The organism is Microbispora sp. NPDC004025 (assembly GCF_053604425.1).
In genome coordinates, this window is record NZ_JBSGHN010000010.1 from 187,875 (window position 1) to 238,745 (window position 50,871).

Genomic DNA, 50,871 nt, shown 5'->3' on the forward strand with positions numbered 1-50,871 from the left:
ACAGAAGCAGGGCCGTCAGGAGCAGCCCGAGCACCGGTTGGCCGGACACGAAGGCCGCCGCCGCGAGGATCGCGGCGGACCCCACGGCGACGGCGCCGAGAGCGCCGTCCATGTTGTCGAGCAGGTTGAAGGAGTTGGTGACCACGGCGATCCACACCAGGGTGACCAGGAGGTCCAGCCAGGTGCCGGTGAGCGGCGCCACGACCCCGCTCACCACGACGACGCCGGCCGCCAGTGCCTGTACGGCCAGCCGGGTGAGCGGGGGGAGCGGGATGAGATCGTCGATCAGGCCGAGCAGGGCCATGGCCAGGGCGCCGACGAGGATGCCGGCGACCGGCCTGACGGCCGGCCCGGCGAGTGCGATCGGCGGGAGGAGGGTGCCCAGCGCGATGGCGACCCCGCCCAGGTAGGGAGTGGGCCGCCGATGCGACTTGTGCCCCCCGGGCCGGTCGACGATTCCCCAGCGCAGCGCTACCCGTCGCAGCACGAGCGTGGCCGCCGCGGTCAGCAGAAAGCCGCAGACCGCGGCGGCCAGGACAGTGGAGCCGTTCACCGCAGGGGAGCCGCCGGCTCCGCGCGGGCCTCGGCGATGGTCTCCGTCAGGATGTCGTCGAGCGTCCGGCTGGGTGACCAACCGGTCAGCCCGCGCAGCTTGGTGGTGTCGGGAACACGGCGCGCCATGTCCTCGAAGCCCTCCCCGTACGCCTCGGCGTACGGGACCAGCTCGACGCCCGACGTGCTCTTCGTCATCTCGACGATGAGCTTGGCGAGCTCCAGGATGCTCACCTCGTGACTCGCTCCGATGTTGAACGTCTGGCCCACCGCGCCCTCGTGGTCCAGCAGGCGCACCAGCGCGTCGACCACGTCCTTGACGTGGGCGAAGCAGCGGGTCTGGGTGCCGTCGCCGTACACGGTGAGGGGCTGCCCGGTGACCGCCTGCCGGACGAGAGCGGGGATGACCATGCCGTACGCGGGGCTCTGCCGGGGGCCGACGGTGTTGAACAGCCGCACGACGATCGTCGGCAGGCCGCGCTCCTTGTGGTAGGTGTTGGCCAGGATCTCGTCGACGGCCTTCGCCGTGCTGTAGGACCACTTGGCCAGCGCCGGGCTGCCGAGGATGCGGTCGGCGGACTCCGTGAGGGCGTCGCCGGTGTTCTTGCCGTAGATCTCGCTCGTGCTCGTCACGAGGATCTTGCGCCGGTAACGGTGGGCCGCCTCGATGACGGTCTCCGTGCCGCGGATGTTGGTGACGAAGGAGCGCAGCGGCTCCTTGAGAATCAGCTTGACCCCGACGGCCGCCGCGAGGTGGACGACCACGTCGCACTGGCGCACGAGTTCGTCGACCATGAGGGTGTCCAGCACCGATCCCTGAACGAAACGCAGGTTCGGGTGCGGGGTGAGGTTGTCGAGCCGGCCTGTCGACAGGTCGTCGAGCACGACGACCGAGTCGCCGCGGGCGAGCAACGCGTCGGTCAGATGGGAGCCGACGAAACCGCTTCCACCCGTGATGAGGTAGGTCCGCCTTGGTGCGTTAGTCACCGAATCCTCCTGGGACGTGTGCTTGAGATGTGAAAGACGGCGTGCGGAACGCGTGTCAGAAGGGACGAGGTCAGCGGTGCGGCCCGAAGGTCTTCTCGAACCACTCCACGGTCTGGCGCAGCCCCTCGTCCATCGGCACCGGCCGCACACCCGGGAACAGGTCGAGAAGCCGCCGGGAAGACGCCTGCGACACACGGATGTCACCCGCGCGCGCGGGGAGGAACGTGGCCTCCACAGGGCGGCCGAGCACCGCGCCGAGGGCGTCCTTCAGGGACAGCAGCGAGGTCCGCGACCCGAACGCGAGGTTCACCGGGGCGCCGCTCGCCACCCCGCGGACCGCCGCCTCGGTGAGCACCGCCGTGACCGTCCCGACGTAGGTGAAGTCCCGTGCCTGGGTGCCGTCCCCGTGGATCGGCACCGGTTCGCCGGCGAGCGCGGCGGTCACGAACGCCGGGATGACCGCCGCGTACGCGTGGCCTGACGACTGCATGGGCCCGTACACGTTGAAGAAACGGAAGGGCAGCACCCGCAGGCCGAAGCTCGCCGCGTAGGCCACGGCGTACGCCTCGGTGGCGAGCTTGCTCGCGGCGTACGGGCTGAGCGGGCGCGTGGGCAGGTCCTCGTGCTTGTACGGTTCCGTGCAGTCGCCGTAGACGGAGGACGAGGACGCCAGGATCAGGTGCGGCCGGGACGCCCGGCACGCCTCCAGGACGTGGAGCGTGCCCGTCGCGTTGGCCGTGTGCGACGCCATCGGGTCCGCCAGGGACCTGGGCACGGAGGGCCGCGCGGCGAGGTGCACGACGGTGGTCGCCCGGGAGACGAGGTCGCCGAGCAGTTCCCGGTCCAGGATGCTCCCGGTCACCAGTTCCACGCCCACGTCCTCGATATTGCGCCGGTCGCCGGTGCTCAGGTCGTCGAGCACGGTGACGCTCTCGATCTCGGGCCGGGTGGTGAGCACGCGGCAGAGATTCGCGCCGATGAAACCGGCGCCGCCCGTCACAAGAATCCTCATATGTTGCTCTTTTCAGACAAGGCGGTGCCGCTAGGCGCCGCGAAGTGATCGGTAAAGGGCTTCGGTGTTCGAGACGAGGCGTTCGACGCCGAACGCGCCGGTCGTCCACTCGCGGGCCGCCTCGCCCATCCGGCGGGACAGGGCGGTGTCCGAGAGCAGCCGCACGACGTGCTCGGCGAGTTCGGCCGCGTCGGTGGCGGCGAGCAGTCCTGTGTGGCCGTCGCGCACGATCTCGGCGATGCTGCCGACGCGGGTGGAGACCGCGGGTGTTCCGGCCATGCCCGCTTCCACGAGCGTCAGCGGGGTGCCCTCGTTGTCGGCGGTCATCAGCACCACGTCGGCGGCGGAGTAGACCGTCTCGACGTCCTTGCGCCATCCGAGCAGGTGGAAGGAGTCCGGGGCGAAGCCGATCCCCTGCTCCAGCTCCTGCCTCAGCTCGCCGTCGCCGCAGACGACGAACCGGCAGCCGGGTATGCGGCGAAGGACCGCGTCCGCCACCTGGAGGAAGCGGTCGGGCCGTTTGATTCGGGTGAGCCGCCCGACGTAGGCGACCACCGGCGCGTCCTGCGGGAGCCCGAGCTCGGCCCGGGCCGCCTCCCTGCCGGGCACCGGGCCCAGCCGCACGCCGGGCGGGATGACGACGTACTGCTCTCGCCGCCCGATGCCGGCGGCCAGCAACTCGTCACGGACCTGGGCTCCGACGGTCACCAGCCGGTCCGACATCGACGCGAGCGCCTGCTCCGTCCGTATGTAGAGGCGCAGCTTGGCGGGGGAGAAGTAGCCGTGCAGCAGATGCCCGTGGAACACGTGGATCCGCGCCGCCCCCACCCCCGACAGGAGGGCCGCCGTCCGGCCGAGCGCGCCCGCCTTGGCCGTACGCGTGTGCACGATGTGCGGCCGGAATTCGCGCATCGCACGGACCAGCCGGAAAAAGGCGCGCACGTCGTTCGCCGGGCTGATCGAGCGGCCGAGGCCGTGCACCCGGTGCACCGGCACGGCCGCGTCACGCAGGCGCAGATGGTCGCCCTCGGCGTCCCCGACGTGGCCGACGTAGAGCCGGTGGTCGAACTCCTCGGAGTTCAGCCCCTTGGACAGTCCCAGAACCTGCGTGGCCGGGCCGCCCACATTCATGCGGGCGATGATTTCCATGACGCGAATCCGGCGGTCCGGCTTCATAGGGTCCCTCGCTGATAAGCCTGCCTCACGCCCGAGAAACTAACCGGCACGCGGATCTTCGCATCGGTGCGCTCACCGTGTCGGCGAAGAGTTTCCGATTTCGGTACCCGAACATGATCGAGGGCCCACTGCCCCGTGAGAGCCGGACGTCCTTGCAGGTAACGGCGCTGTCGCCCACTGTCGGACCACGTTCAGGCGGGCAGTGCGACTCCGATGGAAAGGACCGGCCAAGAGCGCCGTGTTTCGCTTGCCTGCGCATATCGCGGTGATTTCCTTTTACGTATCTTCCGGCGCGCTCGCCGAGTCGGCGAAGCGCGGTCCCCGGGCATTTCAAACCCGCGATCCCGGATGGCGCGGATAAAAAATCGGTAGGCGGAGCACATGGACTGTCATTCCAATTCCGGCCCCGGCCACGCTGACGTGGCGGCGCCGGTCGGCCCGGGCACGACCCGTCTCCGGGTGTGCGAGGTCGTGAAGACCCTCGATCCCGGAGGCGCCGAAGTGTTGCTCGTCGAGCGGTTGGTGACGGCCCGGAGGCGAATCGTGGACAGCGCTGTGGACTACACGGTGATCTGCCTGCGGGCGTCGACCGGTGAGCTCATCGAGCGCCTGCGCTCGGCCGGAGTGACGGTCGTCGATCTCACTTCGTGCCCACGGGCGCTGGTCTACGCCAGGCTTGCCGCGACGGTCCGGCGGATCGCGCCGGATGTGCTGAACGTGCACTCTCCGGCGCCCGGCATCGTGCTGCGCCCGTTCGTGCGGCTCACCAGGCGCAGCTCCGTCCTCGTGTCGACGGTTCACGGCGTGCGATGGCGCAAGACGATGTTCCTCGACCGGCTCACCCGCAGTCTGCTGGACGACCGTACCGTCGCCGTGTCGCCGGCGGTGGCGCGCTCTCGCGCCGTCGCGGGTTGCCGTCGTCTGCTGACCCGGATTCACGGGGTCGACGTGGGGGACCAGCGGGAGTGGGCCGCACGGGCGGCCGGCGTGCGGCGCGAGTTCGACGTGCCCGAAAGCGCCTTCCTGTGCGTCACCATCGCCAACTTCCGCCCCGAGAAGAACCACCGCATGCTCGTCCAGGCGGCCTCCGAGGTGGTGCGGGCCCGCCCGGACGCCGTCTTCCTGCTGGCGGGGGAAGGGCCGCTGCGGGACGCGGTCGTCCGCGACGTGCGGGAGCGGCGTCTCGCCGGGCAGGTGCGCGTCCTCGGGCGGGTGTCCGGAGCCAGGAGGCTGATCGCGGCAGCCGACCTTCTCGTCCTCAGCTCCCACCACGAGGGGTTGCCCGTCGTGGTGATGGAGGCGCTCGCGGCGGGGGTGCCGGTGGTCTCCACCCGGGTCGGCGGACTGCCCGACCTGGTCACTTCGGGGCGGAACGGCATCCTCACCGAGCCGGGATCGCCCGGCGCCCTCGCCGGTGCCGTGATCCAGGCGATGGAGCCGCGGACCCATCGTGAACTGCGGGCCGGAGCCCTGGCCGATGGGGACGGCTTGGACATGGTCACGACGTCGGAATGGTTCGAGGAGCTCTACGAGGAGCTGGCCGGGCGCGTGGGGGTCTGACGGGCAGGTGGCGTCGCCGCGCAGGGCGGTGTTCTCACGCCTGCCCGGCGCGCCGGCCCCGCCATCACGCCGCCGTGGTGGGCACCCGGCGGGAGATGACCGCGTCGTACCAGCGCTCGACGCGCGCGGCCACCAGCGGCCAATCCAGCGCCTCCGCGGCGCGGACGCCTCGTTCGATCATCCGCTGCCGTGCTTCGTCGTCTTCGAGGAGAGTGTGGAGCTGGGCGACCAGATCGTCCACCGACCCCGTACGGAACATCCGGTATGCGTCCGGAGGGGCCGCGGGGTCGAGCGAGGCGTCCGAGGAGACGAGAAGGGCGGTGCCCAGCGCCAGTGCTTCCAGCGCCGCGTTGGGTATCCCCTCACCCATGCCCAGCAGCCTCCGGGACGAGTGCACGAGGATCTGGGCCCGGCTCACCAGCGAGTAGACGCGGTCGGGGGAGATGTGCCCGGTGAACTCGATCCCCGGACCGGCCGCCGCGAGCCGCCGCAACCGGTCGCGTTCCGGCCCGTCCCCGGCGATGACGAGGCGCGCGTCCGGCCGGGCCTTCCGGACGCGGTGGAACGCCTCGATGGTCAGGGCATGGTTCTTCGCCTTGATCAGGGAACCGACGCTGACGATCAATCCCCGCTCGACGTGGGCATCCGTACGAAACCCGGTCAGACGCCGCAGGTCCAGACCGGCCGACGTCATTCGGATTAGCGGATCGGGCACGCCGATGGCCAGCAGGTCCCCCCTGGGACGGGTCCCCGCCACCAGGAATCCGCCGACATGGCGGAACGCCCAGGGCATGATCCAGCGGTGGTGCGTCGCGAGGGCGCCGTGGATCTGGAGCCCGAGCGGAATGCCGAGGCGCCGCGCGGCGGGGCCGAGCGCGAGCGCCTCCCGATGATCGCCGTGCAGGTGGATGACCTCTGGCCGGCCCATGCGATGGAGCGCGGCGGCGCACTCCATCGCGAAGGCGACCTGGTCGGACTTACGGGAGACCACCCAGCTGGCCGCGGTGCGCGTCAGGGGCAGCGACTCGGTGTCCCGCAGGGGCGCACCGCGACGATGCGCGACGACCACCTCGTGGCCGCCAAGCACCTGGGCGCGGATCTGCCGTTCGATATGGAGTTCCATACCTCCGGGCTCGGGCGGCAGCCGATAGGCGATATGAAGAATTCTCATGTCAGGATCCTGGCTGTGCTGACGGGTGGGTGAGGTGAGTCGCCGGACGGGACCTGGCCGCGGCGCTGCGCCGCCCGGGCCCAGGCGAACGCGGACAGCAGGCTTACGGCGATCACGATCGGCATCCGTTGCCGGAAGATGAGGCCGATGTTCGACATGCTCGTCGCATACGCGATCGTGCAGGGCACGACGAAGAGCAGGATGACCATGAACACTCGGCGGTCCTGGCGCCACAGGTCGCGTACTCCTCGCGCCGCCCAGAACAGGAGGAAGTACCAGACCAGCGTTTCGATCTTCCCGAGCTGCAGCACGAGGCTGCCGCCCATCCAGGGGAACGGCGACAGCAGCGTATAGACAAGCTTCGGCACAATCGCGCTCCATGGATTTCCGCCGTCGTCGAACACGACACCGGAGCCTCCCGCCGCGTTCTCGCTGCGCACCGCTTCGGACTGTCCCTGGTCGAGCTGTTCCTGGAACGACCCGGCTGCGAACTGCGTTGATTCGGGGAAGAACACGAAGAGGGAGACAACACCGGCGAGCAGGGCGAGAGTGCACAAGGGGAGAGCGCGCTTGGACGCGACGAAGCCGAGGAGGAGCGGGAGCCCGCACATGAACACCATGTAGGGGCGCACATTCCACAGCGCCCACAGCAGCGGTGCGAGCAGCAGCACCTTCCGGATACCGAATTTCTGCACGTTCGAGGCGGCCAGGTAGAGGCACGTCACGACGAGGAACGCGTTGAAGCCGTCTTTGTACGTGCTCGCCGTGTGCAGCAGAAGCGAGGGCATGAACGCCGTCAAAGCGAGGAGCCGGAAGGAGGACCTCTCGTCGGCCCCGATGATCCTCGCGAACCGGTAGACGACGATGCACAGTGCGCAGGCGATCAGTGCCACCACCGCGGTACACGCCAGGGGAGCCGGACCGCCGCACAGGTAGATGATGAGCGCGAAAAGATTGCAGGGCACTGTGACGGAATAGATGCCGCTTATCTGAGCCGAGGTGACGAATTGGATGCCCTCGCGGTCCCAGTAAGCGACGATCTCCATCGCTCTGTGCTCATAGGTGTGATTGTCGCCGCCGTACGGCAGAAGGCCGGAGCGAACGACCAGAAGATGGACGATGAGCCGTACGGCGAACGCGAGGAGCAGCACCGGCAGGACGAGCCGTGCCGTGTCCCGGTCGATGAAGGCGTGAACGAGAAGAACAAGTATCGCCGCGGTTATCGCGATGACCACGTATTCCAAAAGAATCACCCGCAGATCGGTGGCCGAGACGTTCCGGGACGTCCGTCAATCTAACGGGGAAGGGCGTGAAGCACGCTGAACGCAGGGCCGCTCGGTATACCAAGTCCCGTAAAAGGTCATTCCCCGGTCCGAGCGGCGACCAGGTCGCCGGCCGACCTTCCGGGGACGAACTGGGCGGGAGTGCTTCGCCCCGATCAGATTCCGGTAATGAGACGGTGAGCGGGCCGCGTCGGCCCCGGCTCCCGGCATATCTGTCGCCAGACTTGCGCTCATGTGCCTGACCTGACCTGTCGCCTTCGGCGCACCGGAGAAGCGTGAGGCACCTCTGGGGACCCGGTGACTTTCTCCGTTCGCGGTTGTCCTCCACGACGACGTCGCCCTTGGTGACCTCGTCTCATGGCGGCGAGGTGAAACATCTGCGTCAGCGCGTAGCCGTTTTGATCAAAAGTGACCGAGGCCTGGAGGGCGAGGGTTCGTAGGCCATGTCGACAACCTTTCTCAGCCGCTCTCTCCGCCGGCTTCGGCTCCCGCGTGGGCGGCATCTGCTCACCTTCACATCGCTGAGCTCGGCCGGGCTCGGGGAGACCGTGCTTCCCACGCTCAGCCTCATCGCCCTCGTCCGGGTGACCGGGGCCGAGACCTCCGGGCATGTCATCTTCGCCCAGTCCCTCGCGAACTTCTGGTTCCTCGTGTTCGATCCCTGTCTGGAGAGGGCCACCCAGCGGTTCGTCCCGATCGAGCAGGAGCGGACCGGCCATGGGTGCGCGCTCTTCCTGCGCCTGCTGCGCCTGGACGTCGGGATCGCCCTCGCGGCGACCGTGGTCGCCCTCGCCGCGGTTCTCGGGGCGTGGATCTCGGGCATCCTCTCGGCGGACCTCGCGCTCATGCTCGTCCTCTCGGTCGCCGGCCGCGGTGTCATGGCCCCGTACGGCATGGCGTTCACGGGGTTCGCCATCGCGGACCGGTTGCGTGTGTCGGGACTCCTGCGCGTGCAGGGCGCGCTCGTTTCGTTCGGATTGTCGCTCGCCGGGCTCTTCACCGGTGGACCTGTGCTCTATCTGGCCGGTCAGGCGGTGGGCGCACTCCTGGTCGCCGCGGTGCTCTGCCTCCTCGCCTCGCGCGCGGTGGCACGGTCACTGGGCCCGGCCGTCGGCAGCCCACGGCTACCCGCGGGGATGGTCCGGTTCACCCTGCCGACCTCGATCGGCACGATCGTGGCGGGGATCTCCGACACCGGCATCCTCACCATCGCGGGCTTCGTCGGCGGACCACCCCTCGTGGCCATACTCAAGATCACAATGGCTCCCGGGCGCTTCTACGCCACCCTGGCCACCCCGGTCGCGGCGATGCTGTATCCACGACTCGCCCAGGCCATCGCGCGCGGAGCCGGCGCGGCCGTCATCAGACGCGACATCGTGCGTACCACGCTGCTGATGACGGGGGGCGGAGCGCTGACGGCCGCCATCGGGCTTCCGCTGATCGGCCCCGTCATCGCCATGGCCTACGGCGCGGAGTTCGCCGACACCGGCGTGGTCGCGGTGCTGCTGCTCGGCGCCGCGTGCGTGAAGGGCCTGGTCTGCTGGTGCAACGTTCTTCCCCTCGCGACGGGGAAGCCGGGCTGGCGGCTCGCCTATCTCTGCGCGGAGGCGGCCCTGCTCGTCGCAGCGCTGCTCATCGCGGCCTGGACGTCCACCGCGGCCTTGACGACGGCGCTTCTCTTCGCGTGGGGGAGGCTGCTGATCGCCATCCTCGGCACCGGATTCTGGATTACGTCGCTGCGACGCGTCATCACGTCCGACCCACACGTCCGCCTTCCGGATTCGGCGGCACGTCCCACCCAGGCCGCGTGACCCCGCATCGGCCGACCCACACGTCCGCCTTCCGGATTCGGCGGCACGTCCCACCCAGGCCGCGTGACCCCGCATCGGCTTGGTTCCGCCTGAATCGCCGGGGGTAATGCCGAGAGCAGAACTGCGCAATTTCTTGCGGTCGTACGGCGATGTCGCCGACGACGCCCGCTCCGTGCGGGCGATCCTGATTCAGGTGAAGGGCCCTGCTGGCGGAGCATTTCCGGTGTCGCCCATCGAGTCCGTGCCGCCGAGAAACAGCCCCTTGATCAGCGTGATACCCGACTGAAGCCATCCTAGACTGAAAGAGTCTCGTAGATGCGTACGGAACAAACAGCTGCGCAGGCCTCGATTTCAGGAGCGCGTCTCAAAAAGGTCTTCCTGGTCGCGGATCAACTGGCTCTCGGGGGAGCCGAGAATCAGCTCGTTCTTCTCGCGCGGAGCCTGCACCGGCGGGGCATCGAGACAGTCGTGCTCGTGATGTTCGGCGGCGGGCCGCACGAAGCCGCGCTGAGAGACGAGGGCATCCCTGTCGTCTACCTCGGATTCCGGGGTGGACGTGAGATTCCTCGTGACCCGGCCAACACTTTCGCGGCTTTCGCCCGTCTGGTTCGTCTGCTCCGGCGGGAGAAGCCGGACGTGGTCCACGCCTTTCTGTATTACGCGTACGTGGTAATCGCGCCCGCAGCCCGGCTTGCCGGAGTGCCCGTGGTCGTGGCCGGACGGCGGAACATGGGGTTCTACAAGGAAACCGGCAAGAAGAAGGCGATGCTCGCCGTCGAGCGCGTCGCCATGCGGATGACGGATCGCGTCATCGCCATTTCCCGGGCGGTGGCCGAGAACACGGTACGCCAGGAAGGGCTGGACGCGGACAAGATCACCACGGTCTACAACGGACTGGCGCCGGAGGCGTTCGACGAAGTCATGCCGGCTGCCGTCGACACTGCCCTGCCCGTGCTCCTCTGTGTCGCCAACCTGCGTAGTTCGAAGGGGCACAAATACCTGATCGAAGCCATGGCCTTGCTGGAGGAGCGAGGGGTCGCCGGCACGCTGCTCCTGGTCGGCGACGGGGACGAACGTAAGGGTCTCGAGGAGCAGGCACGGCGACTGTCCGCGGACATCCGTTTTCTCGGGGTCCGTCAAGACGTCGCCGCCCTGTTGCGGCGCGCGGACGTCTTCGTTCTGCCGTCAGTGAGCGAAGGGCTCAGCACTGCCGTGATGGAGGCGATGGCCGCGTGCGTTCCTGTCGTCGCCACCGCGTCCGGCGGGCCCCCCGAATTGCTCGAAGGGCGAGGTCTGGTCGTCCCCCCCGGTGACGCCGCCGCTCTGGCCGACGCTCTGGCCACCCTGCTGGTGGACCGCGACCGCGCTCGTGATCTCGCGGTCAAGGCCCAGGCATGGGCCAGGAGTCACCTGACCCTCGACGCCATGGTGGACAGACACATCGAGATTTACAGCGAACTCCTGTCCCGCAGCCGTGCCGGATAGCCCTCCGGCACCGGAAAGGAGCCCTCTGCGGAGGGCTCCTTTCCGGTGCCGGTCAGCAGGGGCGGCCTTTGCGTCACGGTTCCGTTAGGGGGCAGCCGGCCTCCGCCGTGAGGAGTCCGCCCGCCTCCGCGTGCGTGCGGTGCCACAGCTCGAACTGGAGCAGCGTCCACAGGTGGCCGCTGTGGTCCTCGCCCGCCGCGTGCCGGCGCAGGAGGCTCCGTACGGCCTCCGGCCGGAACAGGCCCCTGCCCCGCGCGGTGCCGTCGGTGAGCATGTCGTGGGCGAGCTCGCGCAGCTCGCCGCGGAGCCACGCGGCGAGGGGAACCCCGAATCCCCGCTTCGGGCTGTTCAGCAGCTCGGGCGGCAGCCACTGGGCGACCGCGCGCTTGAGCAACATCTTGGTCCGGGTGCCACGGGTGTGCAGGCCGGGGGGGAGGGCCGCCGCCCACTCCATCAGGCGGTGGTCCAGGAACGGCGATCTGGCTTCCAGGGAGTTGGCCATCGTGGTGATGTCCACCTTGACGAGCAGGTCGCCGGGCAGGTAGCTCAGGACGTCCACGTCGAGGACGCGCCCGAGGTCGGTGTCCGCCGAGGAGTCACGGTAGATCGCGTCGAGCAGCAGGTGACTGTCCGTCTCCGCCAGCCGGTCACGCAGCGCGTCGCCGTAGAGCTCGGCTTTCTGCTCCGAGGTGAAGCAGGACATGAGGCCGGCGTAGCGGCGGGAGGGACGCTCCGCGGCGAAGCGCATCAACCGGCCGAGCCGCCGAAGGCGCGACCGCGAGTGGCTCCTGCGGGTGATTAGATCGCCGACCCGCGAGGACATCGCCGCGAGCGGGCCGGGCAGGGCCGGGATCCTCCGGGCCTGGTTCATGAGGGCGTACCGCTGGTAGCCGCCGAAGCATTCGTCGCCCCCGTCGCCGTTCAGCGCGACGGTGACGTGCCTGCGGCTCAGCTGCGCGACGTAGAAGGTGGGGATCGCGGAGGAGTCGGCGAAGGGCTCGTCGAAGTGCCAGGCCAGGCGCGGCAGGATGTCGAGGAGGTCGGCGGACACCACCAGCTCGTGGTGGTCCGTGCCGTACCGGCCGGCGACCAGGCGGGCCATGTCCCGCTCGTCGTACCTGCTGTCCTCGAAGCCGATGCAGAAGGTCTTCACGCGTCCGGAGCTCTGCATGGCCATGGCCGCGACGACGGCGGAGGAGTCGACGCCGCCGGAGAGGAACGCGCCGATGGGACGCTCGCTGACCATGCGGATCCGGGTCGCCTCCAGCAGGAGCTCCCGGAGCTGTTCCTCGGTCTCCCGCTCGTCCACCGGGCCGCCTCCGGTTCGGCCGAGGCTCCAATAGCGGCGTACGGACACCCTGCCCCGCTCCCAGATGAGGAGGTGACCCGGAGGCAGTTTCTGCACGCCCTCGTAGATCGACCAGGGGGCGGGGACGTACTGGTAGGTCAGGTAATGGTGCAGGGCGACGGGGTCGATGTCGCGGGCCAGCCCGGGATCCTGAGCAAGGGACTTGAGCTCGGAGGCGAAGTGGACGGCGGTCCCGTCGGCGCGCCAGTACAGGGGTTTTTTCCCGACACGGTCTCTGGCGAGGAGCAGACGCTGGCGGGCACGGTCCCAGATGGCGAAGGCGAACATGCCGCGAAGACGGTGGACGAGGTCGGCGCCGTGTTCTTCATAAAGGTGGACGAGGGTTTCCGAGTCGCCCTGGCCGTGGAGCCGGTGTCCTTTGGCCACGAGTTCGCGGCGGAGCTCCGGGTAGTTGTAGATCTCCCCGTTGAAGACGGCGACGATGGTGCCGTCCTCGTTGCGGACGGGCTGGTCACCGGTGGCGACGTCGATGATGGCCAGGCGGCGCATGCCGAGTGAGGCGTGCGGGTCGTCGTGGTAGCCGGCGCCGTCGGGACCGCGGTGGACGATCACGTCGCACATACGGCGGACCAGATCGGGGTCCGGGGCCAGCGTGGACACCGTTCCGGCTATCCCGCACATCGATCCTCCAGGCGCTGTCCAGGGACGCGATCGGACGCCGGGGCGTGGTCCTCCGCGAGGATGTTCGCCGGCCTCGGCCGCGGCGATGCTAGAAAGCGCCGGTGCCGAGTCGCCCCACCGCTGTCAGTCTGGGCGGCGGGGCGGGCGCCGGCGGGAAGTGACGTTCATGCGCGGCGGTGTTCATGCCGCGGTTTTACGCGTGCGTGCACATTCGTACTGCGTGGACCATCTCGGACGGCACGCCCGAGGTCAGGCCAGGTGCCTGCTGTCGAAACCGGCGCGCAGGAGCGCCTCGTAGGCGGCGCGCACGACCTCCGGGACCTCCTGGGCGATCGCGAACCCGCGCCCGGGATACTCGATGACGCGCTGCAGGTCGCCCACGAGCATGTCGATCACGAACTTCTCGTCACCGATGGCCCTGACGTAATCAGCGAGTGTCAGCGGTTCGGATGAGCACACGACCTCGACTTCGGGCCAGAGCCTGCGGGCGGTGGCGTACGAGCGCCGCTCCATGTACGGCTTGGAGATCAACAGCACCGACCGCGGACGAATCCCGGCGGTGGCCAGGACCCGACGCGACAGGGTGATGTTCTCCCCGGTGTTGGCGGCTCTCGGCTCCAGCAGGATCACCTCGTCCGGGACGCCGAGTCGCAGGGCGTGCTCGCGATAGTGCACGGCCTCGCCGCGAGGGAAGCGGGCGAGCGTCCCCGGGCTGTTGCCCCCGGTGAAGACCAGGCGAGAAAACAGCCCCTCGTGGTACAGCCGGGCGGCGTGCCCGGCCACGCCGAGGTCGTGGCTGCCCAGGCCGATGGCCACGTCACAGGGCCGAGGCGAGTGGCCCATCCGGTGGTAGTCCCAGAGCAGCTTCGCCTGCCGCCGGTGCTGTTCGTTGATGGCCTGCCGGTCGCCGGTCACGGTACCTCCTGGTCGCGATCGTGGAGGCGCGGGCTCAGCCCGCGCCGGATGCCCTCGATACCGCGCAACGGTCGTGCTCAGGACGCCGTGATCTCACGGGTCGCCAGAGGGTTACAGCGTGCGTTCACGCATTCCCCGGTGGCCAGGTCGAAGGTGAAGAAGTGGCCGAGGCACTGGACCTTGCCGTCCTCGATGACGGCGCCCTCGGACAGGTCCTCACCCGCGTGCGGGCAGTACCTGGCGATCTCGAAGGTCCGGTCGCCGTCGGTGACGACGATGCGCTCGCCCTCGTCCCTGCCGGTCTCGTATTCCTCGATCGCCTGCAGCGCCGGTGCGTTGGCGTGTTTCAGCAGCCCGACCAGGTAGCCGTTGAACACATCGGGGTCGCGGTGGAGGCGGATCCGCAGGGACAGCAGCAGGTCCTCCCATGCGACCTCGCCGGCCAGGATCGGTTCGACCCAGCGTCCCTGCACGCTGACGGTGTAACCGGGCCGCTCGGTGGTCGCGGGGCCGATGGCCAGGCCGTCCGCGTTCATCCGGACGTCCCAGACTCCGCCGTTGGGTCCCGTGATCTCGAAACGCACCGTCATGTCGATGTGCTTGAGGAAGTACGTGCTGAGCGAGCCCAGCCGGACGAAGTGGTTGACGAAGCGCTCAGGGAAGTCGGGGCCCGGTTCGGGGTACTCGACGTGGAGCTTCTCGAGGATCTCCGCCCGGTCCTCGGCGTAGCGCTGGATGTACTCCTCGACTCCCTCGGTGAAGCTGAACCGCGCCGATACGGGGTCGCGCGTCACCTCGCGGGTCTCCAGGTCGAGCCGGTCACCCGGCTTCAGTGTCTCGAAGACCTGCCTGGGCAGGCGCTCGCTCAGCCAGCTCCTGGCGGCCTCCGGGTGGACGAAGGCTCCGTTCTCGGTGTCCAGCACCCAGTTGATGTCGCGCAGCTCGGGGTCGAGGAAGCAGGGCGGGCCGGCGAAGGGGATGGCCAGCTCCGGCCCCGTCGCACGTATCAGGCGCTGAACGGAGACCAGCTTGGCGATCCGCTTCTCCATGGCGATGCGCCGTTCCTCCTCCTCGTCGTAGGAGTAGCGCATCGGATGCCAGGTCGCCGAGGAGGCCTGAACGGCCATGACGTCGAGCCGGCCGCCCGCCATGTGCTTGGCGCGGCGGGTCTGCGACGCGATCAGCTTGGCGTCGTTGCAATTCAGCACCGACCTGCCCTCGGCCACGATGAGGAACGCCGAATCGTGATACAGCGGAGACGGCTGGGGAATCGTGGTGATCCACGATTCCCCGTCGTTCAGGGTGAATCGCTCCCAGGGTGCGATTTTGACGATATTCGTGACACCGGTCTCCCGGATTCGATCGATGAGCGTGTCCGACGGATAGGTGGGGATCAGCACCGTGGTCTCGTCGCTGAGCTGTTCGAGGAACCAGGAGTCCATGTGGTCCAGATGTTCATGCGAAATCGCCACATAGGTCGCCGAGGTCAGGCTCTTGACGTCGAGATGATCGTTACGCGGGAACTGGAACCATGATCCCATGTAGGCGCCGTGCGGGCTCATCCACGGGTCGAACACCAGGGTGAACGCGGATGCCTCGACGGCGAGCCCGGCGTGGCCGATGGAGGTGAGGGTTGCCATATTCCTCGGTTTTCCTTACTCGGGCATTCGTCGTTTCGGCGAAAAAGTATGCCCGCTGGGTAATCGGATGGTTGCTCTACGGCGTCGCAGTAAATCACACCGGTCAATCGGCCGTGCGGGTTGTCCGGCAACCGCGAACTAAGGTCTGAGTAAATACTCGAAATGCCATTCCGGCTGGATCCGACGGCGAGTTCGAGAAAGCGTGGGCGTTCGACGCGTCATCGGCTACCGGCTCGCCCCTTTATGAGCCGCTATCGGCGAGTTCCCGGCCGGTGTGAAAACATCTCCCCGTCATCCCGCCCGTCACATGAGTGGGGCCGCAATATCGATGAAAGCGCTATATTTCCCCGTCCGGGCTTTTACGGATGAAGGTGGGGGTGGTCATCAGTGAAGGCGCGCAGTAGCGTCAACGCCGAGTCGGCGTTCGGGCAGCTCATGGCCGCCCTCTTATAGATCATCGGCACAGGTGTGGCAATCAAGGACCTCGGCCGCCGTCGTCGCGACCCCGGGCCAGGCCGTCGCGGCCCCGTAGCTGTCCCTCGGCCGCGCGGCCTCCACATCGGCAGCCTCTGGACGGCCGGCGGGGCCAAGCTCGCCAGCGTGACCTTCACCAACGAGTCCCCGGCGGGGTGGCAGCAGGCGAGCTTCACCACACCCGTCATCATCTCCGCAGATGTTCACTACCGGAGGTGAGCACAACCAGCCTGACGGCGGTTCCCTTCAACCGGACCCACGTCTGCGACAACGAGGTCGGCTACCTCACCGAGGCCCTGCGCCAAGGGTCCACCTGCGGCGACGGGCCGTTCACCCGCAGAGCCACCGCGCTCCTGCGCGAGCTGACCGGCGCCGGCCACGCGCTGCTGACCACCTCCTGCACGCACGCGCTGGAGATGTCGGCGATCCTGCTGGACCTGCGGCCCGGCGACGAAGTCCCGGTTCGTTAGCGCGGTTCATCGGCACCGGCGATTACACTCCTGCTGGCCGGCGTCGGCGGCAACCCGGAGTGATTCAATCATGCTCGAACTGGAAAGCCGGAGTGCCCGGAGAATTCGGGCCGCGGTCCTTCCGGCTTTCTCGGCCAGCGCATCACATACCCGCTGGCCGGCGCGGCAACGGCGGGGGTGTATTACGTTCTTCTTGGCCTGGGTTTGCTGCTGACCAGGAACTCGGTGCCCTATCTTTTCCTCGTCGTGAATTGCCATTTCGTCACCGTGGTGGCCGTCTACCCGGCATACCGGCTCGTCGTCTTCCGCGGCTGCGCAGCCGGCTGGATCAGCGGCTACCTGCGCTTCTACGCCGTGGGGCTGACCTTCCTCGGCGTGTCCGTGGTGGGACTGCCGCTCCCTGAGTTACCTCGCCAACCGATTCTGGGCTTGTCGGGCGACCGGCAACGTCTGAGCTCGGCAACCCGCGTCACGCCGTACGGCAAAACGGGGAGCGGCGATCCGCGTCCGATTGCGCGGGCTGTTATTTTCGGGCGGTCGGCCGCCCGGAACCGCGGATCGCCCGGCCGGCCAACTTCTGGGGAAGGAACCCAAAAACGTGAAGGCACTCGTTCTGGCGGGGGGAAAGGGAACGCGGCTGCGCCCGCTGACCCACACTTCGGCCAAGCAACTCGTTCCCGTCGCGAACAAGCCGGTGCTCTTCTACGGTCTGGAGGCGATCAGGGACGCCGGCATCACCGATGTGGGGATCATCGTCGGCGACTCGGGCCGGGAGGTCCGCGAGGCCGTCGGCGACGGTTCGGCGTTCGGGCTCGACGTCACCTACCTCCAGCAGGAGGCCCCGCTCGGGCTGGCGCACTGCGTCCTCGTCGCGCGGGAGTTCCTCGGCGACGACCCGTTCGTCATGTACCTGGGCGACAACTTCCTGGTCGGCGGCATCGGCGGCCTGGTCGACGCCTTCCGCGCGGAGGACTGCGACGCCCGCATCCTGCTCACCCGGGTGGCCGAGCCGCAGTTCTACGGCGTCGCCGAACTCGGTCCGGGCGGGGAGATCGTCGCACTGGAGGAGAAGCTCGAGCACCCGCGCAGCGACCTGGCGATCGTCGGGGTCTACACGTTCTCTCCCGCGATCCACGAGGCCGTGCGCGCGATCACACCGTCCGCCCGGGGCGAGCTGGAGATCACCGACGCGATCAAGTGGCTCGTCGACACCGGCCACCGCGTGCGGTCGCACCTCGTCACCGGCTACTGGCGCGACACCGGCCGGCTGCAGGACATGCTGGAGTGCAACCGCATCGTGCTGGAGGCGGTCGAGCCCGACGTCGCGGGCACCGTGGACGGGCTGTCGGAGGTCAGCGGTCGCGTAGTGATCGCCCCCGGCGCCGTCGTGGAGGGCTCGGTCATCCGCGGCCCCGTGGTGATCGGCGCCGATACCAAGATCATCGGCTCGTACGTCGGGCCGTACACCTCCATCGGCGAGCGCTGCGTGATCGAGGACGCCGAGGTGGACTACAGCATCGTGCTCGCCGACTCGGCCGTCCGGGGCGTCTGCGGCATGACCCACTCGCTGATCGGCCGCAACGCGGAGGTCACGCGGGCGACCGGGGTGCCCAACTCCTACCAGCTCATGATCGGAGACCACAGTAAAGTGCAGGTGCGCGCGTGAAGCTCCTCGTCGCCGGCGCGGCCGGGTTCATCGGCTCCCACTACGTCCGCTCGCTGCTGTCGGGCGCCTACCCCGGCTACGAGGACGCCGAGGTCACGGTGCTGGACAGGCTCACCTACGCCGGCAACCCGGCCAACCTGGCACCGGTCGAGGCCGACCCGCGGTTCACGTTCGCGTACGGCGACGTGTGCGACGCGGAGCTGCTGGCCGAGCTGGTCCCCGGGCACGACGTGGTCGTGAACTTCGCCGCCGAGACCCACGTCGACCGCTCGATCACCGGTGCGGGCGACTTCGTGACGACCAACGTGCTGGGCACGCAGCGGCTGCTGCAGGCCGCCCTGGAGGCGGGCGTGCGCACGTTCGTCCAGGTGTCCACCGACGAGGTGTACGGCTCGATCGACGAGGGGACGTGGACGGAGGCGGAACCGCTGCTGCCGAACTCGCCCTACTCGGCCGCCAAGGCCGGGGCCGACCTGCTCTGCCGCGCCTACCACCGCACATACGGGCTGGACGTCCGGCTGACCCGGTGCTGCAACAACTACGGGCCGTACCAGTACCCGGAGAAGGTCGTCCCGCTGTTCGTCACCAACCTGATCGACGGGCGGCCCGTGCCGTTGTACGGCGACGGCCGCGTGCGGGAGTGGCTGCACGTGGACGACCACTGCCGGGGCATCCAGCTCGTGCTGGACAAGGGGGAGCCCGGCGAGATCTACAACATCGGCGGCGGGACCGAGCTGAGCAACATCGATCTCACCCGCCGGATCCTGGACGCCTTCGGCGCCGGCTGGGAGATGGTCGAGCGCGTGCCCGACAGGCCGGGGCACGATCGGCGCTACGCGCTGGACAGCGGCAAGATCCGCGCGATCGGCTACGAGCCTCGGGTGGACTTCGACGAGGGCCTCGCGGACCTCGTGCGCTGGTACCGGGACCACCAGGACTGGTGGCGCCCGCTGACGAACCGCCGCGGGTGAGAGGGCACATCGTGACAGACAAGGGACGGGGGTCCTTGATGGAGAAACTGGTCGTGGTCGGGCAGGGGTATGTCGGCCTGCCGCTGGCCGTCCGCGCGGTGCGCGCGGGATTCGACGTGGTGGGCGTCGAGGTGGACGAGTGGCGGGTCAAGCGTCTCAACGCCGCCCAGTCGTACGTCGAGGACGTCGGCGACGACGCGCTCGCGGCGGCGCACGCGACGGGCCGCTACCGGGCCAGCGCCGACTACGCCGACGCCGAGGGCTTCGACGTCTGCGTGATCACCGTGCCGACGCCGCTGACCGACGGCGTGCCCGACCTCAGCCACATCGCGTCGGCCGGCCGGTCGCTCGCGCCACGCCTGCGGCCGGGCGCGACCGTGGTGCTGGAGTCGACCACCTATCCCGGCACCACGGAGGAGTACCTGCGGCCGATCCTGGAGGAGGGATCGGGGCTGCGCGCACCCGGCGAATTCCACCTGGGCTACAGCCCGGAGCGGATCGATCCCGGCAACGCGCTCTGGGGTCTGGAGAACACGCCGAAGGTCGTCTCGGGTCTCGACGACGCCGCCCTCGCGCGGGTCCGCGCCTTCTACGAGGCCGTCGTCGAGCAGGTCGTCCCCGTGTCCTCGCCCCAGGTGGCCGAGTTGTGCAAGCTCCTGGAGAACACCTTCAGGCACGTCAACATCGCCCTGGTCAACGAGCTTTCGGTGTTCGCGCGGCAGCTCGGCATCGACGTGTGGGAGGCCATCGACGCCGCCTCGACGAAGCCGTTCGGTTTCATGCGCTTCACCCCGGGGCCCGGCGTCGGCGGCCACTGCCTGCCCATCGACCCGTCGTACCTGTCCTGGAAGGTCAAGCGCAGCCTCGGGCACAACTTCCGGTTCGTGGAGCTGGCCAACGACGTCAACGACCACATGCCCGCGCACGTCGCCGACCGGCTGGTCCTGGCGCTGAACGACCGGCGCAAGGCCGTGAACGGCAGCCGCGTGCTCCTGCTCGGCCTGTCGTACAAGAAGAACACCGGCGACTGCCGCGAGTCCCCGGCGCTGGAGGTGGCCAGGCACCTGCGCAAGCTGGGCGCGGACGTGCGCGCGGCCGACCCGCACGTCGACCTCGCCCTCGTGCCGGAAGGGGTGGCGCTCGCCGAGGCGTCGGCGCGGGAGATCGCGATGGCCGACGCCGTCGTGATCCTCACCGACCACGACTGCTTCGACTACGCCCTGGTCCAGCGTGAGAGCGCCTTCGTCCTCGACACCCGCAACCGCTGCCGGGGGCCCAACGTCGAGCGGCTGTGACACCGCCACCACGGGCGGCTCCCCGCAGGAGGGGGGGCCGCCCGTGCCGTACTCAGCGGGACAGGTCGTGCGGGCCCACGGCCGGACCGTGCTCGTACGGCAGGTCACCGACGAGCGCGACCCCCTCGTAGGCGCCATCCGGCAGCGCGAGCCGCGGCGGCGGGGGCTCGTCCCGTCCGGACCCGCGACCGCCGAGACGGCGGGCGACGTCGTCCCGCAGCCGCGGCAGGTAGGCGTAGAGGCGGTCGCCCGGGCAGGCGGTCCGGTTGAGGTCGCGGTGGCCGATGACGGCCTCGTGCGGGTCGAGGTCGTACACGTCGCACAGCCAGGCGAGCAGGGTGGTGAGCGCGGACAGCTGCCGGGCCGGGGGGAGGACGGAGGTGTACGTCCCCTCGGTCTCGATGCCCAGCGTGTGGTCGTTGTGGTCGGCCGCCTGCGCGCCCAGCACGTGCCTGCCCGCCTCGACGGCCGGCAGCGAGCGGTTGCGGCCCTCCATCACGTATCCGCCCCGGCTGACGGTGAACTGCTCACCGATGTCCTCCCAGCCGTTGCGCCGCATGTGGTAGCGCTGGATCGACCGGGACAGCCGGAAGGCGGCGTCGAGGTCGGTCGCGCCGGTGTTCGCCGTCGCCGTGTGGTGGACGACGAGCCGGTCGGGCGCCCGGTCGAGTACGTCGGCCTTGCTCCTCGGCGGGTCTGCCTTCCAGTCGGACCGGGTGTACACGCGCGGCCGTCTTGGGCGGTTTCCCGCCCACACGGGCGTGGCGACGGCGACGATTCCACCGTGTGCGGCCAGAAGCGCCGGCAGCAGGAACCCCGACCTAAGGAACGCGCGGCGTGAAACCGCTGGCATCCGTCCTCCCCGAGTGCACGCGGACCCTCGGGGGGTCCTCGTCCGGCGGGAGGCGGCATCGGTATCCCCTTTCTCCGCCGCGGATATTCCTGCCTACGGAAAACCGGTCACATGTCAACCGAAATGTCCGCGCTATTTCCCGGGGAGAAACGCCGTAGTCCGGTCATGGAATGGCAGTACCGCGATCGCGGGAATGTCGCGAAATTCCCCGTACGGGCCCGGATGTGGGCGCCACTGACCTTGCGTGACGACGGGCGGCCGGGCGGGGCCGCGCGACGTCACGCGGACGAAACGCGGACCACACGAGGGGCGGGCCCGTGTTAACGCGATGTTGCGTCCGTTATGCCTGTGGATTGCGTGTTTCGCGGGTGCGGCACATGTAACGGCCGCACGGTCACGCATGGTCAAAGTGCGTAACGCGCTCTCCCTAGCTTCTGGTACCGGCCCCAGATGCGAAAGACGCGGGAGGAACGATGACGGCGACGCAGGCGGCGACACCCGGGAAGGGCCGCTGGATCGGTGACTGGCGACCGGACGACTCCGTCTTCTGGGAGAGCACCGGCAAGAAGGTGGCCCGGCGGAACCTGATGTTCTCGATCCTGGCCGAACACCTCGGATTCACCCTGTGGACCGTGTGGAGCATCGTCGCCGTCAAGCTCGGCGCCTACAAGTTCTCCACCGACCAGCTCTTCTGGATCGTGTCGCTGCCCAACCTGGTGGGCTCGGCGCTGCGCATCCCCTACACCTTCGCACCCGCCCGGTTCGGCGGCCGGAACTGGACCGTGGTCAGCGCGCTGCTGCTGCTGGTGCCCGCCGGCCTGCTGGCGGTGGCGGTGAACGACCCCGGCACGCCCTACTGGGCCTTCCTGGTGATCGCGGCGACAGCCGGGCTCGGCGGCGGCAACTTCGCCTCCAGCATGGCCAACATCACCCACTTCTACCCACAGAACAGGCAGGGCGCCGCCCTCGGCCTGAACGCGGCCGGCGGCAACATCGGCGTCAGCTCCGTGCAGTTGCTGATGCCGCTGGTCATCGCGGGGTTCGGGCTGGCCGCCGCCGGGTTGTTCTGGGTGCCGTTCATCCTGGCCGCCGCAGCCGGGGCGTACTTCTGCATGGACAACCTCACCTCGGCCAAGGCGGAGCCGCGGGAGATGGCCAAGGCGGCCGGCCGGGCGCAGACGTGGATCATGTCGGTCCTCTACATCGGCACGTTCGGCTCGTTCATCGGCTACTCGACCGCGTTCCCGCTGCTGATCAAGTCGCAGTTCCCCGAGCAGGCCGCGCTGACCTCGCTCGCGTTCCTCGGCCCGCTGGTCGGCTCGGTCATCCGGCCCGTCGGCGGCTGGCTGTCGGACCGCCTCGGCGGGGCCTCGGTGACGTTCTGGAACTTCGCCGCGATGATCGTCTCGGTCCTGCTCGTCTGGCAGGCCATGACCGCGCACAGCATCGCGCTGTTCTTCGCCGCCTTCATGCTGCTGATCGGCACCGCGGGCGTCGGCAACGGCTCCACGTACCGGATGATCCCGGCGATCTTCCGGGCGAAGGCGGTCGCGGGCGTCGAGCCCGGCACCCCGGCCTACGAGGAGGCGCTGGCGACCGGCAAGCGCGACGCGGCGGCGGCCATCGGGTTCATCTCCGCGATCGGCGCCTTCGGCGGGTTCTTCATCAACCGCGGGTTCGGCAGCTCCATCGCCGCCACCGGCGGCGCGGGGGCCGCGCTGGCGGCCTTCGCCGCCTTCTACGCGATCTGCTTCGGGCTCACCTGGTTCTGCTACATGCGCACCCTCGGCGCGAAGGGCGCGCCGAGCCTGGCGGCCGCTCGCGTCTGACCTTCCGATGCGGGCGCCCGAGCGGCGCCCGCCTTTTCCGGACCGATGCCTCACAAGCGGCGACAGCACAAGTGAGCTTTCGAGACGACGGGGTCTCTCACACGCCGCGCACGCCGAAGTTAGCGCGGTTGGCGCCTTGTAGCACAGCGGTAACAGAAGGGACCCAGCGGTGAAACCGCCTGTCAGCACCATCGGATCCATGCCGATCTCACTCCACGCTCCCGGGCCTGTGATCTCACAGGCCGCCGCGGACACGACCGTGGGCTCGGCCACGCACTGCCCGTACTGCGCCCTGCAGTGCGGCATGTACGTGTCGAAGGGGGAGATCACCCCGCGGGAGGACATCCCGGCCAACGCCGGCGGCCTGTGCCAGAAGGGCTGGACGGCGGCCGAACTGCTGACCTCACCCGAACGGCTCACCACTCCGCTGCTGCACGGCAGCCCGGTGAGCTGGGACGAGGCGCTCGACTACGTCGCCGCCCGGATCGAGGCCGTCAGGGCCGCGCACGGGCCGGACGCCGTGGCGGTGTTCGGCGGCGGCGGGCTGACCAACGAGAAGGCCTACCAGCTCGGCAAGTTCGCCAGGGTGGCGCTGCGGACCAGCCAGATCGACTACAACGGCAGGTTCTGCATGTCGTCGGCGGCGGCCGCGGTCAACCGGGCCTTCGGCATGGACCGGGGACTGCCGTTCCCCATCACCGACATCGCCCGCGCGGACGCCGTCCTGTTCGCCGGGGGCAACGTCGCCGAGACCATGCCCCCCTTCGTGCGGCACCTGACCGCGATGCGGTCCGGGGGCGGCAGGCTCGTCGTCGTCGACCCGCGCCTCACCCAGACCGCCAAGATGGCCGACCTGCACCTGCAGGTCACCCCGGGCACCGACCTCGCGCTGGCGCTCGGCCTGCTGCACATCGCGATCGCCGACGGGTACGCCGACCTGGACTACCTGGCCGCCCGCACGACCGGCTTCGAGGCGGTGCGCACCTCCGTCTCGGCCTGGTGGCCCGAGCGGGTGGAGCGCGTCACGGGCGTCCCGGTCGCCCGGATGCGCGAGGCCGTACGGATCCTCGGCGAGGCGGGGCGCGCGATGGTGCTGACCGGTCGGGGCGCCGAGCAGCACGCCAAGGGCACCGACACGGTCACCGCGTTCGTCAACCTGGCGCTCACCCTCGGCCTGCCGGGCCGTGAGGGCTCCGGCTACGGCTGCGTGACCGGCCAGGGCAACGGCCAGGGCGGCAGGGAGCACGGCCAGAAGGCCGACCAGCTCCCCGGCTACCGCAAGATCGACGACCCGGCGGCGCGGGCGCACGTCGCGGCCGTCTGGGGGATCGACCCCGCCGACCTGCCCGGCCCCGGCCGGTCGGCGTACGAGCTGCTGGACGCGCTAGGCACGCCGGAGGGACCGAAGGCGCTGCTGCTGTTCGGCTCCAACCCCGTCGTGTCGGCGCCGCGCGCCGGGCACGTCGCGCGCCGGCTGGAGGCGCTGGACCTGCTCGTGGTCTGCGACTTCGTGCTGTCGGAGACCGCGGCCATGGCCGACGTCGTGCTGCCCACGACCCAGTGGGCCGAGGAGTCGGGCACGATGACCAACCTGGAGGGCCGGGTCCTGCTGCGCCGCAAGGCCGCCGCGCCCCCACCGGGCGCGCGCACCGACCTGGAGGTCCTGCGGGGCCTCGCCGAGCGGCTCGGCTGCGGCGAGAAGTTCCCCGCCGACCCGCGCACGGTCTTCGACGAGCTGCGCCGGGCCTCCGCCGGGGGGGTCGCCGACTACTCCGGCATCACCTACGAGCGGATCGCGGCCGAGACCGGCGTGTTCTGGCCGTGTCCCGAGACCCCGGGGGAGCCCCACCCGGGAACCCCGCGGCCCTTCCTGGACGGCTTCGCCACCCCGGACGGCCGGGCACGCCTGGTGCCGGTGGACCACCGCCCGCCCGCCGAGGACGTGGACGAGGAGTTCCCCCTCTACCTGACCACCGGGCGGGTGCTCGCCCACTACCAGTCGGGGGCGCAGACGCGCCGGATCCGCCCGCTCACGCAGGCGTCGCCCGAGGTGTTCGTGGAGCTGCACCCGGACCTCGCCGAGCGGCTGGGCATCGGCCCCGGCGACCGCGTCCGGGTGCGCAGCCGCCGGGGCGCCGCCGAGGGCGCCGCCCGGGTGAACGCCTCGATCCGGCCGGACACGCTGTTCATGCCGTTCCACTGGGAGGGCGTCAACCTGCTCACCAACCCGGCGCTGGACCCCACGTCGCGGATGCCGGAGTTCAAGGTGTGCGCCGCCGCCATCGAGCGCTGCGAAGACGGGGAGCGTGTCGCATGAGACTCGTCGTGGTCGGGAACGGGATGGCGGGCTCGCGCCTGGTCAGCGAGGTCCGCGCCCGGGACAAGGACGTGAAGATCACGGTGTTCGGCGCCGAGGCCTGGCAGCCGTACAACCGGGTGCTGCTGTCGAACGTGGTGGCCGGCACGTCGAGCCCGGACCAGGTCCGGCTGCTCGACCCCCGCTGGTACGGCGAGCACGACGTGACCGCCCGTCTCGGCGTCGCGGTCACCGCCATCGACCGGGACTGCCAGACGGTGGTCGCCGCCGACGGGACGCGTGAGCCGTACGACGTGCTCGTGCTCGCCACGGGCAGCGAGGCGGTGGTCCCGCCGATCCCCGGCGTGGAGCGGGCGACGGCGTTCCGCACGCTGGACGACTGCGAGCGGATCAGGGAGGCCGCCGCGAGCGCGCGCAGCGCGGTCGTGGTCGGCGGCGGGCTGCTCGGCATCGAGGCGGCGCGCGGCCTGGCCGGGCGGGGCGTCCCGGTGACGCTGCTGCACCTGGCCGGCCACCTGATGGAGCGCCAGCTCGACGAGGAGGCCGGGCTCATCCTCCGCGAGACGCTCGACGCGCTCGGCGTCGCCATCCGCACGGGCGTCACCGTGAGCGCGATCCGCGAGCGGCACGTGGAGCTCGCCGGCGGTGAGCTGGTCGACGCCGACCTGGTCGTGCTGGCCTGCGGCGTACGGCCGGTCGTCGGGCTCGCCCGCGACGCCGGGCTGGAGGTGGAGCGCGGAGTCGTCGTGGACGACGAGCTGCGCACCGACGACCCGTCGATCTTCGCGATCGGGGAGTGCGCCCAGCACGCGGGCCGCGTCTACGGGCTGGTCGCCCCCGGCTGGGAGCAGGCGTCGGTCGTGGCCGACCTCGTCACCGGCGCGGACAAGGGCGCGCGTTACCGCGGCTCGCGGCTGGTCACCCGGCTGAAGGCCAAGAGCGTGGAGCTCGCGGCCATGGGGGAGACCCAGCTGACCGAGGACGAGGCGGAGATCGTCCGCTTCTCCCACCGGCACAAGGGCACCTACCGCAAGCTCGTCATCCGGGACGGCCGTTTGGTCGGGGCGATCCTGCTGGGCGAGACCTCGGCCGTGGGCACGCTGACCCAGCTGTTCGACCGGGGCGGGCCCCTGCCCGGCGACCGGACCGGGCTGCTGTTCCCCGACATCGCGGGCGTGGGCGGCGCGGCCGTGGCCGACAACCCCACCCGGATGCCGGACTCGGCCCGGGTCTGTCAGTGCAACAACGTGACGAAGGGCCAGATCAGGGCGTGCTGGGAGTCCGGCGCGCGGGACGTGGAGGCCGTGGCCGCCGCGACTCGGGCCACCACCGGGTGCGGCGGCTGCCGCGACGCGGTGGAGGGCATCGTCGGCTGGCTGTGTGAGCAGGAGGGCGTAAGCGCATGAGACTCGTCGTAGTGGGACACGGCCCGACGGCACACCGCCTGATCGAGACGCTGGCCGCCCGGGGCTTCGGCGGGACGGTCACCGTGTTCGGAGAGGAGCCCCGCCCGGCCTACGACCGGGTGGCGCTCACCTCCTACCTCAGCGGCAAGAGCGTCGAGGACCTCACTTATCCGGTGCCGGACGGCGTCACGGTCAGGACCGGCGTCCGCGTCACCGCGATCGACCGCGCGAACCGCACGGTCACCACCGACGCCGGCGACAGCGAGCCGTACGACGTGCTGGTGCTCGCCACCGGGTCGGCGCCGTTCGTGCCGCCCGTGCCGGGCAAGGATCTGCCGGGCTGCTTCGTGTACCGGACGATCGACGACCTGGACGCCATCAGGGAGGCGTCGCGGGACGCCCGCGCGGGCGTGGTCATCGGCGGGGGGCTGCTCGGCCTGGAGGCGGCCGACGCGCTGCGCGGGCTCGGGCTCGACACGCACATCATCGAGATGAGCGGCTGGCTGATGCCCCGCCAGGTGGACGAGGGCGGCGGCTCGGTGCTGCGCGGCCACATCGAGGGGCTCGGGCTCACCATCCACACGGGCGCGGGCGTGTCCTCGATCGAGGCGGGCCCGGACGGCCGGGTCGCGTCGCTGGTGAAGCCCGGCGGCGAGGCGATCGACACGCAGGTCGTCGTCTTCTCCGCCGGCATCCGGCCGCGCGACGAGCTCGCCCGCGCCTGCGGCCTGGAGGTCGGCGAGCGCGGCGGCATCGTGGTCGACGCGGGCATGCGCACCTCCGACGAGCACGTCTACGCCATCGGCGAGTGCGCCCTGGCGGGCGGCGTGGTCTACGGCCTCGTCGGGCCCTGCAACACCCAGGCGGAGGTGGCCGCCGAGCGCATCATGAGCGGGCCGGCCGCCTTCACCGGCGCCGACATGTCCACCAAGCTCAAGCTGCTCGGCGTGGAGGTCGCGCAGTTCGGCGCGATGTCGGGGGCGCTCGACGTCACCTACATGGACCCCGTGGGCGGCGTCTACAAGCGGCTGTTCATCAGCGACGACGCCAAGACCCTGCTCGGCGGCATCTGCGTCGGCGACGCCGGGCCGTACAACGCGCTGCGGCCGTTCGTCGGCAAGCCGCTGCCCGGCGCGCCGAGCGACCTGCTGTTCGCCGGTGCGGGCAAGGCGTCGGTCGACCTGCCCGACGACGCGCAGGTCTGCTCCTGCAACAACGTGACGAAGGAGAGGATCTGCGCGGCCATCGCCGACAAGGGCCTGACCGACGTGCAGGGAATCAAGGACTGCACCCGGGCCGGCACCACCTGCGGCAGCTGCGTGCCGATGCTCAAGCAGATCCTGGTGAAGTCGGGCGTCGACGTCGGCAAGGCGCTGTGCGAGCACTTCCCGCACAGCAGGGCCGAGCTGTTCGACATCGTCAACGTCCGCGGCATCACCACGTTCTCCCAGCTCATCGCCGAGCACGGCACCGGCCGCGGCTGTGACATCTGCAAGCCGGTGGTCGCCTCGATCCTCGCCTCCCTCGGCCGCGGCCACATCCTCGACGGCGAGCAGGCCGCGCTGCAGGACACCAACGACCAGTTCCTGGCCAACATCCAGAAGAACGGCACCTACTCGATCGTCCCGCGCATCCCGGGCGGCGAGATCACGCCCGACAAGCTCATCGTGATCGGCGAGGTGGCCCGCGACTTCGGGCTCTACACGAAGATCACCGGCGCGCAGCGCATCGACCTGCTCGGGGCCCGGGTCGAGCAGCTGCCCGCCATCTGGCGCCGGCTCGTCGACGCCGGCTTCGAGTCCGGGCACGCGTACGGCAAGGCCCTGCGGACGGTGAAATCCTGCGTCGGGTCCACCTGGTGCCGGTACGGCGTGCAGGACTCGGTCGGCCTGGCCATCGCCCTGGAGCTGCGCTACCGGGGGCTGCGTTCGCCGCACAAGCTGAAGTCGGCCGTCTCCGGCTGCGCCCGCGAGTGCGCCGAGGCCCGGTCGAAGGACTTCGGCATCATCGCCACCGAGCAGGGCTGGAACCTCTACGTGGGCGGCAACGGCGGCTTCAAGCCCCGCCACGCCGACCTGCTCGCGTCCGACCTGTCCACCGACGACCTGGTCAGGACCATCGACCGGTTCCTGATGTTCTACATCCGCACCGCCGACCGGCTGCAGCGCACCGCGGCCTGGCTGGAGAACCTGGACGGCGGGCTCGACTACCTCCGTGAGGTGATCATGGAGGACTCGCTCGGCATCTGCGCGGAGCTCGACGCGCAGATGGAGCGGCACGTGTCCACGTACGTCGACGAATGGCGCGCCACCATCGAGGACCCCGACAAGCTGCGCCGCTTCGTCAGCTTCGTGAACGCCCCGGGCGTTCCCGACCCCTCGATCTCCTTCGAGACCGAACGTGACCAGATCAAGCCGGTGCTTGTTCCCCTGGAGGTGACCCGCTGATGACCGTCCTCGACGCGACCCCGGCCCTTGCCGGCCACTGGACCCCGGTCTGCATCTACACCGACCTGCTGCCCGAGCGGGGCGCGGCGGTGCTCGTCGGCGACCGGCAGGTGGCCGTCTTCCGCGCCTTCGACGGCGCCCTGTACGCCCTGGGCAACCTCGACCCGTTCAGTGGGGCGCAGGTGATGTCGCGGGGCATCGTCGGCACCAGGAACGGCGAGCCGACCGTGGCCTCGCCGATGCACAAGCAGGTGTTCTCGCTGGTCACCGGCGTGTGCGTCGACGATCCCGGCGTCGCCGTACCGACCTATCCCATTCGAGTGACGGACGGAACCGTGGAGGTGAGCGTGGGATGACCACGCTGCTGGAGGAGGTGCCGATGACCCTTGAGACCGCGCCCGACGCGCTGGCCGGGTTCACGATCGGGGTGACGGCGACCCGCCGCAGCGAGGAGCTGGCCGCGCTCCTCGAGCGGCGGGGCGCCCGGGTCGTGCGGGCGCCCGCGATCCGCATCGTGCCGCTCGCGGAGGACGCCGGGCTGCTCGCCGCGACCCGGGCGTGCCTGGACGCGCCCGTGGACGACGTGGTCATCACCACGGGCGTCGGCTTCCGGGGGTGGATGGCGGCGGCCGAGGGCTGGGGCCTGTCCGCCGACCTCAACGTCCACCTCGGGAAAGCGCGGCTGCTCGCGCGTGGTCCCAAGGCGCGCGGGGCCGTGCGGGCGGCCGGTCTGGTGGACTTCTGGACCCCGGCCACCGAGTCGTGCGACGAGGTCAAGGAGTACCTGCTCGCCCAGGACCTGCACGGCCGCCGCATCGCGGTGCAGCTGCACGGCGAGCCGCTGGACGGCTTCGTCGCGTCGCTGCGGGAGGCGGGGGCCGAGGTGATCGAGGTGCCGGTCTACCGGTGGCTGCCCTACCGCGACACCTCGCCGCTGCGCCGCCTGATCAGCCAGGTGATCACCGGATCGGTGGACGCGGTGGCCTTCACCAGCGCTCCCGCGGTGCTCGCGATGCTCGGCGCCGCCCGCGCCGACGGGCTGGAGGACGCGCTGCTGGCCGCGTTCGACACCCGCGTGGTGGCCGCCTGCGTCGGCCCGGTCACGGCCGGGCCGCTGACCCAGCGGGGCGTGCGGGCCGTCCAGCCCGACCGGGCCCGCCTCGGCGCGCTCGCCCGGACCCTCGCCCGCCACCTGCCGGAGAGCGGCGTCACGCGGCTCGTCGCCGGCGGGCACGACCTGGAGATCCGCGGCCACGCCGTGGTGGTCGACGGCGAGCTCAAGCCGCTGCCGCCCGCCCCGATGGCCGTGCTCAAGCGGCTCGCCGAGCGTCCCGGGCACGTCGTGAACCGGGCCGACCTGCGTGTCGTGCTGCCCGGCGGCCCCGCACGCGACTCGGCCGAGCACGCGGTCGAGATGGCCATCACCCGCCTGCGCCGGGCGCTCGGCCCCGCGGGCATCGTCGAGACCGTCGTGAAGCGCGGCTACCGCCTGGCCTGCGGCCGGGACGAACGATGACGCCGGAGCCGGGGACCCCGACCCTGGTGATGGCGGCGCACGGCGCCCGCAGCGGCCACTGGGAGTCGGTCATGGACTCCCTCACGGCCCGGGTGCGCCGTGCCAGGCCCGCCGCACGGGTCGAACTCGGGTTCCTGGAGATCAGCGCGCCGCTGCTGTCCGACGTGCTGTCGCGGGTGCCGGGACCGGTCGTGGTGGTCCCCATGCTGCTCGCCGGGGGATACCACGCGCACATCGACCTGCCGGCCGTCGTCGCCCGCACCCGGCCCGGCGCCGTCGTCGCCGGGCAGCTCGGGCCGCACCGGCTGCTGACCTCGGTGCTGGCGCGGCGCCTGGCCGCGGCGGGCCTGCGCCCCTGTGACGCCGTGATCCTTGGCGCGGCCGGCTCGTCCGACCCCGCCGCGCTGGACGACGTCCGCGCCGCCGCCCGGCTGCTGTCCGTACGGCTCTCGCGTCCCGTCGCCGCAGCGTTCGCCTCGGCCGGGACGCCCACGCTCGCCGAGGCGCTGGAGCGCGCCAGGGCCGGCCTCGCCCCGCGCGTCGCCGTCGCCTCCTACCTGCTCGCGCCCGGTTTCTTCCACGACCGGCTGCTGACGAGCGGCGCGGACCTGGTCAGCGCGCCCCTCGGCGTGGACGACGACCTGGCCGCCCTCGTCTGGGCCCGCTTCGACGAGGCCCTCGCCCGGTCCGGCGCCGCCGTTCCGCCCGCCCCGGCCTCGCACCCCGCCGGCGCGCGTCGCTGAGCGGGCTCCGGCGAGCCCTCCGTACGCCGCCTACGCCGGGGGGCGACAGCCGGTCAGGCGGCGTGGTCGCGGAGGTACTGGGCGAAGGCCTCTCTGGCCAGTTGAGACACGGTCTTGCCCTCCCGTTCGGCCAGTGCCCTGGCGGCCGCCTTCTCCTCCGGACTCAGGCGGAACGTCACCTGCGGCGAATGCCTTGCTCCTCCGCACCCGGGTCGACGTCCGCCTCGTCATCCGCGGTGAGCTCGACGTCCTCCGGCGGCCAGGGCCCGGTGTACTCCTCGGTCATGGCTCGTTCCTCCTGAGCGCGGTCGGCATCACGACGTGCACCGGTCAGAGGAAACGGGCCTGCCCTTACCGCTTTCGTGTCATGGATCGTCGTTACCGTTTCGAATGCGTCGCACATCGCCGGCGGATCCGGGTCGTGACCTCGCCGAGGCCGGGTCGCAGGCCGTAGTCGTAGGGGTTGACCTGCGTGTTCCGGTTCCCTCACGCTTACCGATAACCGAGGAAAAAGGGTCCGTAATTCAGTGTCCCGGGAATGGCCGCGGAGAAAAGTCCGGGCCATGTGGCGAGTCCGCCATTCGTGAATCCGGGTCTTCCGCCAGATGGTTCATTCGCCGAGAAATGCGAGGAGGCGAAGATGCCGCATGCCGATTTCAGGAGTCCTGCGCCGCCGTCAGACCCCGACCGGCCGGAGAGACTGCTGCGCCTCCTGGCCGAGGACCTGCGGACGATCGTCGAGCGGGACCCGTCCGTCCGCGACCGGAAGGAGGCGCTGCTGCACCCGGTGCTCCCGGCGCTGTGGCTGCACCGGGTCGCCCACCGGCTGCACCGGCGCGGGCGGCGGCTGCCGGCCCGGCTGCTGATGCTCCTGGCGCGCACCGTCACCGGGGTCGAGATCCACCCGGGCGCGGTGCTCGGGCGCAGGGTCTTCGTCGACCACGGCGCGGCCGTGGTCATCGGGGAGACCGCGGTCGTGGGCGACGACGTGACCGTCTACCACCAGGTGACGCTGGGGGCGGTCGGCTGGTGGCGTGACAACCGGCGCGCGGCCGGGGAACGGCGGCACCCGGTGATCGGAGCCCGCGTGGTGCTGGGCGTCGGCGCGACCGTCCTCGGCCCGGTGCGCGTGGGCGACGACGCCGTCATCGGGGCCCGGGCGCTCGTCCTGCACGACGTGCCCGCCGGCGCGCGTGCCCTCGCTCCCGCGTCACCGCCGTCACCCGCGTCACCCTTGTCGCCGCGCCACGGCGGCGGGTCGTCCCGTACGGCCCGAGCCCCCCTGTCCCGGCCCCCCGACGAAAGGAGTGGATCGATGAATCCGGACAGCACGGTCCTGATAGTCGGCGCCACCGACGAAACCGTCCGCAAAGCCAAGGAGCTGGGCCTGACCGTCCTGCTGCTCCAGCATCCGACCAAGGTCAGCCCCGAGCAGGAGGAGCTCGCCGACGTCCTGCGCGTCCTGGACTACACCGACTGGGCGGCCGTCGAGCCCGTCGCCCGGCGGTTGCGGCAGGAGCCCGGGTTCCGCGTCGCGCTGTCCATCACCGAGCCCGGGCTGGAGAACGCCGGCCGGATCAACGACCTGTTCGGCCTGGGCGGCACCGGCTACGAGGTCACCCGGAGGTTCCGCGACAAACTCGCCATGCGCCGCCACCTCGCGTCGGTGCCGGGCGCCGAGCTCGACCCGTCCGCGCTGGCCGCCGCGCCGCTCCTGCGGCGCGAGGACCTGGACTCCTTCGCCGCCGCCCACGGCTACCCGTTCATCGTCAAGCCGACCGACGCGACCGCGAGCATCGGCGTCTTCCGGATCGGAGGGCCGCAGGACGCCGACCGGGTGTGGGCCACGGTGGAGGGGCTGCGCGGCACCCGGACCGACCGCGTCTCGACCATGTACCTCCTGCGGGACTTCCTCATGGAGGAGTACGCCGAGGGACCGGAGTTCAGCGTCGAGGCGTTCAGCTTCGCGGGCCGCCACGTCGTGGTGGCGATCACCGAGAAGTTCGTGCACGCCGACCGGTTCGCGGAACTCGGCCATGCCGTGCCCGCCCGGCTGGACGAGCCGGTGGGGGAGCGGATCCGCGCGAGCGTGTCCCGTTTCCTTGACCTGATCGGCCTCAGGGACGGCGTCACGCACACGGAGCTGCGGCTCGGCCCGCGCGGTCCGGTGATCATCGAGAGCCACAACCGCGTCGCCGGCGACATGATCCCCGAGCTCGTGCGCGGCGCGTACGGGATCGACCTGGTCGAGTACGCGCTGGGCTGGCCGTTCGGGCTGGTCCCCGAGCTGCCCGACCGGCCGCAGGCGCACGCGGGGGCGAGCGTGCGCTCCCTGGTGAGCGAGCCGGGCCGGGTCGAATCGGTGGAGGGCGTCGCCGACGCCGCGGCGCGGGACGGCGTGCTCGACGTGCGCGTCACCGCCAAGCCGGGCGACACCGTGCACGCGTTGCGCGACAACTGGGACCGGCTCGGCCTGCTGGCGGTGACCGGCCCCGACACGGCCGCGGCGATCCGCCGCGGCGCGGAGATCGGGGACGCCATCCGGATCCGGGTGACGGACGAGGACGGGCGGGCCTGGCTCGCGCAGGTGGCCGAGGCCCCCGCGCCGGCGCTCGCGGAGGCCCTGGCATGAGCGTCGTCATCGTGCACCGCAACCCGCTGGAGCCGTTCCCGTACGACCGCTGGCTGCGCGACTACGCGGGCCCCGTGGTGATCCTCGCCGCCCGCGACAGGTTCGAGCCGTTCGGCGAGCGGGTGCCGGAGGGCGACCTCGGCTACACCCGCCTGGAGCTCTTCGACCACGACGACCAGGTGGCCGGACGGGTCGCCCGTCTCGCCGCCGAGTACGGCGCCACGCACCTGATCGGGGAGCACGAGGCCGACGTGCTGCGCGTGGCCGCCCTGCGCGAGGAGCTCGGGCTGCCCGGCCCCCGGGCCGCCGACGTGCTGCCGTTCCGCGACAAGGCCCTGATGAAGGAGCGCGCCGCGCGGGCCGGCGTCGAGGTCGCGCCGCACACCGTGCCGGGGAGCGCGGCGGACGTGCTGGCCTTCGCCGGCCTCCACGGATTCCCCCTGGTGGTCAAGAACAGGGCCGGCTTCAACTCCGTCGGCCTGCGCATCCTGCGCGACCGGGCCGCGCTGACGGACTTCCTCGCCGAGACGTACGGCCCGCGGCAGGGCGAGCAGCGAGCCCAGCCGCGGGACGACCTGCTGCTGGAGGCGTACGTGCCCGGCCGCATGTGCCACGTCGACGGGCTGGTGGTCGACGGCGAGGTCGTGCTGGCCTGGCCGTCCCAGTACCAGTACGAGCTCGCGTCGTTCGGCACCGACCCCGGCTCCCGGGTCGACCTGGCGCTCGACCCCGGCGACCCGCTCACCGGCCGGCTGCTGGAGCTGACCGGGCGGACGCTCGCGGCGCTGCGGCGGCCCGGCGGCCGGCTGCGCGACCACGCGTTCCACGCGGAGATCTTCCACACGCCCGACGACCGGCTGGTGCTGTGCGAGATCGCCTGCCGCTCCGGCGGCGGGAAGATCCGCGAGGTCTTCCACAGCCTGTTCGGGGTCAACCTCGCCGAATGCTCCATCCGCGCCCAGCTCGGCCTGCCGCTGCCCGACGTGGAGCGGGCCCTGCGCCCCGGGCGGCGGCCGGAGCCGGCGCGGATGGCGGGGCAGGTGCTCATGATGAAGCGGCCGGGACTGATCCACGCGCTGCCCGACGCGCCGAGCGAGCCCTGGGTGGAGCACTTCTGGCTCTACGCCGAGGCGGGCCAGGTGGTGCCGCCCGCCTCGGGCTCGGCCGACTTCCTGACCGTGGCCATCGCCTCGGCCCCCACCCGCGCCGAGTGCGAGCGCAGGCTGCGGGCGCTCGGCGCCCGGCTGGAGGAGCAGGTGCGGATCGGGGCGGTGCCGTCGTGACCCGGCCGTCGACGCAGGCGCGGTACATGGCCGGGATGGTGGTCGACGCGACCGGCAGCGGCATGTACCTGCCCCTGTCCCTGCTGTTCTTCCACCACGTCACCGGGCTGCCGATCGAGCGGGTCGGCGTGATCATGACCGCGGCGGCGCTGTTCAGCCTGGTCGGCAATCCCGTCGCGGGCGTGCTCGTCGACCGCTTCGGCGCGCGGGCCGTCGTGGTGGGCGGCTACCTGGTGCGCGCCGCGGGGTTCGCCGCCTACCCGCTGGTGGACTCGCCGCTGACGATGTTCCTCGCGGTGGCGCTGGTGGCGCTCGGCGACGGCTCCTACCCGCCGTCGATCCAGTCGTTCGTCGCCGCGATCGCGCGGGGCGCCGATCGCGACAGACTCCTCGCCGCCCAGCGCAGCCTGCGCAACGCCGGCCTCGGCGCGGGCGGCCTCATCGCGGGCGCCGCGCTCGGCCTGGGCAGCGACGCCGCCTACCGGGTGATCGTCCTCGTCAGCGCGGCCGCGTTCGCCGGCGCCGCGCTGATCCTCCGCACGATCCCGGTCCCCGGCGGACGGGCCCGTACGGAAGGGCGGGCGGCGCCGCCCCGGCGGGGCGGGGGATACCGGCTGGTCCTGCGCGACCGGACGTTCCTCGCGCTGACCCTGCAGAACGTGCCGACCGCCTTCGGCTACATGGTGCTTTCGGTGGCGCTGCCCGTCTACGTCACCCGGGAGCTGGGCGTCCCCGCGTCACTGGTCGGCGTGCTGTACGCCGTCAACACCGTCGGCATCGCGCTGCTGCAGATCCCGGTGACACGGCGGCTGATCCGATACCGGCGCACCCGCACCGTCGCGGCCGGCGCGGCCACGTTCGGGGTGTCGTTCGCGGTGTTCGCCCTGCTGGCCGGGGTGCCCGCGCGGCCGGTCGCCCTGGCCGGGGTCTTCGCCGCGACGGCGCTGTTCACCCTGGGGGAGATGCTGCACGGCGCGCCGCTGTCCGCGCTCGTGTCCAGCGCGGCCCCCGAGGAGACCCACGGCAGATACATGGCGGTCTACCAGTTCTCCTGGGCCATCCCGATCACGCTGGCTCCGGCCGTGCTGACCGCGCTGCTGGGCGTGTCGCCGGCCTCCATGTGGCTGCTGCTCGCGGGCGGCGTCGCCTGCTCGGCCCTCACCGTGCTCCGCCTGGAGTCCCGGCTGCCCGCCCGGGCCGTCCACGCGCGAACCCCCGAAGACCCGGAAGAGACAGATGACCGTCGCGCCGCGACGGCGACACAGAAGGCTGGTGTGGAGTGATGGGCAGATCGAGCTGGCACGTGCTGCAGGGAGAGGACCCCGCGTACGCGCTGCCGGAGGCCGCCGGCCAGTGCGGCTGGGTGAGCCAGTTGCGGCCGTTGATCGTCGAGATGACCGAGCCGGGCGACGTGGTGCTCGACCCCTTCGCCGGCTGGGGGACCACGCTGGTGGCGTGCGCGGTCGAGTCCCGGAAGGGGGTCGGTCTGGAGGTGTCGCCCGAGCGCGCGGAGCAGGCCCGAAGGCGCCTGGAGGCGTATCCCGGCCAGACGATGCTGTGCGCCGACGCCCGCACCCCGCCCCTGCCGGAGGAGTCAGTGGACTTCGTGCTGGCGGATCTGCCCTACTTCGGCACGAATCTGGACACCGACTCCGGCGTGGAGGGCCAGTTCTACGCGCTGCGGGACTACGAGGAGTACCTGAGCGCGCTCGACGACGCCTTCGCCGCGGTGACGAGGGTCATGCGGCCGGGCGCGCGTGCGGTGCTGGCCGTGCAGAACCGCCGGCTGGGCGGCAGATTCGTGCCGCTGGCCTGGGACGTCGCCCGGGTGCTCGGCCGCCATCTGACCCTAGGGGACGAGCGGATCCACTGCTACGACCGGCCGGTCGGCGACGACGACCCGATGGTGACCAACCGCTCGCACGAATACCTGCTGGTGGCCGCCAAGGAGCCGCGCCCAGCCGGATGACCGCCTCGATCACGACCCGACGGCCGGCTCCCGCGGGCCCCGCGGCGCCGGGGAGCCGGCCACGTGCAAGGAGTACCCATGATCCCCCTCATCCGCGGTGACATAGCGACCAGAATCGACGACCTCATCGGCAACACCCCCCTGCTCCGTCTCGCCCTCGACGGCCTGCCCCCGGCCGCCACCGTGCTCGCCAAACTCGAGGCGGCCAACCCGCTGTCGAGCGTCAAGGACCGGGTGGCGCTGCGCATGATCGAGGAGGCCGAGGCGTCCGGGGCGCTGACCCCCGGCGCGACCGTGATCGAGTCCACCTCGGGCAACACCGGCATCGCCCTGGCGGCGCTCGCGGTCGGCCGGGGACACCCGTGCATCGTGGTGATGCCGGACAACGCCTCGAAGGAACGCGCGCTGACCCTGCGCATGCTGGGCGCCCGGGTCGAGTTCACCGACCACGTCCTCGGCTTCCAGGGCTGCGTCGACCGGGCGCTGGAACTGCACGCCGCCGTCCCCGGGTCCTGGTACGCCCGCCAGCACGAGAACCCCGCCAACGTCATGGCCCACTACACGACCACGGGACCGGAGATCTGGGCCGCCACCGGCGGCGAGGTCGACGCGCTTGTGTGCGGGATCGGGACCGGCGGCACCCTCACCGGAACGGCCCGCTACCTGCGCGAGCGCAACCCCCGGCTGCGCGTCGTCGCGGTGGAGCCGGAGGGCTCGCCCCTGCTGTCCGGAGGCGCCCCGGGGCCGCATCGCATCCCCGGTCTCAACGGCGGCTTCATCAGCCCCGTCACCGACGTCACCCTCATCGACGAGGTGATCACCGTGCCGGACGCCGAGGCGGCCCGCATGACCCGCCTCATCGCGGCCACCACCGGGCTGCTGGTCGGGGTCTCCTCGGGCGCCGCGGCGTACGGCTGCGCGGAGCTCGCGCGCCGCCGGGACCTGTCGGGGCAGACCGTCGTGACGATCTTCCCCGACACCGGTGAGCGCTACCTCAGCTGGTGGCCGGCCTGACCCGGCGTACGCAATGAGCAGCGCTACCGTCGCCTCGCCGCCCAGACCAGGCTGCCGGGTCTCATCGGCCGGGCCCCCGTCCGGCCGGGTCAGCGGTCGGTGCCGCGGTCGCGGCGGCGCAGGTAGCGCTCGAACTCCGCCGCGATGGCGTCGCCGCTGGCCTCGGGCAGCTCGGCGGCGTCCTTGCGCTCCTCCAGCTCCCGCACGTACTCGGCGACCTCGCTGTCCTGGGCCGCCAGTTCGTCCACGCCGTGCTCCCAGGCCCGGGCCTCCTCGGCCAGGTCGCCGTACGGCATCGGGATGTCGAGCATGTCCTCGATGCGGCGCAGCAACGCCAGGGTGGCCTTGGGGTTGGGCGGCTGGGCGACGTAGTGCGGGACCGACGCCCACAGGGACACCGTACGCAGCCCGGCGGTGCCCAGGGTGTGCTGCAGCACGCCCACGATGCCCGTCGGGCCCTCGTACTTGGTCATCTCCAGGTTGAGCGCGCGGGCCATGCCGGGGTCGCTGACCGAGCCGGTGATCGGCACGGGCCGGGTGTGCGGCGAGTCGTTGAGCAGCGCGCCGAGCAGGATGGCCAGCTCGATGCCGAGATCGTGGCAGAGGCCGACGATCTCGGCGCAGAACGACCGCCACCGCATGTTCGGCTCGATGCCGCGCAGCAGCACCACGTCGCGCTTGGCGCCCTGCGGACGGGCCAGCAGCAGCCGGGTCGTCGGCCAGACGATCGAGCGGGTCAGGCCGTCGCCGAGCTCGACCACCGGCCGGGTCACCTGGAAGTCGTAGTAGTCCTCCGGGTCCAGCTCGACCAGCGGGGTGGCCTTCCACTCGGACTCGAGGTGTGCGAGCACGCCGCTGGACGCCTCGCCGGCGTCGTTCCATCCCTCGAACGCGGCGATCAGCACCGGGTCGACGAGCTCGGGGAGCCCTTCGAACTCGATCACGCGCCGCCTCCTCACTGGCCTTGTGCAGTATGGCTCAGTCCAAGACTATTCGGTGAGGGGCCCCGTACGTCACCTCCGCCGGGCACCGGCCCGTCGCGCTGCCCTGACCTGCGGCGCCCTTCCGCCGGCCGGGAATCGGCCGCCCCTTACCCGGCGGTTATTCCCGTTTCGCGCGCACGATCGGTGTTCCGTCCGGCGGGGCCGATAGGCTTGCCCCATGACCAGCAGACCGTCGTTCCGAGAAGTGCTGTCCGAGCGAGTTCTGATCGCCGACGGAGCGATGGGGACGATGCTGCAGTCCTACGACCCCACCCTTGACGACTTCCAGGGCCACGAGGGCTGCAACGACGTGCTCAACGTGAGCCGGCCCGACATCGTGCAAGCCGTGCACGACGCGTACCTGGAGGTGGGCGTCGACTGCGTCGAGACGAACACCTTCAACGCCAACCGGGCGGCCCTGGGCGAATACGGCATCGAGGACCGCATCTTCGAGCTGTCCGAGGCCGGCGCGCGGCTGGCCAGGGAGCGGGCCGACCACTGGTCGACGCCGGACAGGCCCCGGTTCGTCCTCGGCTCGATGGGCCCCGGCACGAAGCTCCCCACGCTCGGCCACCTGCCGTACGAGACGCTGCGCGACGCCTACCGGGACAACGCCGCAGGCCTGGTCGCGGGCGGGGCGGACGCCCTGATCATCGAGACCTGCCAGGACCTGCTGCAGGTGCGGGCGGCGGTCGTCGGAGCGAAGCGGGCGGTCGAGGCCTCCGGGCGGGACGTGCCGATCATCGCGCAGGTCACCATCGAGACCAACGGCGCGATGCTGCTCGGCTCCGAGATCGGCGCCGCGCTGACCGCGATCGAGCCGCTCGGCGTCGACCTGATCGGTCTCAACTGCGCCACCGGCCCCACCGAGATGAGCGAGCACCTGCGCTACCTGGCCAGGCACGCGCGGATCCCCATCTCCTGCATGCCGAACGCCGGCCTGCCGCAGCTCACGGCCGACGGCGCGTACTACCCGCTGAGCCCGGCGGAGCTGGCGGACGCGCACGAGGCGTTCACCCGCGACTACGGCCTCGCGCTGGTGGGCGGCTGCTGCGGCACCACCCCCGAGCACCTGCGCCAGGTGGTCGAGCGGGTGGGCGGCCGCGCCCGCGCCGAGCGGCGGCCCCGTCCCGAGGCGGGCGCGGCGTCGCTCTACCAGCACGTGCCGTTCCGGCAGGACACCTCCTACCTCGCCATCGGCGAGCGGACCAACGCCAACGGCTCCAAGGCGTTCCGCGAGGCGATGCTGGCCGGCGACTACGAGGAGTGCGTGGAGATCGCCCGGGCGCAGGCCCGTGACGGCGCGCACATGCTCGACCTGTGCGTCGACTACGTCGGCCGTGACGGCGTGACCGACATGAAGGAGCTCGCCTTCCGGTTCGCCACCGCCTCGACGCTGCCGATCGTGATCGACTCCACCGAGCCCGCGGTGCTGGAGGCCGGGCTTGAGATGCTCGGCGGCCGGGCCGTGGTCAACTCGGTGAACTACGAGGACGGCGACGGCCCGGACTCGCGCTACCAGAAGATCATGCGCCTGGTGAAGGAGCACGGCGCGGCCGTGGTCGCGCTGACGATCGACGAGGAGGGCCAGGCCCGCACCGCCGAGGCGAAGGTGCGGATCGCCACCCGTCTCGTCGAGGACCTGGTGAGCACCTGGGGCATGCGGGTCGAGGACATCATCGTCGACTGCCTGACGTTCCCCATCGCCACCGGCCAGGAGGAGACCCGTCGCGACGGCCTGGAGACGATCGAGGCGATCCGCGAGCTCAAGCGCCGCTACCCGGGCGTGCAGACCACGCTGGGCGTCTCCAACGTGTCGTTCGGCCTCAACCCGGCCGCCCGCATGGTGCTGAACAGCGTCTTCCTGAACGAGTGCGTCAACGCGGGGCTCGACTCCGCGATCGTGCACGCCTCCAAGATCCTGCCGATGAACCGGATCCCGGACGAGCAGCGGCAGGTCGCGCTCGACCTGGTGTACGACCGCAGGCGCGAGGGCTACGACCCGCTGCAGCGGTTCATGGAGCTGTTCGAGGGCGTGGACGCGGCGTCCATGAAGGCCGGCAAGGCGGCCGAGCTGGCCGGACTGCCGTTGTGGGAGCGGCTCAAGCGGCGCATCATCGACGGCGAGCGCAAGGGCCTGGAGGCCGACCTCGAGGAGGCCCTCGCCCAGCGGCCGGCCCTGGAGATCATCAACGACGTGCTGCTCGACGGCATGAAGGTCGTCGGCGACCTGTTCGGCTCCGGCGAGATGCAGCTGCCCTTCGTGCTGCAGTCGGCCGAGGTGATGAAGACGGCCGTCGCCTACCTCGAACCGCACATGGAGAAGGTCGAGGGCAGCAGCAAGGGCCGCATCGTGCTGGCCACGGTCAAGGGCGACGTCCACGACATCGGCAAGAACCTCGTGGACATCATCCTGTCCAACAACGGCTACGACGTGGTCAACCTCGGCATCAAGCAGCCGGTGTCGGCGATCCTGGAGGCCGCCGAGGAGCACCGCGCCGACGTGGTCGGCATGTCCGGGCTCCTGGTGAAGTCCACGGTGGTCATGAAGGAGAACCTCGAGGAGATGAACTCCCGGGGGATCGCGGACAAGTATCCCGTGCTGCTCGGCGGCGCCGCCCTGACCAGGGCGTACGTCGAGCAGGACCTGGCCGACCTGTACCGGGGCGAGGTCCGCTACGCGCGTGACGCGTTCGAGGGCCTGCGGCTGATGGACGCCTTCATGGCGGTCAAGCGCGGCGAGGACGGCGCGACGCTGCCGCCGCTGCGCGCGCGGCGGGTGAAGACCGGGGCGGTGCTCACGCGGACCGCCGAGGAGGACCTGCCTGCTCGCTCCGACGTCGCGGCGGACAACCCGGTGCCGACCCCGCCGTTCGTCGGCGACCGGGTGGTGAAGGGCATCCCGCTGGCCGACTACGCCGCCTTCCTGGACGAGCGGGCGACGTTCATGGGCCAATGGGGCCTCAAGGCCGCCCGGGGCGGCGACGGGCCGTCGTACGAGGAGCTGGTCGAGACCGAGGGCAGGCCCCGGCTGCGCATGTGGCTGGAGCGGCTGCAGACGGAGAACCTGCTGGAGGCGGCGGTGGCCTACGGCTACTTCCGCTGCGTCAGCGAGGGCGACAGCCTGATCATCCTGGACGACGACGGGAAGGAGCGGACTCGCTTCACCTTCCCGCGTCAGCGGCGCGACCGGCACCTGTGCCTGGCCGACTTCTTCCGCTCCCGCGAGTCCGGCGAGACCGACGTCGTCTCCTTCCAGGTCGTCACGATGGGCAACCGGATCAGCGAGGCCACGGCCGAGCTGTTCGCGAAGGACGCCTACCGCGAATACCTGGAGCTCCATGGCCTGTCGGTGCAGCTCACCGAGGCACTGGCCGAATACTGGCACGCGCGGGTGCGGTCGGAGCTGGGCATCGGCGGCGACGAGTCGCTGGACGACATGCTCAAGGTGAACATCACCGGCTGCCGCTACTCCTTCGGCTACCCGGCCTGCCCCAACCTGGAGGACCAGGTGCAGGTCATGGAGCTGCTCGACCCGTCGCGCATCGGCGTGACGCTGTCGGAGGAGTTCCAGCTGCACCCCGAGCAGGCCACCTCGGCCCTGGTCGTCCACCACCCCGAGGCGAAGTACTTCAACGTCTGACCGGCCGCATCGGCGCTCACGGGCGCCCCTTACCATGTTGGTCCCCCCCTCATCGGGGGTCTCACCGGGGGAAGGGGCCACGTGGACGCCGTGCTGTTCGACATGGACGGGTTGCTCGTCGACACCGAAGGGGTGTGGTTCGAGGTCGAGACCGAGGTGGTTACCCGCCTCGGCGGAGCCTGGGGGCCGGAGCACCAGGAGCAGCTCGTGGGCGGCTCCTGGGACCGCACCGTCGCGTACATGCTGGAGCTGACGCAGGCCGACGTCGACCCCGCGGTGGTGGGGGAGTGGCTGATCGACGGGATGGAGAGCCGCCTGTCGAGAGGCGTCGAACCGATGCCGGGAGCGCTCGACCTGCTGCGCGGGCTCGGCGACCACGGGGTGCGGACCGCGCTGGTCACCTCGTCGCTGCGGGTCATCGCCGACGCCGTGCTGAAGGCCGTGGGCCGGGAGCACTTCGAGATCGTCGTCACGGCGGACGACGTCATGAACACCAAACCGCATCCGGAGCCGTACCTGACCGCGGCCGGCCTGCTGTCGGTGGACCCGGAGCGGTGCGTCGCGCTGGAGGACTCGCCGAACGGCGTCGCCTCGGCGACCGCGGCGGGCTGCCGGGTGGTCGCCGTGCCGGGCGTCCTGCCGATCGCCCAGGCGCCCGGGCGGGTCGTCATGCCCTCGCTGCTCGACGTGGACGTCGACTTCCTGCGGGCGCTCGTCCGGTAGCGCGGGCCCCCGCATGATCGCGCCGCGGGTGCCAGGATGGGGGTACACCGTGGACTAAGGGGGCCCCGTCATGACATTCAACGACATCGCCTGGCTGCCGCTGTGCGCAGGCGTCACCGCGGTGGGAATCGGGCTCAGCTACCTGGCCTTCCGGCGCAGGGGGGTGACCGCCGGCCTGCGGACCACCGCCTGGTCCCTGCTGCCGCTGGCCGCCTATCTCACCGGCGCGCTGCAGACGCTCTGGAACATCGGCGCGGCGGCGGTGGGTTTCGTGACCGGCCTGGTCCTGTCGCCCTCGGTCTGGGCCGGAGTGATCCTGGCCGGGCTGTCGGCGCTGCTGTTCGTCGTCTCCGGCACGCTGCGCGGCCGTGCCCTGTCCCGGGCGCGTACGGCACAGCCGGAGCCGGGCGGCGCCACCGCGGCGCCCGGGCGGGCCGCCACGCCTGAGGCAGTCACGCCTAAAACGGCACAGACCGGGAAGAAGGCACCGCGTCAGGTCGAACAGACCGCTGCGGATGATTTCTCGGACATCGAGGACATCCTGAAGCGCCGCGGGATCAGCTGATCATCCCACATGGTGGGACCAAGTTACCGGCCAGTGCAATGTCACAGTCCCAAGACATAATCGGAACGCGACTCCGACAAACCCTTCAAGATCAACACGAATGAGTTTCGCGTGAATCACAGTTGAGCCACAGGGCGCCTCTGGGGACTGGTCAGCCCAGCTCAGACCATAGATTCTGCCTCCGGGGGTCGCACACCACGCGGGCCCCCTACGGACAATGTCGTCTGGGATCCAGGGGGCCTGCACCAAATGGCCGTGCGAGGCAAGGTCGTGAGCGGCCACCGCTACTCCGCCGCCGGATCGATCCCGGGCTTCCCCGAGCATGTCACCGCGGGCGCGGTCGGCTCGGGCAGGGCGAAGGAGGATCGATGACCGCGCCGATGGACGTCACCGGCGGGGACGCACAGGCCACCCCGGAGGCCGTCGTCGACGGGGCGGACAGGAAGGCGATCCAGGGCCGGTCCCTCGGCCAGATCGCCTGGATGCGTCTCAAGCGCGACAAGGTCGCGCTCGCCGGCGGTCTGATCGTCATCTTCCTGATCCTGGTCGCGGTCTTCGCCCCGGTGATCGTCGGAGCGTTCGGGCAGGACCCCACGCAGTTCAACTCCGACCTGATCGACTCCTCCACCATGGCGCCCAAGACGGGCACGGGCATCGGCGCCGACCACCTGTTCGGCATCGAGCCGGTCAACGGCCGCGACATCTTCAGCCGGGTCGTGTACGGCGCGCGGATCTCGCTGCTCATCGCCTTCCTGGCCACGCTTCTCTCGGTGGTCATCGGCACCCTGCTCGGGGTCACCGCGGGATATTTCGGCGGCCTGGTCGACTCGATCATCAGCAAGGCCATGGACGTCTTCCTGGCGTTCCCGATCCTCGTCTTCGCGATCGCGCTGGCGGGCGTCGTCCCCGACTCGGCGTTCGGCCTTACCGGCGACACGCTGCGCGTCTCGCTGCTGGTGTTCATCATCGGCTTCTTCAACTGGCCGTACATCGGGCGGATCGTCCGGGGGCAGACGCTGTCGCTGCGCGAGCGGGAGTTCGTGGACGCGGCGCGCAGCCTCGGGGCGCGGGGGCCGTACATCATCTTCCGCGAGCTGCTGCCGAACCTGGTCGCGCCGATCCTCATCTACTCGACGCTGCTGATCCCCACGAACGTGTTGTTCGAGGCGGCGCTGTCGTTCCTCGGGGTCGGCGTGCGCCCGCCCACCCCCACCTGGGGTGGCATGCTCGCCGAGGCGGTGCGGTTCTACACGATCCCGCACTTCATGTTCTTCCCCGGCATGGCGATCTTCATCACGGTCCTGGCGTTCAACCTGTTCGGCGACGGCCTGCGGGACGCTCTCGACCCGAAGGCCCGCTGAGCCCTCCCTTTCCCCGTAAAAAGTCCCCCGGCTCCTATCACCAAGGGGTTTGCAATGCTAAGAAGAAGACTGGGTATGGCGGCCACCGGCGCCGTGCTCGCCCTCGCCGTGGCCGCCTGCGGCGGCGGTTCGGGCAGCAGCACGCCGTCGTCCTCCGGCGGCGCCGCCGGCGGCGGCGCGAACGCCACGGGTGAGTTCAACGCCGCCCTGACGGGGGTGGTCAACCCGTCCGACAAGAAGGGCGGCATCCTCAAGTTCGCCAACGGCGGTGACTGGGACTCCCTCGACCCGGGCGACACCTACTACGGCTACTCCTGGAACTTCATCCGCCTGTACGGCCGCTCGCTGCTGATGTTCAAGTCCGCCGTGGGCAAGGAGGGCAACCAGCTCACCCCGGACCTCGCCGAGGACCTGGGCACGCCCAGCGATGACGCCAAGACCTGGACGTACAAGCTCAAGAAGGGCATCAAGTTCGAGGACGGCACCCCGGTCACGTCGAAGGACGTGAAGTACGCGGTGGAGCGGTCGTTCGACAAGGAGGTGTTCCCCGACGGATACACCTACTTCAACGACTTCCTCGACTGGCCGAAGGGCTACAAGGGCGCGTACAAGTCCAAGGACGTCAACACCGACAGCGCCATCGAGACGCCCGACGACTACACGATCGTCTTCCACCTCAAGCAGCCGCTGAGCAACTTCGACTACTTCGCCCAGCTTCCCGCCACGATCCCGGTCCCCAAGGACAAGGACACCGGCGCGAAGTACAAGGAGCACATCATCTCCACCGGGCCGTACAAGTTCGAGAAGAACGAGATCGGCAAGGGCTTCACGCTGGTCCGCAACGACCAGTGGGACCCGGCGACCGACCCCAACCGCAAGGCGCTGCCGGACGGCTACGAGGTCTCCACCAACGTCAACGCCGACGACATCGACAACCGGATCATCTCCGGCGACCTCGACGTCGACGTCGCGGGCATCGGCATCCAGTCGGCGGCCCTCGGCCGGGTCCTGTCCGACCCCGCCATGAAGGCGAACTCCGACAACCCGACCAGCACCCGCCTCTGGTACACCTCGATCAACGGCAACGTCGCGCCGCTCGACAACATCGACTGCCGCAAGGCCGTCCAGTACGCCACGGACAAGGTGGCTCTCCAGACCGCCTGGGGTGGCGAGTTCTCCGGCGGCCAGATCGCGACCAGCCTGCTGCCGCCGGCGATCCCCGGCCACGAGGACTTCAACCTCTACCCGCCGGGCGCCGACAACAAGGGCGACCTGACCAAGGCCAAGGAGGCGCTGACCGCCTGCGGCCAGCCCAACGGCTTCGAGACCAACATCTCCTACCGCGCCGAGCGGCCGAAGGAGAAGCAGGCCGCCGAGGCGCTGCAGCAGTCGCTCGGCCGGGTCGGCATCAAGCTCACGCTCAAGCCGTTCCCGCAGGCCGACTACTTCGCCCTGTACGCCGGCAAGCCGGGCTACGCCAAGGACAACAAGATCGGCCTGGCCATGAACGGCTGGCAGTCCGACTGGCCCGACGGCTTCGGCTTCCTGCAGCAGATCGTCGACAGCCGCGTGATCCGCGAAACCGGCGGTTCCTCCAACATCAGTGTCCGCGACCCCGAGGTCGACAAGCTCGTCGACCAGGCGATGAAGGAGACCGACACCGACGCCCGCAACGCGATCTGGACCCAGATCGACAAGAAGGTCATGGAGGACTCCTTCATCCTGCCGAACGTGTGGACGAAGACCCTGCTCGTGCGCAGCAAGAACGCCACGAACATCTTCGTCAACGACGCGTACGGCATGTACGACTACCTCGGCATGGGCGTCAAGTAAGCGCCCGCCGAGACCAGAAGATCCGATAGACGCGTGAACGCGGCAAGGGGGCCGGTCCCACAGGGCCGGCCCCCGGAGCCGGGGGGACTGTGGTCACATACATCATCCGGCGGCTGATCTGGGCGGTCGTGATGCTCACCATCGTGAGCATCGCCACGTTCGCCATCTTCTTCCTGGTGCCCCGCCTGGCGGGCGCCACCTCGGAGAGCCTCGCCGCGCGCTACGTGGGGCGCACCGCCTCCGCGGAACAGGTGAAGATCGCGGCTGAGAAGCTCGGCTTCAACGATCCGCTGATCGTGCAGTACGGACGGTTCGCCAAGGGCATCGTCGCCGGAGCCGACTACGACTACGGTCCCGGCGTGGAGCGCTGCCCGGCGCCCTGCTTCGGCTACTCCTTCCTCACCCGGCTTCCCGTCTGGCCGGACCTGCTCAACCGGCTGCCCGTGACGATCTCGCTGGCCATCGGGGCCGCGGTCATCTGGGTGATCGCCGGTGTGGCGACCGGCGTGCTGTCCGCGCTGAGACGCGGCAGCTTCTTCGACCGGGCCGCGATGAGCGTCGCCCTGGCGGGCGTGTCGCTGCCGATCTTCTTCACCGGCATCGTCTCGCTGGTCGTCTTCAGCTACGGCACACCGTTCCGCATCACCGCGCCGGGCGGCAGTTTCACGCCGTTCGAGGAGAACCCGGCCATGTGGGCGTACAACCTGATCCTGCCGTGGATCACGCTGGCCTTCCTGTACGCCGCGGGCTACGCGCGGCTCACCCGGGCGGGCATGCTGGAGACGATGAACGAGGACTACATCCGCACCGCCCGGGCCAAGGGCCTGAACGAGCGGACGGTCGTGGTCAAGCACGGCCTGCGCGGCGCGCTGACCCCGATCATCACGATCTTCGGTCTCGACCTCGGTCTGCTGCTCGGCGGCGCCGTGCTCACCGAGAGCACCTACTCGCTGCCCGGCATGGGCAAGTACGCGATCGACGCGATCCTCGCGCAGGACCTGCCGAAGGTCATGGGCGTGGTGCTCGTCGCCGCGTTCTTCGTGGTCTTCGCGAACCTGATCGTCGACCTCCTGTACGCCGTCGTGGACCCGAGGGTGAGGCTGGGATGAGCTTCCTGGAACTGAAGGACCTGCGGATCCACTTCCCGACCGACGACGGCCTGGTCAAGTCCGTCGACGGGCTGTCGTTCACGCTGGAGCGGGGCAAGACGCTCGGCATCGTCGGCGAGTCCGGCTCCGGGAAGAGCGTGACCAGCCTCGGCATCCTCGGCCTGCACAAGGGCGGGCGCGCCCGCATCTCCGGCGAGATCTGGCTGGACGGCGAGGAACTCGTCGGCGCCAGCCAGGAGCACGTGCGGACGCTGCGCGGCAAGAAGATGGCGATGATCTTCCAGGACCCGCTGTCGGCGATGCACCCGTTCTACTCGGTCGGCAACCAGATCATCGAGGCGTACCGCATCCACAACGACGTCAGCAAGAAGGTCGCGCGCAAGCACGCGATCGACATGCTCGGCCGGGTGGGCATCCCGCAGCCGGAGCGGCGCGTGGACAGCTACCCCCACGAGTTCTCCGGCGGCATGCGGCAGCGCGCCATGATCGCGATGGCGCTGAGCTGCGACCCCGAGCTGCTGATCGCCGACGAGCCGACGACCGCGCTCGACGTGACCGTGCAGGCGCAGATCCTCGACCTGATGCGCGACCTGCAGCGTGACTTCAACGCCGCGCTGATCGTCATCACCCATGACCTCGGCGTCGTCGCCGAGCTGTCCGACGACATCCTCGTGATGTACGGCGGCAAGTGCGTCGAGTACGGGACGTCCGAGGACATCTTCGAGCGGCCCGAGCACCCCTACACCTGGGGTCTGCTCGGCTCGATGCCGCGGCTGGACCGCGAGCCGACGGAACGGCTGCTGCCGATCAAGGGCTCGCCGCCCTCGCTGATCAACGTGCCGTCCGGCTGCGCCTTCCACCCGCGCTGCGCGTTCGAGGAGCGCACCGCCGGGCGGGCCAAGACGGAGGTCCCCGAGCTGCTGGAGACCGAGGGCGGCCACCTGGTGCGCTGCCACGTGACGCGCGAGCGCAGGCGCGCCATCTGGGAGAACGAGATCAAGCCGAACCTGGAGGCTTCGTGAACGAGGAGCCCTTGCTGTCCGTACAGGGGCTGGAGAAGCACTTCCCGGTCACGAAGGGCCTGCTCAAGCGGCAGGTCGGCGCGGTCAGGGCGGTCGACGGCATCAGCTTCGACGTGAGGAAGGGCGAGACCCTCGGCCTGGTCGGCGAGTCGGGATGCGGCAAGACCACCACCGGACGCCTCATCACCCGGCTGATCGAGCCCACCGGCGGCAAGATCGTCTTTGAGGGCAACGACATCACGCACATGTCCCAGAGCCGGTTGCGCCCGCTCCGCAGGGACGTGCAGATCATCTTCCAGGACCCCTACAGCTCGCTCAACCCCCGGCACACGGTCGGCGCCATCGTGGGCGCGCCGTTCCGGATCCAGGGCATCAAGACCGAGCAGGGCACCAAGAAGGCGGTCCAGGAGATCCTCGAACTGGTCGGTCTGAACCCGGAGCACTACAACCGCTACCCGCACGAGTTCTCGGGCGGCCAGCGGCAGCGCATCGGCATCGCCAGGACGCTCGCGCTCAAGCCCAAGCTGATCATCGCGGACGAGCCGGTCTCCGCGCTCGACGTGTCGATCCAGGCCCAGGTCGTCAACCTGCTGGAGGACCTGCAGAGCGAGCTCGACCTGACGTACGTGGTGATCGCGCACGACCTGTCGGTGGTCCGGCACATCAGCGACCGGGTCGCGGTGATGTACCTCGGCAAGATCGTCGAGATCGCCGACCGCAAGGGCCTGTACGAATCGCCGATGCATCCGTACACCAACGCGCTGCTGTCGGCGGTGCCGATCCCCGACCCGAAGCGGCGCAAGGAGAGGGAGCGCATCCGGCTGCAGGGCGACGTGCCCTCCCCGCTCAACCCGCCGCCCGCGTGCCGGTTCCACACCCGGTGCTGGAAGGCGCAGGACATCTGCCGGCAGGTCGAGCCGCCGCTGCTGACGCTGGCCCCCGGCCACCAGGCGGCCTGCCACTTCCCGGAGAACGCGCCGTCCGGGAGCGTCGCCGCGGCGCAGCAGGAGACGGCCGCGGCGCCCGCGGACTGAGAGCGGGCGTGGCCGCCGGCCACGCCCCCGCCCCGGGGCGGGGCCGCCCGGGCGGGGGGGTGCGAGGGATCGGGCCGGGGGGAGAACTAGGGGGAGGGTACCGCGGACACCCCCCCCGGGACCGGGGCGCA

The 50,871-nt window shown here is 70.6% G+C and carries 40 protein-coding genes (1 of these 40 cut by a window edge); 28 read left to right on the forward strand and 12 right to left on the reverse strand.

Annotated elements, in window-relative coordinates; translation table 11 throughout:
- From ACWEQG_RS24490 to ACWEQG_RS24505, 4 genes are all read right to left on the reverse strand, one after another.
- A protein-coding gene (locus ACWEQG_RS24490; protein ID WP_452288040.1) for a glycosyltransferase family 4 protein crosses the window boundary here: on the reverse strand, positions 1-553 show its 5' portion. 479 nt of this gene lie to the left of the window's left edge; the window shows 553 of its 1,032 coding nt (coding positions 1-553); the start codon lies at positions 551-553; its stop codon lies beyond the left edge, outside the window.
- On the reverse strand, positions 550-1,539 hold the full coding sequence (locus ACWEQG_RS24495; RefSeq protein WP_452288042.1) for an NAD-dependent epimerase/dehydratase family protein: 990 nt from the start codon (positions 1,537-1,539) through the stop codon (positions 550-552). Before ACWEQG_RS24495 ends, ACWEQG_RS24490 begins: the two co-directional genes overlap by 4 nt.
- A gap of 70 nt (positions 1,540-1,609) precedes the next feature.
- A complete protein-coding gene (locus tag ACWEQG_RS24500; protein WP_452288044.1) occupies positions 1,610-2,551 on the reverse strand; it encodes an NAD-dependent epimerase/dehydratase family protein in 942 nt (313 codons plus the stop codon).
- 30 nt (positions 2,552-2,581) lie between these two features.
- Complete coding sequence (locus tag ACWEQG_RS24505; protein WP_452288046.1) at positions 2,582-3,700, reverse strand: glycosyltransferase; 1,119 nt, start codon at positions 3,698-3,700, stop codon at positions 2,582-2,584.
- Between the two features lie 570 nt (positions 3,701-4,270).
- Between ACWEQG_RS24505 and ACWEQG_RS24510 the strand changes: the two genes are divergently transcribed.
- The gene (locus ACWEQG_RS24510) at positions 4,271-5,287 is read left to right on the forward strand and encodes a glycosyltransferase (RefSeq protein ID WP_452288048.1); all 1,017 of its coding nucleotides are present in this window, start codon (positions 4,271-4,273) and stop codon (positions 5,285-5,287) included.
- Positions 5,288-5,351: 64 nt separating this feature from the next.
- Here the strand turns inward: ACWEQG_RS24510 and ACWEQG_RS24515 are convergent, their stop codons facing one another.
- Both ACWEQG_RS24515 and ACWEQG_RS24520 read right to left on the reverse strand, forming a co-directional pair.
- Entirely contained in the window at positions 5,352-6,458 is a 1,107-nt protein-coding gene (locus ACWEQG_RS24515; RefSeq protein ID WP_452288050.1) for a glycosyltransferase family 4 protein, read from the reverse strand.
- Positions 6,455-7,702 carry a hypothetical protein gene (locus tag ACWEQG_RS24520; RefSeq protein WP_452288052.1) on the reverse strand — a complete coding sequence of 416 codons (1,248 nt, stop codon included), beginning with the start codon at positions 7,700-7,702 and terminating at the stop codon, positions 6,455-6,457. Before ACWEQG_RS24520 ends, ACWEQG_RS24515 begins: the two co-directional genes overlap by 4 nt.
- 587 nt (positions 7,703-8,289) lie before the next feature.
- On the opposite strand from ACWEQG_RS24520, the gene ACWEQG_RS24525 reads away from it, so the two are divergent.
- Together ACWEQG_RS24525 and ACWEQG_RS24530 are read left to right on the forward strand one after the other, a co-directional pair.
- Positions 8,290-9,552, forward strand: a complete 1,263-nt coding sequence (locus ACWEQG_RS24525; protein ID WP_452288054.1) for a lipopolysaccharide biosynthesis protein — start codon at positions 8,290-8,292, stop codon at positions 9,550-9,552.
- Positions 9,553-9,867: 315 nt separating this feature from the next.
- Positions 9,868-11,037 (forward strand): glycosyltransferase, encoded by a 1,170-nt coding sequence (locus ACWEQG_RS24530; protein ID WP_452288056.1) that lies wholly within the window; start codon positions 9,868-9,870, stop codon positions 11,035-11,037.
- Positions 11,038-11,110: 73 nt separating this feature from the next.
- On the opposite strand, the gene asnB is transcribed toward ACWEQG_RS24530, so the two are convergent.
- From asnB to ACWEQG_RS24545, 3 genes are all read right to left on the reverse strand, one after another.
- Positions 11,111-13,027, reverse strand: a complete 1,917-nt coding sequence (gene asnB, locus ACWEQG_RS24535) for an asparagine synthase (glutamine-hydrolyzing) (protein WP_452288058.1) — start codon at positions 13,025-13,027, stop codon at positions 11,111-11,113.
- A gap of 249 nt (positions 13,028-13,276) precedes the next feature.
- Positions 13,277-13,942, reverse strand: coding sequence for a YdcF family protein (locus ACWEQG_RS24540; RefSeq protein ID WP_452288060.1), 666 nt, complete (start codon positions 13,940-13,942; stop codon positions 13,277-13,279).
- Positions 13,943-14,019: 77 nt separating this feature from the next.
- Positions 14,020-15,582, reverse strand: coding sequence for a Rieske 2Fe-2S domain-containing protein (locus ACWEQG_RS24545; RefSeq protein WP_452288062.1), 1,563 nt, complete (start codon positions 15,580-15,582; stop codon positions 14,020-14,022).
- Positions 15,583-16,050: 468 nt separating this feature from the next.
- On the opposite strand from ACWEQG_RS24545, the gene ACWEQG_RS24550 reads away from it, so the two are divergent.
- From ACWEQG_RS24550 to ACWEQG_RS24570, 5 genes are all read left to right on the forward strand, one after another.
- A complete protein-coding gene (locus tag ACWEQG_RS24550; protein ID WP_452288064.1) occupies positions 16,051-16,275 on the forward strand; it encodes a DUF4082 domain-containing protein in 225 nt (74 codons plus the stop codon).
- Positions 16,272-16,526 (forward strand): DegT/DnrJ/EryC1/StrS family aminotransferase, encoded by a 255-nt coding sequence (locus tag ACWEQG_RS24555; protein ID WP_452288066.1) that lies wholly within the window; start codon positions 16,272-16,274, stop codon positions 16,524-16,526. The genes ACWEQG_RS24550 and ACWEQG_RS24555 overlap by 4 nt, the downstream gene beginning before the upstream one ends.
- A gap of 598 nt (positions 16,527-17,124) precedes the next feature.
- Positions 17,125-18,192 (forward strand): glucose-1-phosphate thymidylyltransferase, encoded by a 1,068-nt coding sequence (locus tag ACWEQG_RS24560; protein WP_452288068.1) that lies wholly within the window; start codon positions 17,125-17,127, stop codon positions 18,190-18,192.
- Entirely contained in the window at positions 18,189-19,163 is a 975-nt protein-coding gene (gene rfbB / locus ACWEQG_RS24565) for a dTDP-glucose 4,6-dehydratase (protein ID WP_452288070.1), read from the forward strand. Before ACWEQG_RS24560 ends, rfbB begins: the two co-directional genes overlap by 4 nt.
- 38 nt (positions 19,164-19,201) lie before the next feature.
- On the forward strand, positions 19,202-20,458 hold the full coding sequence (locus ACWEQG_RS24570; protein WP_452288072.1) for a nucleotide sugar dehydrogenase: 1,257 nt from the start codon (positions 19,202-19,204) through the stop codon (positions 20,456-20,458).
- A 52-nt stretch (positions 20,459-20,510) separates the two neighbouring features.
- On the opposite strand, the gene ACWEQG_RS24575 is transcribed toward ACWEQG_RS24570, so the two are convergent.
- Positions 20,511-21,182 (reverse strand): peptidoglycan recognition protein family protein, encoded by a 672-nt coding sequence (locus ACWEQG_RS24575; protein WP_452288074.1) that lies wholly within the window; start codon positions 21,180-21,182, stop codon positions 20,511-20,513.
- Positions 21,183-21,784: 602 nt separating this feature from the next.
- Here ACWEQG_RS24575 and ACWEQG_RS24580 point away from each other — a divergent pair.
- The 7 genes from ACWEQG_RS24580 (at position 21,785) to ACWEQG_RS24610 (ending at position 31,569) form a co-directional block, all read left to right on the forward strand.
- Complete coding sequence (locus ACWEQG_RS24580) at positions 21,785-23,140, forward strand: MFS transporter (RefSeq protein WP_452288076.1); 1,356 nt, start codon at positions 21,785-21,787, stop codon at positions 23,138-23,140.
- Between the two features lie 199 nt (positions 23,141-23,339).
- Positions 23,340-25,457 (forward strand): molybdopterin oxidoreductase family protein, encoded by a 2,118-nt coding sequence (locus ACWEQG_RS24585; RefSeq protein ID WP_452288078.1) that lies wholly within the window; start codon positions 23,340-23,342, stop codon positions 25,455-25,457.
- Complete coding sequence (locus ACWEQG_RS24590; protein WP_452288080.1) at positions 25,454-26,863, forward strand: FAD-dependent oxidoreductase; 1,410 nt, start codon at positions 25,454-25,456, stop codon at positions 26,861-26,863. The genes ACWEQG_RS24585 and ACWEQG_RS24590 overlap by 4 nt, the downstream gene beginning before the upstream one ends.
- The gene (gene nirB, locus ACWEQG_RS24595) at positions 26,860-29,310 is read left to right on the forward strand and encodes a nitrite reductase large subunit NirB (protein ID WP_452288082.1); all 2,451 of its coding nucleotides are present in this window, start codon (positions 26,860-26,862) and stop codon (positions 29,308-29,310) included. The genes ACWEQG_RS24590 and nirB overlap by 4 nt, the downstream gene beginning before the upstream one ends.
- The gene (gene nirD / locus ACWEQG_RS24600) at positions 29,310-29,666 is read left to right on the forward strand and encodes a nitrite reductase small subunit NirD (protein ID WP_363465532.1); all 357 of its coding nucleotides are present in this window, start codon (positions 29,310-29,312) and stop codon (positions 29,664-29,666) included. Before nirB ends, nirD begins: the two co-directional genes overlap by 1 nt.
- Positions 29,663-30,826 (forward strand): uroporphyrinogen-III synthase, encoded by a 1,164-nt coding sequence (locus ACWEQG_RS24605; RefSeq protein ID WP_452288084.1) that lies wholly within the window; start codon positions 29,663-29,665, stop codon positions 30,824-30,826. The genes nirD and ACWEQG_RS24605 overlap by 4 nt, the downstream gene beginning before the upstream one ends.
- On the forward strand, positions 30,823-31,569 hold the full coding sequence (locus ACWEQG_RS24610; RefSeq protein ID WP_452288086.1) for a sirohydrochlorin chelatase: 747 nt from the start codon (positions 30,823-30,825) through the stop codon (positions 31,567-31,569). Before ACWEQG_RS24605 ends, ACWEQG_RS24610 begins: the two co-directional genes overlap by 4 nt.
- 53 nt (positions 31,570-31,622) lie before the next feature.
- On the opposite strand, the gene ACWEQG_RS24615 is transcribed toward ACWEQG_RS24610, so the two are convergent.
- The gene (locus ACWEQG_RS24615) at positions 31,623-31,748 is read right to left on the reverse strand and encodes a ribbon-helix-helix protein, CopG family (protein WP_169982248.1); all 126 of its coding nucleotides are present in this window, start codon (positions 31,746-31,748) and stop codon (positions 31,623-31,625) included.
- A gap of 461 nt (positions 31,749-32,209) precedes the next feature.
- Here ACWEQG_RS24615 and epsC point away from each other — a divergent pair, with 461 nt between their 5' ends.
- From epsC to ACWEQG_RS24640, 5 genes are all read left to right on the forward strand, one after another.
- The gene (gene epsC / locus ACWEQG_RS24620) at positions 32,210-34,201 is read left to right on the forward strand and encodes a serine O-acetyltransferase EpsC (RefSeq protein WP_452288087.1); all 1,992 of its coding nucleotides are present in this window, start codon (positions 32,210-32,212) and stop codon (positions 34,199-34,201) included.
- Entirely contained in the window at positions 34,198-35,484 is a 1,287-nt protein-coding gene (locus ACWEQG_RS24625) for an ATP-binding protein (RefSeq protein WP_452288089.1), read from the forward strand. The genes epsC and ACWEQG_RS24625 overlap by 4 nt, the downstream gene beginning before the upstream one ends.
- Positions 35,481-36,767, forward strand: coding sequence for an MFS transporter (locus ACWEQG_RS24630; RefSeq protein ID WP_452288091.1), 1,287 nt, complete (start codon positions 35,481-35,483; stop codon positions 36,765-36,767). Before ACWEQG_RS24625 ends, ACWEQG_RS24630 begins: the two co-directional genes overlap by 4 nt.
- Positions 36,767-37,453, forward strand: coding sequence for a TRM11 family SAM-dependent methyltransferase (locus ACWEQG_RS24635; RefSeq protein ID WP_452288093.1), 687 nt, complete (start codon positions 36,767-36,769; stop codon positions 37,451-37,453). Before ACWEQG_RS24630 ends, ACWEQG_RS24635 begins: the two co-directional genes overlap by 1 nt.
- A 78-nt stretch (positions 37,454-37,531) precedes the next feature.
- Positions 37,532-38,467, forward strand: a complete 936-nt coding sequence (locus ACWEQG_RS24640) for a PLP-dependent cysteine synthase family protein (protein ID WP_452288095.1) — start codon at positions 37,532-37,534, stop codon at positions 38,465-38,467.
- An 89-nt stretch (positions 38,468-38,556) separates the two neighbouring features.
- Here the strand turns inward: ACWEQG_RS24640 and ACWEQG_RS24645 are convergent, their stop codons facing one another.
- Positions 38,557-39,411: a PAC2 family protein gene (locus tag ACWEQG_RS24645; protein WP_346227292.1), complete on the reverse strand. Its 855-nt coding sequence runs from the start codon at positions 39,409-39,411 to the stop codon at positions 38,557-38,559.
- A gap of 217 nt (positions 39,412-39,628) precedes the next feature.
- Here ACWEQG_RS24645 and metH point away from each other — a divergent pair, with 217 nt between their 5' ends.
- The 8 genes from metH (at position 39,629) to ACWEQG_RS24685 (ending at position 50,740) form a co-directional block, all read left to right on the forward strand.
- A complete protein-coding gene (metH, locus tag ACWEQG_RS24650; RefSeq protein WP_452288097.1) occupies positions 39,629-43,093 on the forward strand; it encodes a methionine synthase in 3,465 nt (1,154 codons plus the stop codon).
- Positions 43,094-43,174: 81 nt separating this feature from the next.
- A complete protein-coding gene (locus ACWEQG_RS24655; RefSeq protein ID WP_452288099.1) occupies positions 43,175-43,816 on the forward strand; it encodes an HAD family hydrolase in 642 nt (213 codons plus the stop codon).
- A gap of 70 nt (positions 43,817-43,886) precedes the next feature.
- Positions 43,887-44,381: a cellulose synthase gene (locus tag ACWEQG_RS24660; RefSeq protein ID WP_363471956.1), complete on the forward strand. Its 495-nt coding sequence runs from the start codon at positions 43,887-43,889 to the stop codon at positions 44,379-44,381.
- A 368-nt stretch (positions 44,382-44,749) separates the two neighbouring features.
- Positions 44,750-45,742, forward strand: coding sequence for an ABC transporter permease (locus tag ACWEQG_RS24665; RefSeq protein WP_363471953.1), 993 nt, complete (start codon positions 44,750-44,752; stop codon positions 45,740-45,742).
- Positions 45,743-45,817: 75 nt separating this feature from the next.
- Complete coding sequence (locus ACWEQG_RS24670) at positions 45,818-47,575, forward strand: ABC transporter substrate-binding protein (protein ID WP_363471952.1); 1,758 nt, start codon at positions 45,818-45,820, stop codon at positions 47,573-47,575.
- 89 nt (positions 47,576-47,664) lie between these two features.
- Positions 47,665-48,684 carry an ABC transporter permease gene (locus ACWEQG_RS24675; RefSeq protein WP_363471950.1) on the forward strand — a complete coding sequence of 340 codons (1,020 nt, stop codon included), beginning with the start codon at positions 47,665-47,667 and terminating at the stop codon, positions 48,682-48,684.
- On the forward strand, positions 48,681-49,706 hold the full coding sequence (locus ACWEQG_RS24680) for an ABC transporter ATP-binding protein (protein ID WP_452288101.1): 1,026 nt from the start codon (positions 48,681-48,683) through the stop codon (positions 49,704-49,706). The genes ACWEQG_RS24675 and ACWEQG_RS24680 overlap by 4 nt, the downstream gene beginning before the upstream one ends.
- On the forward strand, positions 49,703-50,740 hold the full coding sequence (locus tag ACWEQG_RS24685) for an ABC transporter ATP-binding protein (RefSeq protein WP_452288103.1): 1,038 nt from the start codon (positions 49,703-49,705) through the stop codon (positions 50,738-50,740). The genes ACWEQG_RS24680 and ACWEQG_RS24685 overlap by 4 nt, the downstream gene beginning before the upstream one ends.
- Positions 50,741-50,871 lie beyond the last annotated feature (131 nt).

Bases quoted from the DNA above. Each gene is read 5' to 3' on its own strand.
- ACWEQG_RS24515 (WP_452288050.1), bottom strand. From the start codon at position 6,458: ATGAGAATTCTTCATATCGCCTATCGGCTGCCGCCCGAGCCCGGAGGT.
- nirD (WP_363465532.1), top strand. From the start codon at position 29,310: ATGACCGTCCTCGACGCGACCCCGGCCCTTGCCGGCCACTGGACCCCG.
- ACWEQG_RS24530 (WP_452288056.1), top strand. From the start codon at position 9,868: ATGCGTACGGAACAAACAGCTGCGCAGGCCTCGATTTCAGGAGCGCGT.
- ACWEQG_RS24590 (WP_452288080.1), top strand. From the start codon at position 25,454: ATGAGACTCGTCGTGGTCGGGAACGGGATGGCGGGCTCGCGCCTGGTC.
- ACWEQG_RS24505 (WP_452288046.1), bottom strand. From the start codon at position 3,700: ATGGAAATCATCGCCCGCATGAATGTGGGCGGCCCGGCCACGCAGGTT.
- ACWEQG_RS24640 (WP_452288095.1), top strand. From the start codon at position 37,532: ATGATCCCCCTCATCCGCGGTGACATAGCGACCAGAATCGACGACCTC.
- ACWEQG_RS24635 (WP_452288093.1), top strand. From the start codon at position 36,767: ATGGGCAGATCGAGCTGGCACGTGCTGCAGGGAGAGGACCCCGCGTAC.
- ACWEQG_RS24670 (WP_363471952.1), top strand. From the start codon at position 45,818: ATGGCGGCCACCGGCGCCGTGCTCGCCCTCGCCGTGGCCGCCTGCGGC.
- ACWEQG_RS24585 (WP_452288078.1), top strand. From the start codon at position 23,340: ATGCCGATCTCACTCCACGCTCCCGGGCCTGTGATCTCACAGGCCGCC.
- epsC (WP_452288087.1), top strand. From the start codon at position 32,210: ATGCCGCATGCCGATTTCAGGAGTCCTGCGCCGCCGTCAGACCCCGAC.
- nirB (WP_452288082.1), top strand. From the start codon at position 26,860: ATGAGACTCGTCGTAGTGGGACACGGCCCGACGGCACACCGCCTGATC.
- ACWEQG_RS24500 (WP_452288044.1), bottom strand. From the start codon at position 2,551: ATGAGGATTCTTGTGACGGGCGGCGCCGGTTTCATCGGCGCGAATCTC.
- ACWEQG_RS24570 (WP_452288072.1), top strand. From the start codon at position 19,202: ATGGAGAAACTGGTCGTGGTCGGGCAGGGGTATGTCGGCCTGCCGCTG.
- metH (WP_452288097.1), top strand. From the start codon at position 39,629: ATGACCAGCAGACCGTCGTTCCGAGAAGTGCTGTCCGAGCGAGTTCTG.
- ACWEQG_RS24610 (WP_452288086.1), top strand. From the start codon at position 30,823: ATGACGCCGGAGCCGGGGACCCCGACCCTGGTGATGGCGGCGCACGGC.
- ACWEQG_RS24580 (WP_452288076.1), top strand. From the start codon at position 21,785: ATGACGGCGACGCAGGCGGCGACACCCGGGAAGGGCCGCTGGATCGGT.
- ACWEQG_RS24625 (WP_452288089.1), top strand. From the start codon at position 34,198: ATGAGCGTCGTCATCGTGCACCGCAACCCGCTGGAGCCGTTCCCGTAC.
- asnB (WP_452288058.1), bottom strand. From the start codon at position 13,027: ATGTGCGGGATAGCCGGAACGGTGTCCACGCTGGCCCCGGACCCCGAT.
- ACWEQG_RS24680 (WP_452288101.1), top strand. From the start codon at position 48,681: ATGAGCTTCCTGGAACTGAAGGACCTGCGGATCCACTTCCCGACCGAC.
- ACWEQG_RS24545 (WP_452288062.1), bottom strand. From the start codon at position 15,582: ATGGCAACCCTCACCTCCATCGGCCACGCCGGGCTCGCCGTCGAGGCA.
- ACWEQG_RS24660 (WP_363471956.1), top strand. From the start codon at position 43,887: ATGACATTCAACGACATCGCCTGGCTGCCGCTGTGCGCAGGCGTCACC.
- ACWEQG_RS24605 (WP_452288084.1), top strand. From the start codon at position 29,663: ATGACCACGCTGCTGGAGGAGGTGCCGATGACCCTTGAGACCGCGCCC.
- ACWEQG_RS24665 (WP_363471953.1), top strand. From the start codon at position 44,750: ATGACCGCGCCGATGGACGTCACCGGCGGGGACGCACAGGCCACCCCG.